General features: G+C 48.6%; 50 protein-coding genes (1 of these 50 running past the window's edge). 32 read left to right on the top strand and 18 right to left on the bottom strand.

The annotated features are described in order from the left end of the window. Window positions 1-229: 229 nt before the first annotated feature. From DEV76_RS12170 to DEV76_RS12160, 3 genes are all read right to left on the bottom strand, one after another. Window positions 230-1,570, bottom strand: coding sequence for a toll/interleukin-1 receptor domain-containing protein (locus tag DEV76_RS12170; RefSeq protein WP_109698168.1), 1,341 nt, complete (start codon window positions 1,568-1,570; stop codon window positions 230-232). A gap of 175 nt (window positions 1,571-1,745) precedes the next feature. Next, window positions 1,746-2,435 carry a hypothetical protein gene (locus DEV76_RS12165; RefSeq protein WP_109698167.1) on the bottom strand — a complete coding sequence of 230 codons (690 nt, stop codon included), beginning with the start codon at window positions 2,433-2,435 and terminating at the stop codon, window positions 1,746-1,748. A 30-nt stretch (window positions 2,436-2,465) separates the two neighbouring features. After that, complete coding sequence (locus DEV76_RS12160; protein WP_157962857.1) at window positions 2,466-3,251, bottom strand: SPFH domain-containing protein; 786 nt, start codon at window positions 3,249-3,251, stop codon at window positions 2,466-2,468. 111 nt (window positions 3,252-3,362) lie between these two features. Between DEV76_RS12160 and DEV76_RS12155 the strand changes: the two genes are divergently transcribed. After that, entirely contained in the window at window positions 3,363-3,887 is a 525-nt protein-coding gene (locus DEV76_RS12155) for an NADPH-dependent FMN reductase (protein WP_109698165.1), read from the top strand. Between the two features lie 3 nt (window positions 3,888-3,890). Here the strand turns inward: DEV76_RS12155 and DEV76_RS12150 are convergent, their stop codons facing one another. Continuing rightward, window positions 3,891-4,985, bottom strand: a complete 1,095-nt coding sequence (locus DEV76_RS12150; protein ID WP_109698164.1) for a serine hydrolase domain-containing protein — start codon at window positions 4,983-4,985, stop codon at window positions 3,891-3,893. Between the two features lie 230 nt (window positions 4,986-5,215). Between DEV76_RS12150 and DEV76_RS12145 the strand changes: the two genes are divergently transcribed. The 3 genes from DEV76_RS12145 to DEV76_RS12135 all read left to right on the top strand — a co-directional run bounded on the left by DEV76_RS12145 (window position 5,216) and on the right by DEV76_RS12135 (window position 6,775). After that, window positions 5,216-5,485 (top strand): RNA recognition motif domain-containing protein, encoded by a 270-nt coding sequence (locus tag DEV76_RS12145; RefSeq protein ID WP_109698163.1) that lies wholly within the window; start codon window positions 5,216-5,218, stop codon window positions 5,483-5,485. Window positions 5,486-5,589: 104 nt separating this feature from the next. Next, complete coding sequence (locus DEV76_RS12140) at window positions 5,590-6,033, top strand: cold-shock protein (RefSeq protein ID WP_109698162.1); 444 nt, start codon at window positions 5,590-5,592, stop codon at window positions 6,031-6,033. A gap of 175 nt (window positions 6,034-6,208) precedes the next feature. Then, window positions 6,209-6,775: a dihydrofolate reductase family protein gene (locus tag DEV76_RS12135; RefSeq protein ID WP_109698161.1), complete on the top strand. Its 567-nt coding sequence runs from the start codon at window positions 6,209-6,211 to the stop codon at window positions 6,773-6,775. Here the strand turns inward: DEV76_RS12135 and DEV76_RS12130 are convergent. Next, on the bottom strand, window positions 6,760-7,530 hold the full coding sequence (locus tag DEV76_RS12130) for a Fic family protein (RefSeq protein WP_198652048.1): 771 nt from the start codon (window positions 7,528-7,530) through the stop codon (window positions 6,760-6,762). The genes DEV76_RS12135 and DEV76_RS12130 overlap by 16 nt on opposite strands. Before the next feature lie 222 nt (window positions 7,531-7,752). On the opposite strand from DEV76_RS12130, the gene DEV76_RS12125 reads away from it, so the two are divergent. The 7 genes from DEV76_RS12125 (at window position 7,753) to DEV76_RS12095 (ending at window position 14,047) form a co-directional block, all read left to right on the top strand. Further along, a complete protein-coding gene (locus DEV76_RS12125; protein ID WP_198652047.1) occupies window positions 7,753-8,346 on the top strand; it encodes an RNA polymerase sigma factor in 594 nt (197 codons plus the stop codon). After that, window positions 8,343-8,801: an anti-sigma factor family protein gene (locus DEV76_RS12120; protein ID WP_109698159.1), complete on the top strand. Its 459-nt coding sequence runs from the start codon at window positions 8,343-8,345 to the stop codon at window positions 8,799-8,801. Before DEV76_RS12125 ends, DEV76_RS12120 begins: the two co-directional genes overlap by 4 nt. Before the next feature lie 29 nt (window positions 8,802-8,830). After that, on the top strand, window positions 8,831-9,253 hold the full coding sequence (locus tag DEV76_RS12115; protein ID WP_157962856.1) for a hypothetical protein: 423 nt from the start codon (window positions 8,831-8,833) through the stop codon (window positions 9,251-9,253). Then, on the top strand, window positions 9,253-10,911 hold the full coding sequence (locus tag DEV76_RS12110; protein ID WP_109698157.1) for a serine hydrolase: 1,659 nt from the start codon (window positions 9,253-9,255) through the stop codon (window positions 10,909-10,911). Before DEV76_RS12115 ends, DEV76_RS12110 begins: the two co-directional genes overlap by 1 nt. A gap of 97 nt (window positions 10,912-11,008) precedes the next feature. Further along, a complete protein-coding gene (locus DEV76_RS12105; RefSeq protein ID WP_109698156.1) occupies window positions 11,009-11,353 on the top strand; it encodes a hypothetical protein in 345 nt (114 codons plus the stop codon). Window positions 11,354-11,453: 100 nt separating this feature from the next. Next, on the top strand, window positions 11,454-11,813 hold the full coding sequence (locus DEV76_RS12100) for a heavy-metal-associated domain-containing protein (protein WP_109698155.1): 360 nt from the start codon (window positions 11,454-11,456) through the stop codon (window positions 11,811-11,813). Beyond that, window positions 11,810-14,047 (top strand): TonB-dependent receptor, encoded by a 2,238-nt coding sequence (locus DEV76_RS12095; RefSeq protein ID WP_109698154.1) that lies wholly within the window; start codon window positions 11,810-11,812, stop codon window positions 14,045-14,047. Before DEV76_RS12100 ends, DEV76_RS12095 begins: the two co-directional genes overlap by 4 nt. Before the next feature lie 59 nt (window positions 14,048-14,106). Here DEV76_RS12095 and DEV76_RS12090 read toward each other — a convergent pair whose 3' ends face one another. Continuing rightward, the gene (locus DEV76_RS12090) at window positions 14,107-16,479 is read right to left on the bottom strand and encodes an ABC transporter permease (RefSeq protein ID WP_198652046.1); all 2,373 of its coding nucleotides are present in this window, start codon (window positions 16,477-16,479) and stop codon (window positions 14,107-14,109) included. A 202-nt stretch (window positions 16,480-16,681) separates the two neighbouring features. On the opposite strand from DEV76_RS12090, the gene DEV76_RS12085 reads away from it, so the two are divergent. Beyond that, window positions 16,682-17,422, top strand: coding sequence for an AAA family ATPase (locus tag DEV76_RS12085; protein ID WP_109698152.1), 741 nt, complete (start codon window positions 16,682-16,684; stop codon window positions 17,420-17,422). An 81-nt stretch (window positions 17,423-17,503) separates the two neighbouring features. Here DEV76_RS12085 and DEV76_RS12080 read toward each other — a convergent pair whose 3' ends face one another. Beyond that, window positions 17,504-18,619: a fatty acid desaturase family protein gene (locus DEV76_RS12080; protein WP_198652045.1), complete on the bottom strand. Its 1,116-nt coding sequence runs from the start codon at window positions 18,617-18,619 to the stop codon at window positions 17,504-17,506. Window positions 18,620-18,969: 350 nt separating this feature from the next. Here DEV76_RS12080 and DEV76_RS12070 point away from each other — a divergent pair, with 350 nt between their 5' ends. Next, window positions 18,970-19,776: a glycerophosphodiester phosphodiesterase family protein gene (locus tag DEV76_RS12070; protein ID WP_109698150.1), complete on the top strand. Its 807-nt coding sequence runs from the start codon at window positions 18,970-18,972 to the stop codon at window positions 19,774-19,776. Window positions 19,777-19,794: 18 nt separating this feature from the next. Here DEV76_RS12070 and DEV76_RS12065 read toward each other — a convergent pair whose 3' ends face one another. Next, the gene (locus DEV76_RS12065) at window positions 19,795-21,726 is read right to left on the bottom strand and encodes a hypothetical protein (protein ID WP_198652044.1); all 1,932 of its coding nucleotides are present in this window, start codon (window positions 21,724-21,726) and stop codon (window positions 19,795-19,797) included. A gap of 182 nt (window positions 21,727-21,908) precedes the next feature. Between DEV76_RS12065 and DEV76_RS12060 the strand changes: the two genes are divergently transcribed. Both DEV76_RS12060 and DEV76_RS12055 read left to right on the top strand, forming a co-directional pair. Continuing rightward, entirely contained in the window at window positions 21,909-22,646 is a 738-nt protein-coding gene (locus tag DEV76_RS12060; RefSeq protein WP_109698148.1) for an energy transducer TonB, read from the top strand. Window positions 22,647-22,759: 113 nt separating this feature from the next. Next, complete coding sequence (locus tag DEV76_RS12055) at window positions 22,760-23,704, top strand: erythromycin esterase family protein (RefSeq protein ID WP_198652043.1); 945 nt, start codon at window positions 22,760-22,762, stop codon at window positions 23,702-23,704. 52 nt (window positions 23,705-23,756) lie between these two features. Here the strand turns inward: DEV76_RS12055 and DEV76_RS12050 are convergent, their stop codons facing one another. The 5 genes from DEV76_RS12050 to DEV76_RS12030 all read right to left on the bottom strand — a co-directional run bounded on the left by DEV76_RS12050 (window position 23,757) and on the right by DEV76_RS12030 (window position 27,898). Further along, entirely contained in the window at window positions 23,757-24,380 is a 624-nt protein-coding gene (locus tag DEV76_RS12050; RefSeq protein WP_109698146.1) for a DUF2306 domain-containing protein, read from the bottom strand. A 112-nt stretch (window positions 24,381-24,492) separates the two neighbouring features. After that, window positions 24,493-25,455 (bottom strand): AraC family transcriptional regulator, encoded by a 963-nt coding sequence (locus DEV76_RS12045; RefSeq protein WP_198652042.1) that lies wholly within the window; start codon window positions 25,453-25,455, stop codon window positions 24,493-24,495. 240 nt (window positions 25,456-25,695) lie between these two features. Then, window positions 25,696-26,943, bottom strand: coding sequence for an RNA polymerase sigma factor (locus DEV76_RS12040; RefSeq protein WP_232826936.1), 1,248 nt, complete (start codon window positions 26,941-26,943; stop codon window positions 25,696-25,698). A 1-nt stretch (window position 26,944) separates the two neighbouring features. Further along, entirely contained in the window at window positions 26,945-27,286 is a 342-nt protein-coding gene (locus DEV76_RS12035) for a YciI family protein (RefSeq protein ID WP_109698144.1), read from the bottom strand. A 12-nt stretch (window positions 27,287-27,298) separates the two neighbouring features. Next, on the bottom strand, window positions 27,299-27,898 hold the full coding sequence (locus DEV76_RS12030; protein WP_109698143.1) for an FMN-dependent NADH-azoreductase: 600 nt from the start codon (window positions 27,896-27,898) through the stop codon (window positions 27,299-27,301). A gap of 277 nt (window positions 27,899-28,175) precedes the next feature. On the opposite strand from DEV76_RS12030, the gene DEV76_RS12025 reads away from it, so the two are divergent. Beyond that, the gene (locus DEV76_RS12025; RefSeq protein ID WP_157962853.1) at window positions 28,176-28,751 is read left to right on the top strand and encodes a hypothetical protein; all 576 of its coding nucleotides are present in this window, start codon (window positions 28,176-28,178) and stop codon (window positions 28,749-28,751) included. Between the two features lie 128 nt (window positions 28,752-28,879). On the opposite strand, the gene DEV76_RS12020 is transcribed toward DEV76_RS12025, so the two are convergent. Beyond that, the gene (locus tag DEV76_RS12020) at window positions 28,880-30,151 is read right to left on the bottom strand and encodes a hypothetical protein (RefSeq protein WP_157962852.1); all 1,272 of its coding nucleotides are present in this window, start codon (window positions 30,149-30,151) and stop codon (window positions 28,880-28,882) included. Between the two features lie 212 nt (window positions 30,152-30,363). Between DEV76_RS12020 and DEV76_RS12015 the strand changes: the two genes are divergently transcribed. The 3 genes from DEV76_RS12015 to DEV76_RS12005 all read left to right on the top strand — a co-directional run bounded on the left by DEV76_RS12015 (window position 30,364) and on the right by DEV76_RS12005 (window position 32,910). After that, window positions 30,364-31,449 (top strand): sensor histidine kinase, encoded by a 1,086-nt coding sequence (locus DEV76_RS12015; RefSeq protein WP_109698140.1) that lies wholly within the window; start codon window positions 30,364-30,366, stop codon window positions 31,447-31,449. Further along, on the top strand, window positions 31,430-32,209 hold the full coding sequence (locus tag DEV76_RS12010; RefSeq protein ID WP_109698139.1) for a LytR/AlgR family response regulator transcription factor: 780 nt from the start codon (window positions 31,430-31,432) through the stop codon (window positions 32,207-32,209). Before DEV76_RS12015 ends, DEV76_RS12010 begins: the two co-directional genes overlap by 20 nt. 125 nt (window positions 32,210-32,334) lie before the next feature. Further along, window positions 32,335-32,910 carry a c-type cytochrome gene (locus DEV76_RS12005; RefSeq protein ID WP_157962851.1) on the top strand — a complete coding sequence of 192 codons (576 nt, stop codon included), beginning with the start codon at window positions 32,335-32,337 and terminating at the stop codon, window positions 32,908-32,910. Between the two features lie 101 nt (window positions 32,911-33,011). On the opposite strand, the gene DEV76_RS12000 is transcribed toward DEV76_RS12005, so the two are convergent. After that, complete coding sequence (locus DEV76_RS12000) at window positions 33,012-34,688, bottom strand: carboxypeptidase regulatory-like domain-containing protein (protein WP_109698137.1); 1,677 nt, start codon at window positions 34,686-34,688, stop codon at window positions 33,012-33,014. A 154-nt stretch (window positions 34,689-34,842) separates the two neighbouring features. On the opposite strand from DEV76_RS12000, the gene DEV76_RS11995 reads away from it, so the two are divergent. Then, window positions 34,843-35,301: a GNAT family N-acetyltransferase gene (locus DEV76_RS11995; protein WP_109698136.1), complete on the top strand. Its 459-nt coding sequence runs from the start codon at window positions 34,843-34,845 to the stop codon at window positions 35,299-35,301. A 34-nt stretch (window positions 35,302-35,335) separates the two neighbouring features. Further along, on the top strand, window positions 35,336-36,148 hold the full coding sequence (locus DEV76_RS11990; protein ID WP_198652041.1) for a pseudouridylate synthase: 813 nt from the start codon (window positions 35,336-35,338) through the stop codon (window positions 36,146-36,148). A 2-nt stretch (window positions 36,149-36,150) separates the two neighbouring features. Here DEV76_RS11990 and DEV76_RS11985 read toward each other — a convergent pair whose 3' ends face one another. Next, window positions 36,151-36,513, bottom strand: coding sequence for a VOC family protein (locus DEV76_RS11985; protein WP_109698135.1), 363 nt, complete (start codon window positions 36,511-36,513; stop codon window positions 36,151-36,153). Between the two features lie 332 nt (window positions 36,514-36,845). Between DEV76_RS11985 and DEV76_RS11980 the strand changes: the two genes are divergently transcribed. From DEV76_RS11980 to bla, 6 genes are all read left to right on the top strand, one after another. Beyond that, the gene (locus DEV76_RS11980) at window positions 36,846-37,409 is read left to right on the top strand and encodes an RNA polymerase sigma factor (RefSeq protein WP_109698134.1); all 564 of its coding nucleotides are present in this window, start codon (window positions 36,846-36,848) and stop codon (window positions 37,407-37,409) included. A 57-nt stretch (window positions 37,410-37,466) separates the two neighbouring features. Continuing rightward, on the top strand, window positions 37,467-38,789 hold the full coding sequence (locus DEV76_RS11975; protein ID WP_109698133.1) for a FecR family protein: 1,323 nt from the start codon (window positions 37,467-37,469) through the stop codon (window positions 38,787-38,789). 76 nt (window positions 38,790-38,865) lie between these two features. Next, on the top strand, window positions 38,866-42,033 hold the full coding sequence (locus tag DEV76_RS11970; RefSeq protein ID WP_157962850.1) for a SusC/RagA family TonB-linked outer membrane protein: 3,168 nt from the start codon (window positions 38,866-38,868) through the stop codon (window positions 42,031-42,033). Between the two features lie 35 nt (window positions 42,034-42,068). Next, window positions 42,069-43,829 carry a RagB/SusD family nutrient uptake outer membrane protein gene (locus DEV76_RS11965; protein ID WP_198652040.1) on the top strand — a complete coding sequence of 587 codons (1,761 nt, stop codon included), beginning with the start codon at window positions 42,069-42,071 and terminating at the stop codon, window positions 43,827-43,829. A 34-nt stretch (window positions 43,830-43,863) separates the two neighbouring features. Beyond that, window positions 43,864-44,769, top strand: coding sequence for a metallophosphoesterase (locus tag DEV76_RS11960; RefSeq protein WP_109698131.1), 906 nt, complete (start codon window positions 43,864-43,866; stop codon window positions 44,767-44,769). Window positions 44,770-44,912: 143 nt separating this feature from the next. Then, a complete protein-coding gene (bla, locus tag DEV76_RS11955) occupies window positions 44,913-45,653 on the top strand; it encodes a subclass B1 metallo-beta-lactamase (RefSeq protein ID WP_109698130.1) in 741 nt (246 codons plus the stop codon). Here bla and DEV76_RS11950 read toward each other — a convergent pair. Continuing rightward, window positions 45,640-46,101 (bottom strand): LytTR family DNA-binding domain-containing protein, encoded by a 462-nt coding sequence (locus tag DEV76_RS11950; RefSeq protein WP_109698129.1) that lies wholly within the window; start codon window positions 46,099-46,101, stop codon window positions 45,640-45,642. The genes bla and DEV76_RS11950 overlap by 14 nt on opposite strands. A 468-nt stretch (window positions 46,102-46,569) precedes the next feature. Between DEV76_RS11950 and DEV76_RS11945 the strand changes: the two genes are divergently transcribed. Next, a complete protein-coding gene (locus DEV76_RS11945) occupies window positions 46,570-47,145 on the top strand; it encodes a hypothetical protein (protein ID WP_109698128.1) in 576 nt (191 codons plus the stop codon). Between the two features lie 184 nt (window positions 47,146-47,329). Further along, window positions 47,330-48,625 (top strand): hypothetical protein, encoded by a 1,296-nt coding sequence (locus DEV76_RS11940; protein ID WP_109698127.1) that lies wholly within the window; start codon window positions 47,330-47,332, stop codon window positions 48,623-48,625. Between the two features lies 1 nt (window position 48,626). On the opposite strand, the gene DEV76_RS11935 is transcribed toward DEV76_RS11940, so the two are convergent. Then, window positions 48,627-49,385 carry a DUF3667 domain-containing protein gene (locus tag DEV76_RS11935; RefSeq protein ID WP_109698126.1) on the bottom strand — a complete coding sequence of 253 codons (759 nt, stop codon included), beginning with the start codon at window positions 49,383-49,385 and terminating at the stop codon, window positions 48,627-48,629. 185 nt (window positions 49,386-49,570) lie between these two features. On the opposite strand from DEV76_RS11935, the gene DEV76_RS11930 reads away from it, so the two are divergent. The 3 genes from DEV76_RS11930 to DEV76_RS11920 form a co-directional block, all read left to right on the top strand. Further along, window positions 49,571-50,629 (top strand): YncE family protein, encoded by a 1,059-nt coding sequence (locus tag DEV76_RS11930; RefSeq protein ID WP_109698125.1) that lies wholly within the window; start codon window positions 49,571-49,573, stop codon window positions 50,627-50,629. A gap of 224 nt (window positions 50,630-50,853) precedes the next feature. Then, window positions 50,854-52,341, top strand: coding sequence for a glycosyltransferase family 39 protein (locus DEV76_RS11925; protein ID WP_109698124.1), 1,488 nt, complete (start codon window positions 50,854-50,856; stop codon window positions 52,339-52,341). A gap of 10 nt (window positions 52,342-52,351) precedes the next feature. Continuing rightward, a protein-coding gene (locus DEV76_RS11920) for a glycosyltransferase family 2 protein (RefSeq protein WP_198652039.1) crosses the window boundary here: on the top strand, window positions 52,352-52,709 show its 5' end (the start). It continues 809 nt past the right edge of the window; the window shows 358 of its 1,167 coding nt (coding positions 1-358); its start codon is at window positions 52,352-52,354; the stop codon falls past the right edge of the window.

The raw sequence follows: 52,709 nt of genomic DNA, 5'->3' as shown, positions 1-52,709 counted from the left end.
TTCGGGAGGACACCTTTACAGACTTTTGAAGAAACACTACCTTTAGCCAAAGAAAAACAGCTGGACGATATACCGCCAGCTGCCTAATATTTTAACCCGACTGTCAGGGCAAATCGGAACTATTACATATTAGATCATCTGGAATATTTAGTAAGTATTATTGAAAAATTAGATGTGGCAGCAATTCAAAAGCATACTTTAGCAACCGCATGAAAAAAATGACTTAGAATTACAATTTCTCTTTGCTACTATAGTAATGTGAAACTATATCAATTTCTAATAGTCGTTTGACAATTTTTTTAGGGTCTGTTACAATACTAATTTTTCTTAAAGTCTCTTCTACTAAATCGGTTAAACTCAATAGTAAGTCTTTGCTTAACGTGAACTGATTTCGTTCACAACTTCTTAATGCCCATAAAAATGAGTTTGAGTAGTAACCGATTTTAGATGAAGCCCATATATGATCAGATAAAATACCTTCAATTAGTAAATTTCGATAATTATTGGGTAACCAGTTGGCATTTTCACTTAATAACCAAATTAACCCCTCAAATACATTCAAATTTGAACGAGAATATGCCGTATTATGTGCAGTAAAGTACCACCTTCCCAATTCCCTTTTTGTATAATTACCAAACTCCGGGTGCCTAAATGCAATAATGTCTGCACATAATGCTTTCTTGCTATCAACGGTCTCATGATCGCCATAACTAAAAATAATATTCGATTTTTTACTACTTGAATTCATAAGCTCATCGAATACATCTTCAAAGCCAGAATCAAAACCAGGAATTGTAATCTGAGGGACATATAAGGCTAATGTCTCTGCATTTTGCCTCGAGCATTCGTATAAGCCAGGCCATCGCCTTATGTATTCGTGAACCTTTTCTGGATGAGTTATTGGTGAGATATTTAATTCTTCACCTTCAAATGACCAGTCTATTTGCAAGCACGTTGATGCAATATTTAATCCTCTTTGACGACCTCGCTCATCATCAGGATACGGCAATGGAAAAATCCAGCGCTTACCAGCATTTATATCAGGAAACTTTAAAAACTCCTTATATTCTATAAGATCAAACCACCATTCATCCGATATTGGAGGTGGATTTAAATTATAACTCAATAGAAAATCACGAGCTACAATTAAAGGGCTTTCATTTGGTTTGACTTTATTTGTTATTTCACGAATTACCGAATTGATCCCATTTGCGGAATTTGCAGCTCTTTTATCTGCCAATGAAGGAGAAAACATCAAAACATCACTTACTTCAACTCTATGCCAAATAGGGAGAATCAGATTTTTGTTCTCTATCATTTCTCTTGCAGTAAGACCACTTAATTCACGCTTAGCCCATGGTTTTCTAAAGAAACTAGGGCTTAGAACAACAATTCCGAAATGTGAATTAGCAAGCCCTTCATCAATTTTCTGAGATAAACTATCGCCTATGGATAGTGAAAATTCATCGTACCAAACAATTATATTTTGTTGCGATAACTTTTCAGCTAGCGGTCTTACAAAATCATCTTTATCTTCACTAGCATGGCAAATAAAAACATCATACTTCATTACAAGATCAGAATTAATTAGAGTGCTGTTAATAATGGATTCAAAGCAAGGTGACTTTATTAAATAAATGTTTCACTATATGGGATTAAACATTTAGTTAGAATTCCGCCACTTCAAAACCTTACAAGCTTTTACAAGAGAGGATTTTTAATTAAAACCTAGAATTACTGCGTAATCACCCCAACCCCTTCACCAACACCGTCCAACACGCAACAGTCAATACTACACAGGATACAATCATCCACATCCCCAACTTCCGCGTCTTCTCAGTAAAGGCATGAACCCGCTTCCCATCAGGCAGGGTCTTCTTTGTTACCATCACGAATCCACCGATAAAGAAGCCCAGGAAGGAGAATGCCCAAGCAAATGGTAGGAATAAGGAGGTAAAAATAAGCAGGGGAGAACCATACCCAATAAGCAGCCAAATCAGCGGCAACTCCTGCGGTTGGGAAAGCGCTTCAATGCGGGTGGTGCCCAGCTGCTCCAACTGCTCCGGCGTGTAGGAGATACCCCGCTTTTCGAGGAGCTTCAGGGCAAGGAGGTAATCATAATCACCCCATTCATCTTTTTTGATGATCACCTCTTTCAGCTCTTCCGTAGTGAAGGATAGCAGGTAATAATCAGGCTCCACATCATCGGCAGATACAGATATCTGGCTTTTCAGCAGGGCATCGGCTTTAGGGAAGTCGGTGGAAGCAATCTTCACCAGGTGCCGCTGGTCGAAGTTCTGTCCGGAATACATCTTATCCATCAGGATCACCTCTTCTTCATACTCCACAGGAATTTGATGCTTCTCCAGCAGGGAGATAGTTTCCGCGGCCTGCTCTGCGGTGTGGTACCTTTTAAAGGCAAGGAATTGTGACATAGGTAGGGGATAGGGTAGTGAAAATAAGTGCTATTGAACTGTTTTAAACATCACAGGCGAGTTGCCATACAACGGCGTTTTCCCGTCCCATTTCTCGATGAACTGTTGCTGAATCAGCAACGGGGTGAGCGACTGCTGCCTAAGCTGGTTAGCTTTGGCTTCCGACTCTGCCAGTACAATCAGTTTGCGGGCGTTAGCCTCCGCTACGCGAAGCTCGTTCTCCACCTGCATGGCCTGCTGCACGGCGCGGTTCTTGGCGTCTATGGCCTGGGTGATGCTCTCGGGGTACTGGATGCCGGAGGTCAGCTGCTCCAGGTGGAAGCCTTCCTTGGTGAGTTCGCTAGAAAGCTGGGCCTGCACGGCGTTCTCAAAACCTTTCCGGTTAGATATCATGCTGTCTGTAGTGAATTCATTGAATTGTATACGGAAGGCATCGCGCACGTAGTTGTAGAGCGTGGTGGAAGTGATCTCTTTGATGCCTTTGCGGTATTTCTGGAAAATCGCGGGGGAATGACCGGCAATCACTTTATACGTGATGGTTGGGTCTACGGTAAATACCGACCCGTCTTTGGCGTTCACGGTGAAAGGCTCGTAGTCTGCCGTTTGTACGAACACCGGGAACTCGTGCACCTCTTCCGTAAAGGGATTGAAGAACACGCGGCCTGTTACAAGGGAAACATCCTGCACGCCTTTATCGCTGCCATACATCTGTACTTTTACGCCTTCGTGCCCGGCATCAATACGGGTACAGGAGGTATAGAAGAAAATAACAAGGACGAAAAGGGCAATGCCCGTCCAAAGTAGAGCTTTGTTCATACGGAATGTGGGTTTGAATTTATTCGGTACAGGTTTCATAGGGGAAAGATAACTAATTGCCCGTAATCCTCCTTAATTGGGATACATTTGTACCCTCATAAATCACCCCTGATGCCCGTTAATATCCTCGCCATCTCCGGAAGCACCCGGCTACAATCCACCAATCACACGCTGATCCATATCATTGCGGAACTTTATGCCGGAACGGTAAACATCACCCACTTCGAAGGATTGTCAACCCTCCCGCATTTCAACCCGGACCTGGATAATAACACGCCGCCCCCTGCAGTAACGGCCTTCTGGGAGCAGCTGCGCGCGGCAGACGCGGTGCTCATCTGCACCCCTGAATATGCCATGGGCGTTCCCGGCAGCCTGAAAAACGCGCTCGACTGGCTGGTGTCGTCCATGGAACTGTCTAAAAAGCCGGTGGCTCTCATCACTGCCTCGTCTATGGGCGAGCAGGCGCATGCCTCCCTCACGGGTACGCTGCTGGTGATAGAAGCCAACCTGCCGGAAGCCTCCCGGCTGCTGATCTCTTTTGTGAAAGCGAAGGTGAAAGATGGTAAGATTACGGATGAAAGCACGCTGCAGCAGGTGAAGTCCGTCATGGCATCGCTGCTGTATTGCATATCCTGATCCTTACCGGGCATCCTTGAACAACATCTCCTCAAAAATATTGGTGAGCGCGTATTGGTCCACACTCCCGAAGTTCGTGAGCAGAATGATCATGTACTTCCTACCGGGATAGTATTCATTCATGGCATGCCAGCCGGAGCTATCCCCCGGGTGACCAATGCTGTGATACCCCTTCTTCACACTGGTGATCCAGGTATATCCGAAGTAAGTGTTTTCCCATTGGGTGGTATGCCGGCCGGTCATCTGCCGCAGGAGGTCGTTACCCGTCAGCTCCCCGGAAAATACAGCTTTGTTGAACCTGTACAGGTCGGTTACACTGCTCCAGGCGCCTCCGGCAGATAAGGGGATAGATCCCTGATCGTAGTTGTACGCCAGCGGTGTGTAGCCTGTTGGAGTTTTACGGTAGCCGATGGCGAATTGTCTTTGCGTGGAATCCAGCTGCCAGTAGGGGGTGAAGCTGGTATGTTGAAGGTTCAGTTTGTCAATGAAAGCGGATTGGATATAACCGGGGAAGGGCTTCCCGGTGATCTTTTCAATGATAGCGCCCAGCACAATACAATCGCCCGTGGAATAAGCGCAGCTGTCGCCCGGAGGGTAGGCAAGGGGCAACTGGCGGAGGAAGGGCAGCATATCGGTGCAATTGCGGATGTTTTTGTAACTGAACCCGGGTGCTTTGAAGAAATCGTCTACTCCAGAGGAATGGGTCAGGAGCTGGTGGATGGTGATGCGCTGGCCGCCGGGGAAGTCTTTTATATACATCCCCACCGTATCGGAAAGCTGCAGTTTCCCTTGCCGGGCAAGCAGGGTAATTGCCGTACCGGTGAATACTTTAGACGCGGAAGAGAGGGAGAAACGGGTATCAGGGGTGTTTTTCACCTTACGCTCCCTGTCTGCCCAGCCATAGCCTTTAGACAATAGGATGCCTGAGCTGTCGGCAATAAGGATGGCACCGGAGAACTGGTCTTTGGCAGTTTGGGCGGTCAGGATACTGTCAATCGCAGCAATTTGTTGGTGTTGGGCGTAAGAGGGAAGGGTGCTCAGGGTAAGAAGCACGATGCCTGTGGCCATGAAACGTGGGATGAGCGCAGATAGTACCATTTATGGGGATATGAATAAATATAACGAATCCCACACATGAATACAACTGGTAAGGTGCTTTCAGGGGCAAAGTTCAAGATAAGGCCGGTAATGTCGTTAATTAGTTGTATCTTTACCCAATTGCAACAGGCCACTGCCTCAGCTACTTCTGAATTAGTCCGGATAACTCCTCTTCTTCCTCAGTCTACGCTTTTCCAGCTGCCGAATAACCCTCATTAAAATTATTAATTATGAACATTTACGTCGGCAATTTGAGTAGCCAGACTACCGAACAAGAAATCAGCAAGGTTTTCGCCTCTTATGGTGAAGTGCGTTCCGTTAAGGTGATTATTGATGCCTACACAGGCCGTTCCAAAGGTTTCGCCTTTGTTGAAATGCCCGAAACTGACAATGCTGAAAAAGCCATCAGGGAACTGAACAACACCAACCTCGATGCTAAATACATCACTGTAAACGAGGCTAGGCCTAAAGTAGAGCGCAACCGCTACTCAGGCTACTAAGACTGATATCGACAGGTTTTCTGCAGGGAATAACCACCATGCAGAAACCTTCTCAAATAAAGTTTCTTTATCGCAATAATGCGGCATCACTAAAACAGTACAAAATGGGTGAAACTTTTTCAAAAAAGGAAAAGAATAACAAAAAAGCGAAAGCGAAATTAGACAAGGCCGAGAAAAGAGAGTACCGGAAGACCAACAACGACAAAGGCAAAAGCCTTGAAGAAATGCTGGCTTTCGTAGACGAGAACGGAAACCTCACGCCCTTTGCTCCAAAAGCAGGCACTGAAAGCATTCCGTTACACGAGCTGGCTGCCATGGCTAAAGTAAAGCAACGGCCGCCGGAAGAAACCACAAGAACCGGATTTGTTTCTTTCTTTAATTCCACCAAGGGATTCGGATTTATTACTGACGACACCAACTCAAGGGAAAGTATCTTCTTTCACACCAACCAGTTGCTGCAGCCTGTAAAAGAAAAAGACAGGGTATCATTTACCCGGGAAAGAACGCCGCGTGGTTTCAACGCGCTCAACGTTAAAAGAATCGATTAACAGTTACTCCGTAACGTTTAATATATTGAACACCTGCTATTACTGCAGGTGTTTTTTATTGTACCTGCCCGCCCGGCCTCCGTCGCCAAATGCCTCCTTATTGTCGTATATCCCCCTAAACGGTGCCGTTCTTCCAGCCTAACTTTGTTTAAACACCCGCTAAAAAACTACCGTTATGCGAAAACTCAAGTTACAGATGCAAATGACCATCGATGGCTTCGTAGCCGGACCGGAAGGCCAGCTCGACTGGATGTGGCTATCCGGAGATCTGGACCCAACAGGTTTACAGAAAGTGATCGATCTGGCAGATAGCTGCGACACCCTGCTGATGGGCCGCGGAATGTCCCGCGGATTTATTGACTACTGGGAAAAGGTAGTAGATACCCAGCCCGACTGCAAAGAATACCCCCTGGCCACACGCATGGTAGACCTCCACAAGATCGTTTTCAGCCATTCGCAGAAGGACATTAAAGGAAGGAACTCCCAAATGGAGAACGGAGATCTGGCTACTGTGGTAAAAGCACTGAAGGAAACACCCGGTAAAGACATCATGGTTTACGGCGGCGCCAAATTCGCCAGCTCCCTCATCAGCCTGAACCTGGTAGATGAATTCTACTTCTTCAGGAACCCGGTAGCCATCGGGAAAGGCATGCCCATCTTCAGCGCACAAAAACCCATGAAACTCGCAGGCACCACGGAATATAAAAGCGGGAAGATTCTGGAGCATTACCTGCCGGGCTGAGCCCCATCACCCATTACTGCAGCGGTTAACATGCGGGTAAACGGACCAGCTTTGGAATAATCCAATGTTTCATATTCCAGCCCCAATGCCCGTATGTTATCGTAATATGCACGGTGATGTTCGTAGTAGTACTTTTCTGACTGAACGAACCATGCTTTTTCGCCCAGCTTTACTGCGAGGAACCATTTCTCCAGCAAACGGGCACTCCGGCCATTACCATCTGCCCACGGGTGAATCTTTACGAATACCAGGTGAATCATGCTGGCAAAGAAGAACGTTTCAGTGATGGACAGCTGCGCTGCCTGTAAGGTGGTAATATCTGCATACAACTTTTCCATTTCTGTCACCACAGAGAAAGGGGAGGCGGCAACATACTCTATGCGGCCATCTGCAGTAGTAACATACATGTTTTGATTCCGGAACTTCCCTTGTGTGGAAGCGGGAAGAATATGGCGGGTTAACAGTTTGTGCGCATCAACCAGGGTTGCCCGGTCAAATGGAGCATCCTTAATGAATTGGTAAGTGGCATAGAGATCATCGATCTTACGGGTATAATCAGGTTGGAATTTTACACCAAAGCGTTTGTGCTTGATGTAGGAATCCAGCTCAATATCTGCACCTTCAATCTTACTGGAATATACTGATGCTACAGATGTATAGAAACTGAAACCTGCATTTGATATTTCAGCATCTACCAATGCATTAAATGCTTCAGACAAAGCCTGCTCGTCTGTAGATGCCTTAAATGCGGTCAATAAATCTGTAGGTATTATCTGTAATTCCATTGCTTGCTGATAATCAATAGTCGAAAGCAGTCTGAGGCCAAAACAAAAAACACAATATTCTTAAAACATTGATTTGCAAAGCCATAACTACTATGAGCAAATATACTGAATGCCCGGGATTGTAGCCATTTTACTCCCCTCAGGGCCGGAATAAATTTCTATCTTACTTCCTGCAACCGTTTCCCTTACCATGTGTCTATTTACCTCGTGAACCATCAATACCATAACTGGTCCGACAGGGAAGTGGCCGACCGTGTGCTCGAGGGCGAACGGGAAGCCTTCAGCATCATCGTGGAACGGACGGAAAAGCTCGTCATACACATCATCAGTGGCATGGTACCCCTCCGGGAAGACCGGCAGGATATCGCTCAGGACGTGTACCTGAAAGCATTCCGCAGCCTTTCCGGATTCCGGTACGAGGCAAAGCTCTCCACCTGGATAGCCCGGATCACTTACAACACCTGCGTTAACCACCTGCGCAAAAAGCGCCTGCCGCTGATAGCCCCGGCTACCATCGAAGCGGCCGATATCCCGGAGGCTGCCGGTGACCCTCTTACCTTACTATCAGCACGGCAACTTACTTTCATTTTACAGCAGGCCATAACCAGACTCTCACCTTTGTATAACACCCTTATCACCCTGTACCACCAGGCCAATATGAGCATTACTGAAATCGCCCAAATCACCGATCTGCCGGAAGGCACCGTTAAAAGCTATCTCTACAGGGCACGAAAGCTTATGCAGCAACATCTTACCAAACATTACCAAAACAAAGAAGCTTTATGAACATACATCCCACCGATACGGAGTTACAGGATTACGCATTGCAGCCACCGGGTGCAGAACATGCGCATATCGATGGCTGCCCGCAATGTATGGAACTGGTGCAGCAATACCGCCAGCTCTTTAACATCCTCAGCGAACCCATTCCGGAACCTCCTTTCCATGTGGCCGATGCCGTAATGGCTAAGCTACCGCGGAAGCGGCCTTCTGCTACTGTTTTTGCCATACAGTGGACCGTTGCAGGCATACTGCTAATCGCAGCCATTAGCATCCCGTTGTTCCTGGGTACACCCGGCATATTTAACAGGGTAGTTCTCATGGAAGGAGCGGCAATGGCTTTACTGGTGATTGGAGCAGTTGTACTGGGATTATTCCTGTCAGCGATTCAGATAAATGGATACCGGAAAATGATACGGCAGATAAAAAGCAGTCAAACTTTGCAACCGGATCAGGGTTGACTTGTCAGTTATTATTACAAACAGTAAATATGAAGCATACGTACATACTATTTGCAGGGATAACACTTCCTCACTTCGCAATGGCACAGGGAAACCAGGGGCCTTACATCAACATGGAAGTCATCCATATTTGCGCTTCCATTGGCTTTGCGGCGCTGGTGCTGGGTTTTATTCTGGCATTCTCCCGCCAGTTGCTGGAATACAGGATTAAAAACAAACTAACCGATAGCGGTCTTCCCGAACCTGTTATTACCAGCCTGTTAAGCCAGGATGCACATTCCGGTAAATTCAATATTGCCAAATGGGCCGTCATTTTCGCGGGCCTTGCATTGGCATGTACCATCATTTACTATACGATGCCGCTGGGTATGCATTCGCTGGCCATCCTTTCCGGTTGCCTGTCTGCCAGCTTCGGGGCATACTTCCTCATCCTGCATAAGTTCAAACAGTAATGATGATCCACATCCCATCGGCTGGAAAGGCATTGCAAACCATTGTGTTGTTTGTATGCCTCATATCCGGAACACGGCCTGTATTCTCCCAACAGCCATCCATCCCGGCAGGCGATCTGTCCGCGCAACTGGATCAATACATGAAGGCCTGCCATACCACCGGACTTTTCAACGGATCTGTCCTGATATCAGTGGAAGGGAAAACCTTACTGGCAAAGGGCTATGGCTATAGCAATATTACCTCCGGAGCGCTGAACACCGCAGCCACGAAGTATCCCATCTATTCCATCACCAAATCCATGACAGCGGTATTGGTCATGCAACTGATAGAAAAGAAACTACTCACGCCTGACGACCGCCTTTCCCGGTTCTATCCCTCGCTTCCCGCCGCGGATTCAATTACTATAGGGCATTTGCTATCCCATACTTCGGGAATATACCCCTACAACAATGATTACTCCATGCCAACGCAGTCGGAGGAAGAAATGATACGCTTTCTTTCTGGCCGCAGGCCGGGGTTCAGGTCGGGGAGCCAATGGCAATATAGTAATACAGGCTATTACCTGCTGGGCTTTATTATAGAAAAACTAACCGGATTGCCTTATGATAAAGCACTGGATGCCGGTATATTCCGGCCGCTGAAGATGAAGGAAAGCGGGCTGGATTTCCGTGAGTTAAAGTCTGCCAACAAAGCCACAGGCTACCGGCTGCTGTACCCCGGCTTGGGTAAAGAAGCCCGGTTATATCCGCAGGAGGAACTGCGGTCGTCGGGAGGAGTGTGGAGTACAGTGGGGGATCTCCTTAAGTTTCATGAAGGAATGCAGGCGTACCGCATTATTTCTGAGGCAGGCACAAGGGTAGCTTATAGTGTAAATCACAATTCATACGGATATGGCTGGTTCATAGAAACGGTTAACGGCAAGCAGGTCGTAAGCCACAGCGGCGGTGCTGCCGGATTCCGGAGCCTGCTGGTACGTATGCCGGAAAGCAATACCTGCATTGTGCTGCTCGCCAATGCAGAGAATTTCGATCTCCCGGTGATAAAGGAGGGGATTATGCAGCTGCTTTCCGGAAAGAGTATTCCAATGCCCGCCAATGAAAAGGTAGATGCAGATAGATTACAGGCTATTGCAGGCACCTACCAGCTGGAGCCAGACCGCTGGCTGTATATCTCCCGTGTGCAGCAGCGCCTCGTGGCACAAATCTCCGGTCAGCAGCCCGTACTCCTGATGGCCGGTTCCAGCGGGCGTTTCCATGTTGCCGGTACAGATGCTTACCTGGAATTCACGGGTGAAAAAGCTGGTGTTTACGACACTGTATTGCTGAATCGCAAAGGCCGCAGGCATGTGGGCATCAAAACCAATGCGGGCTGGGGTATTGCAGGAAGCGCATTGCCGGGAGGATGGTCCGGACCGGATGTACCCATGCTGCCGGTTAACGGGAAACATAGCAGTTGGACAGCCTCGAACATACAGCTGCAGGACGGCGTGATAAAGTTCCGTTTCAACAACGACTGGACCATCAATTACGGCGCTGCTCCCGGCGGGAAAGGACTGGAAGAGAACGGAGCCGATATTCAGGTCATAGCAGGCAGGTATACGATCACGCTGGATCTGGAAGCAGGCGAATCCCCCATTTTCCGGATGCAAAAGGAATAACTCCGCTGCTGTTTAAACACAGTACCATGGCTTCTATTGCAACCCCTGATTATATCGTAATATTTGGTATATTTGGTTTAGCAACTCAATCCCAACGATGCGCCAACTCACCAAATGGATAAGCTTTTTACTGATACTTGTTGTGGTATGTGCCTCAGCAGGCGGTTCCAGCTTTGCCAGTGAGCCGGCAGACAGTTGCTGCCAGCACGATCAGCCTTCAGACGATCCCTGCTCTGATGAGCAGGAAGAAGAAAAAGGATGCTCCAACGAAGGTAATCCCTTCCAGTTCTGTTCCTGCTGCATCCATGCATGGGTTACCACGCAGGAGATCTCACTCGGCAACGCGCCGCATCCTGCCCCTACAAACTATCAATTCTGCGGCAACGCATTTCTTCCTACACCACCGGCTTCCGACTTCTGGCAGCCGCCCCGCATTTCATGATGCCATAAATGGTTATGCCTGAAAAGGCCTGTAATGATGTTGCATACCATGCAGCATCTGAATGCATGTATTTATTATTCTTACAACTGATCAATTCATCATGAAAAGCGTATTCTCTTTTCTTACCGTGGCTATTTGCCTCTTCTTTGCCGTACCCGCTGCCTCCGCTCAAACCAAAGCCAACGAGCCGCAGAAGGCCCTTGTACAGGTGATCAACCTCACCTGCGATGGCGATATGCCCACCATCAAAAAGCAACTGATCAACCAGGACGGTATCGAATCCGTGGAGTTCACTAAAAGAGCTTCCGGTTCCTCCGCCTTCACCATCCTGTATAATGCAGACGTTATCTCCCTCGACCTCATCCACAAGACAATCGAGAAAACACCCGGCTGCGACGATAAATCTACCACGCCCTACCGCGTGAAAAAGGAGAAGAAGGCCAAAGAAGCGAAGCAATGATACTACGCGCATTATTACCGCTGCTCCTGCTTACCGGAACCCTCCACGCCCAAACCATCAAAGGCAAACTATTTGGTGAAACGGGCGATGGCAGGGAAATCCTGCCCGGAGGTACCGTTCAGTGGATCACCGGTGGCACCGTTGCCACCGTGAATGAGAACGGCGTCTACGAACTGCAGGCCACCACAGCATCCGATAAACGGATCGTGGCATCGTTTTCCGGCTACCGGAGCGATACCATCGTGTGGGACGGGCGCACCTACCTGAGCATTACCCTCAAACGGGCAGCTACCGATCTCACGGGCGTAACGGTCACCGACCGCCGCGGGGCTTTTATCTCCGGCACATCCGTTAATAAGCTGGAAGTCATCAACCAGCAGGAGCTGAGCAAAGCAGCCTGCTGCGACCTTGCCGGCTGTTTCGGCACCACGGCCAGCGTGCAGCCGCAAACCACCAACATCGTCACCAACTCCCAGGAGCTGCGTATCCTCGGACTGTCCGGCGTGTACAATCAGGTCCTTATCGACGGGCTTCCCATGATTCAGGGCCTCACGTACACCTATGGCATCAGCACCTATCCAGGTACGGTGGTGGAGAACATCTACGTGTCTAAAGGCACAACATCGGTGCTGCAGGGCTACGAAAGCATCAGCGGCCAGATCAATCTCGACACTCGGCACCCCGATAAGGCGAACAAACTTCACCTGAACGCCTATATCAACAGCTTCGGGGAAAAACACCTCAACGCCAGCGCAGCCACAGCCGTAGGGAAAAGCAAAAAATGGCATACACTGCTGGCACTGCATTCCGTGCAGCCTTCCGCACGTATCGATGGTAACAAAGACGGCTTCCTCGACCTGCCACTGCTCACCCGCTACATGGCCTATAACAAATGGAAGTATGGCAACGATGCAGAAGTGGGGCTCAGCGCCCAGTTCGGCCTGCGATTCGTGAACGAGCAGCGCATCGGCGGACAAAAGGCCTACCAGGGTAATGGTGATAAAGGCAGCGGAACGGTCTACGGCCAGTACGTCACCTTCAACCAACCCGAAGCCTACGCCAAACTGAACTACCGGATCTCTGACAAGCACGCCATAGCACTGGCCACTTCCGGCTCCATCCACCAACAGAATGCATGGTTCGGCACGCTGGCCTATACCGGCAGACAGGAGATGGCTTACATCAACCTGCAGCACGAACTAAACTGGAGCAAGCACCTCCTGAAATACGGCGTCAGCTACCGTTATCAGGATGTGAAGGAAGATATCCGGTTTACAGTGGCAGATCCTTCCAAAACCTACGCAGGCAAATACTTTACACAGTTACGTGTTCCCGGAGTATTCGCAGAGAATATGTTCAACTGGGCTGATAATAAGGTGGTGCTGATCACCGGCGCGCGAATGGACCGCCACCAGCAGGAAGGCTGGTATTTCACGCCGCGTGCTATGATGAAATATGCTTTCCATCCCAACCATACCTTCCGTGCATCGGCAGGCACTGGCTGGCGGCAGGTGAACCTTTTCAGTGAACAGCCCGTCATTCTCACCAGCTCACGCAACATCGTATTCACAGAAGCCCTGCGGCCGGAAGAAGCCATGAACTGGGGTGTAAGCCATACCTGGCGCTTTGAGAAAGGCATCACCAAAGGAACGGTGAGCGCAGACTTTTATCAAACGCGATTCCAAAACCAGTTCTTCCCGGACTATGATATGGATCCCTCAAAAATCATCATCCGCAACTTCGATGGTGTGTCCCGATCCAATGGGGTGCAGGTGGATGCGCTGTTCGTGTTCCAGCAGCAGCTGGAAGTAAGGGCCGCCTATAATTACCTCGATGTATACCGGAAAGAAAACGGCGCGAAAGTGGCGCTGCCTTTCAATCCGCGTAACCGGCTCATGTCTGCCGTTTCTTACCGCACGCGTAACAACAAATGGCAGGCAGATGTAAATGCGCATTGGTTCGACAAGATGCGGCTGCCTTCCACAGAAAGCAATCCGGAACCATACCGCAGGCCTTCAGCCTCTAATCCGTATACCACGGTGAACATGCAGGGAACCTTCCGGCTGAATACGCTGGAGTTTTATGCAGGATGCGAGAACATCGGCAACTACCGTCAGCCTAATCCCATTATCAATGCAGAGAATCCTTTCGGGCCGCACTTCGATCTGTCGTCGGTTTGGGGGCCTACGAGAGGGAGGGAGTTTTATATCGGTATCAGGTATTCCATTAAGTAACAGCATCTGATAAAAGCGAAAAAGCAGTTTCAGTCGAAAGATTGAAGCTGCTTTACTTTTTATTGCTTCAGGGAGTTTACAGGGTTGGCCAGCGCGGCTTTTACCGACTGGAAGCTGATAGTGAGTAACGTAATCAACACCATCGTTCCGCCTGCAATGAGGAACACATCCACGCCGAAGCGCACGCGGTACGCGAAATCATCCAGCCAGTCGCGCATAATATACCATACGATCGGGAAGGCAATGAGGGCCGCTATGAGTAAGAGTTTGAGGAAGTCTTTCAATAATAATAGCACTACGCCGCTCACAGTGGCGCCCAGTACTTTTCTGATGCCGATCTCTTTCTGTCTTTTCTGGGCAGTGAACGCTGCAAGACCGAATAGTCCGAGGCAGGATATGAGGATGGCAAGACCGGTAAAGTAGCGGGATAATACCGCCACCTGTTGCTCAGAGGCATACATGGCCTGGTACTCGTCGTTCATATAACGGAAGTCGAACACCAGTCCTTTGAAGAAGGTATCGTATTTCTGCCTGATGGCCTCTATGGTAGCGGGCTGATCTGTATTATCCAGTTTCACGATGATGTTGGGCATTACGGGATATGTCTGGAAGAAGCACGGACCTACGTTGTTGTAGAGGGATTCGAAGTTGAAGTCGGCCGCAATGCCCACAATCTGGCGGTCCTGGTCCCAGAGCCTGACCGTTTTACCTATGGGGTCTTTCAGGCCCATTTGCCGGGTGGCCGTCTCATTTAAAATGATTTCCCGTTGTGCATTGGCGTTCTCAGACATGTAGCGCCCGGCTTTCAGGCGGATGCCCGTAGTTTGCAGGAAATGAAAGCCCACTTCCAGATTGGCGAGGTTCACGCCCTTACCCGCAGGCTTCCCCGGCCATTGGAGATCGCCCACTTCACCGTGCTGCCCCAGCAGGTTATGCCCGTAGCTGGATGCGCTGGTAACACCGGGCAGCTGCCGCAGCTCGTGCAGGAAGCTTTCCGCGCCGGCCAGTTTTGCGGAGTCGAATTCAAGGGGGATTTCAAAGTGAAGGATGTGGCGGCGGTCGTACCCCAGGTGTTTGTTCTGGATATAATGCACCTGGCGGTAGATGACGAGTGCTGCGCAGATAGCCGCCACAGACAGTGCAAACTGGAAGATGACCAGTCCTTTCCGCACCCGGGCCTCGTTACTACCCGCTACGAATATCCCTTTTAATGCCATGGCCGGACGAAACCGGGAGATGTACAACGCGGGATAGCTGCCTGCCAGCAAACCGGTGATCAGTGCTATGGAGATAAGCGTCAACACAAGCGGCAGCTCAGGCTTCAGTTCCAGGCTTTTACCGGTAAACTGGTTAAATACCGGCAGCAATAGCCAGATGAACAACAGGGCCAGCAACAACGCGCAGCAGCTCATGAGCAACGATTCGCTGAGGTGCTGCAGCACGAGGTGCCCGCGCGTAGCACCCGCCGCCTTACGGATGCCGGTTTCTTTTAATCTTCTGGCAGCCCTGGCGGTAGAGAGGTTCATGAAATTGATACAGGCAATGATGAGGATGAACACCGCCACCAGCGTAAACAATCTTACATAAGCGATACGCCCGCCTTCCTGCACACCGTTCTGGTATTGGCCATACAGGTATTGATCGGCATAGCGCCGGGCAAACAAGGTACGCCCGTCTGATTGTTCCCGCTCCCGGAAGAAGTTGCCCAGCTTTTCGTTGAAGGCCGTAGTATTAGCGTCTTTCCGCAGCAATACATAGGTAGCGGGGTCACTGTTGCCCCAGTCCTTCATGGCAGGGCGCTTTTCGAGGAACAGGTCGTAGTTGAGCAGTATATCGAACGGTTGGGAATTGGCATGTTTCGTTTGTGCGAACACCGCGGCTATCTCATATTGGCCGCCAAATTCATTGAGCTGGAAGTCGGCCACGCGGCCAACGGGGTCTACACCGGGAAACAGGCGTGCCGCCAGTTCGTCGGATATAGCGATGGCGCGGGTACCACTGAATATCCGCGCTGCATCGCCTTGTAGAATGGGGTAGGAGAACATCTTAAAATACGAGGCACTGGCAAACTGTGCGCTGGCTTTCATGCGGGCATCGCCCTGGGCAATCACCGCCTTTGCAGAGAACCAGGATGGTGTTACCACCGTGGCTGCATCTTCCACCTCGGGAAAGCCTGCTTTCAGCGCGGCAGCCAGCGGGCCCGGCGTATTGGGGGTAGTTTCTATACCGTTCTCGTGGCGTACGTTCTGCATTACCTGGTACAAACGGGCGTTGTGGGTGTGGAAGCGGTCTGCCGACAGCTCGTCTACAGTCCAGAGCCAGATCAGTAAAGCGCAGGCCAGTCCGGTGGAAAGGCCCAGCAGGTTGAGCAGGGAAAACTGGCGGTCGTTTATCATGGAGCGCCATGCCATCAGGAGGTAATTATAAAACATGCCAGCCGGTTTAGGTGAAGGGAGCATCTACAGCACTGATAACTACGAAAGGAGGAGCGCAAGGGCTATGCCAGCAATATAACGCTTTGTATATCTGTAGTTTAACATTGTAAATACGGGTAAATATGTCCGGTTCCGGACAGGAAAGTGTGCGGGAATGAAATAATTCCCCAATCAATATATTTTCCGAATTTTGCAGGCTATGAACGTAATGGATCTGGTTATTCAAGACAGGGAACAAGTGCAATTGGAGAGCATTTTCCTGGACGACAGCAGCAGGAAGATGTGCCTTCAGCTCATCAGGGAACACCAATTCATAGCCGAGCTGCACAAGTACGGCCTGCCCGTTAACAATAAGCTGCTGCTGCACGGTGCTTCCGGCTGCGGCAAAACCATGACGGCCAAGGCGCTGGCCAACGCCCTCCACAAAAGCATTTTCATTCTGAACCTCAGCAATATCGTAAGCGCCCGTATTGGTGAAACATCCCAGCACTTAAAGCTGGTGTTCGACAAAGCAGCCCGCGAAAATGCGGTGCTCTTCCTCGATGAATTCGACCAGATCGGCAAGGCCCGTACAGACGATAAAGACGTAGGAGAGATGCGCCGCCTCGTAAATACCCTCATTCAGCTCATCGATTATTACCCTGAAAAGTCGTTACTGATCTGCGCCACTAACCACCCGGAGGTGATTGATGAAGCGCTGCTCCGGAGGTTCCAGGTGAAGGTGGATTTCCAGATGCCATCTAATGAAGTGCTGGATAATTACTACGACCAGCTGCTATCCCGTTTCCCGGAAGATATCCGGGATATCGAACGCAGCTATGGTATTTCATTCGCAGAAGCGCGGGATTATTGCTTTACGGTGATTAAGTCTTTACTGATTACCAAACTGGAAAAGGAGCGGGCGCTGCAGCAGGAGTTGCAGGAGCAATTGCCGGCATAATAGCCTATACCTGAACGAATACAATGCAAAAAGGTGCGATAATCCGCACCTTTTTTTATTTGTTTAAGTTTTTTGCTTGTATTAACGCGGTTTCCTCCCAAGATCCCGGAGCATCCGGGCATGTATTTTCAGGGCTTTCAGGAAGGTGGGCTGCACATTGTAGGGCAAACCGAACTTACCTGCCACAGATTTTACAATGGGGGCAATTTTCCTGTAATGCACATGGCATATGTCTGTAAACAGGTGGTGCTCTATCTGGAAATTCAGCCCGCCGATAAACCAGGTCAGGAAACGGTTGCGGGGGGCAAAGTCTGTTGTATTGGCCAGTTCATGAATAGCCCAGCTGTCTTTCATATGATGCACCCCGTTCACTGTAACAGGTAACTGGAAGGCAGAAGAGGGCATGATATGCGAGGGCTGGAAAACGCAGGAGAGGAACAGGCCGGCCGTAAAATGCATTATCAGGAAACCCACCAGTACAAAGTACCAGGGCTGTCCGGAAAACAACAAGGGCAGTACGAGAATATAACTGTAATAAAACATTTTGTACCAGGTGATCTGGAAGATGGCCTTCCTGAAAGATATCTTCTGCTTAACCAGCAGATCGTGCCGCTTATAACCGAGTACCTGGATATAATCCTTTGCCGTCATCCAGTATAAAGTCATGATCATATACAAACACCAGGCATACAGGTACTGGTAACGATGAATGCGGTACAGGGGCTGCTGGGGAGATAACCGCAGCAATCTGGTGCCGTTGATATCATCATCCAGCCCGGAAATGTTAGTGTAGGTATGATGCAATATGTTATGCTGTATCTTCCAGTTTACTGTATAGCCGCCGATAACCTCGAGAATATACCCGATAAAGCTGTTGATGTTTTTCTTAGGGGAGTAGGTGCCATGGTTAGCGTCGTGCATCACAGAAGTTCCGATACCAATCATACCCCATCCCATCAGGAACCATAAGCCCCAGAACAGCCACACACTGTTTGCGCCAACACCTGTTATCATTAAAACCAGCGGGGCAAAATAGCAAAAGAGCATGATGACCGTTTTCACCCACATGCCTGTAGTGGCATATGGAGAAATATTATTGGAAAGGAAGTAGTTATTTACCTCTCCCTGTACCATTTCAATGAAACTGTTATTACCCTTTGGTGCAAAACGAACCAATTCTCTTCTACCGTCTTTCATTTGGAATTCTTTTACACGTTTCGGAACAATTCAAATTTCGGTCTTTACAGCCTAATTCCGAAAACGTACTGAAATTTAATATTTTAACATGCAAGAAAAGCGAGCCGGACTATTTGCGTATTGAGCATGCTTTGAATACGCAAGGATGTTTAATGATATACCAATATCTTCCCGAAGAAGATGGCTTTTCTGAAATATTCTTAATGTATAGTATACATATTACAATTGCCGGGCCGGAAAAGTTAATTCTACTGCATACTATGCAAAATATCCGCGATTATCCAGACCTTTTTTATACTATTAGGAAATATTAACAGAAACCCTGTCCGCACCCCCCTAAATACAGCCAGATGAAAACGCTTGTACTTTCCGCAGCATCCCTGATATTCCACACATTGTTGATGGCGCAAACAACAGCGCCCAAACTCCCTGCCTGCAAAAATAAAATGGTTGTTATCGCCCACCGCGGCAACCATGTTACTGTTCCGGAAAATACGGTAGCCTCCGTTGAAGCCGCTTACCAATGCGGGGCCGACTATGCCGAGCTGGACCTGCGCACCACCAAAGACGGGCACCTCATCCTCATGCATGACGCCACCGTGAACAGAACCACTCCCCAACAGGGAAAGGTGGCAGAGCTGACATTGGCCCAACTCCGGGAGCAGCCCCTCAAAAGCAAAAACGGCAAAGTATACCAGGTACCCACTTTTGCGGAAGTCCTCGCTGCCGCAAAGGGAAAGATCCATATTTACCTCGATTTCAAGGAAGCGGATGTAGCGGAAACCTGGAAACAAATACAGGCAGCCGGGATGGAGAAGCAGGTAATAGTTTACCTCAACAAGATCGAACAATATCATGCCTGGAAAGCTATTGCCCCGCAAATGCCGCTCATGACCAGCTTGCCCGAAACATTCACCACCCCCACCCAAATGGAAGCCTTCCTCGATACTATAACCGTTACTGTACTGGATAATATCACAGACGAAGCGCTGCTGCGGGTAGCCCGTAAGCATAACATCGCCATCTGGCTGGATGCGCAATCCTCCTCCGAAGGCCCTGATGAGTGGGATGCCGTAATTGGCAAGGGCGCTCAGGGTATGCAAAGCGATAACCCGGGCGCCCTTGTCAGCTACCTGCGCAGTAAGAAGCTGCGGTAGCCATTTTGTATGTTTTACTTAGAGAGATACCATCGCACTCCGTTTGTTACAACGGTTCATCACCTGCACTTTCCATTGATAATTGGGGTAATTGGCGTCTAAACTTTCCCGGGGGCCTTTCCCTGATATACAGCCCGCAATATAAATCGCTATTACACCTTCATTCACTGTACCTGACACCAGTTCCACACGGTATCCGTTAGCCGCAATCTCAAACTGACTGGCACCCGGACTAAAAAAATACAACCTCACCGGGTAACAGGTCTCCGTCATATCGCATGCCCCGCTGCCTCCGTAGGGTAATATGCCCGCACCGTCGGCTTTAAACGCCACTTTAATAGCAATACCACTTGGAGAACAATCATAAGTTACGCCAGTAATGGTGGGTGCCGATCCGCATGGAGGCATTACGTACGCAGAAATAACCTGGATGATCTTATTCTTGTAAACAACCTCCAGCCGGGTTATCTGGTCTGTAGTTTCATCATTGTGTAAAGTAAGGTCGAAATCAGAAGTACCCTTCATCATCGTATACCGCACTTTGGCGTTGGAATTATTCAGGGTCACGTTGTTGTAGTTAACCACGATATCCCTGCCATCTTCATTCACCAGTTTAAATACCTTCTTATCTCCGGAGGTATACATCAACTGATGGGGGATGGCGCTACCATCAGCCATTACCACTTTAGGTTTGATGAATTTCAAGGTAATGTCGCGAGTCGCGCTGGGGTTCCAGTCGTCGCCGGAGAAGGCATACCTGGCCGTCAGGTTGGTATACTTTTCATATTCGGGGAGGGTAGTAGGGTCCAGTTTAAAGGTGATCAAACCGTTAGCGGTATTCGTGAACTTGGTTTCCATATACACCGCTTCGCTGGTGCCGGGTATCACAAAGGCCATATCAATGCCTATGGGTTTCTTGGTGTAGGGGAGCCCCGTTGAGTTGTCGATCAGCGTGAAGGTGAGTTTGATCTCATTATCAGTCACCTCATCATATTGCAGATCAGAGGCTTCTACAAACGGCTTGAGCGATACATCGGGCCTCAGTTTGGCCTTCAGCTCCGCGATTTCTGCTGCCAGACTTCTTAAATACCCTGCCAGTATCGATTTCTCGAACTTATACCCGGATACCTTGCCGCTGATGCTTTTGAATATCGAATTCAGGTAGTTGTAATTGCTTTCCATGCTTTTCACTTCCTGCTGGCTGCTCTGGTACTGGGTAGCGTTCTTAACGGCTTCAATGCTCTTTAAAATGGCGGCTTTGATGGCGGCAAGGGCAGGGTAGCTGTCGTACGCATGGCCACCGCACTGGAAGTAATCCAGCGTATTGTCTACCGACTTGTTCATATCATCCGAAGGCTGCGGTTCATCGCAGTTATATACCCGGTCTTTTTCCTCTCCGGTTTCCTTAAAGGAATTGAAATTCGCCGTCTGCTTCCCGTTTTCAAAATAGGTTTGGGAAATCACCGTTGAAGCTCCTGTTTCCCAGTTAAAGTCCAGCACATACATGGCCACCCGGGTTTGGGAGATGTGGTTCATCTCCACCACGATCTTTCCTTTTTTACCGTTGATGATGGAATACATCCGGCTTTTGGATACTTCTGGGAACATTTCCGTTACCAGTAATTCTGCATTTCCTTTCTTGGCCAGTACGGTGGAAGTGAGATATTGCAGTTGCCCGCTGCCATTGATCTTGCCATAGGCAGCCAGTGTATCCTCATTATACGTGAGCTTGTATACGAGCTGATTGGGAGCGTTGGGGATGAGTTTTTCCTCATAATACACATTGCCTACTCCGGGCGTGATGCTGTTGTTGTAAACGGCATCGGCTTTGCGCTTCTCCGCCAGCAGCTCTTCCTGACTTTTCGCCTGTTCACCGGGACCGCTTTTCTTACTGCAGCCAGCCGCTGCCACCAAAAAGCACAGCACCAAAACCATTGCCGGGACGGACATTTTCGAACCGGGGTTCCTTTTGGGGAATAAGTAAGAGGATAAAAGCATAGTTCTAATTATTAATAAGTTACAAAAGTACCATTTGAATAATACTACCAAATACCTAATATTAAGTATTTATCAAAGCGTACAACCCACGTATCCATTTTACTTATATTACGGCCTGTTTAGCCACCTTACTTATGATAAAGCAGCTTTTATCCGCCTTAGTCATTGCGCTGGCCGCATGCTCTGCCTCTCTTGCACAGGATACCGTTTGGGTATCCAAAAACAATAAGATTATATCTTCCCGGGATTCTGCAGCCTCTTACCAGCTGGTCATGAAGGACAGGGAAGACACTTCGAAAACTAAGGTGCTTGGCTATACGATAGATGGTACATTGGAGATGGAGGTAAACTACCAGCCATATCATTCCCCCCGCACACTGCACGGAGTGTCCAAAACGTATAAAGCCGGAAAGCTGAAAGACGAAAGGATTTACAAAGAAGGAAAGCTGAACGGCCACCATATTACCTATTGGGAAAACGGTAACCGCAGGAGAGATGATATATACGAAAACGGGGAGTTTAAAGCCGGGCAGTGCTTCACTGCAGAAGGGAAAGATACCACCTGGTTCGTGTATCACCTAACAGCCGAGTTCCCCGGCGGCCTCGATAGCTTACGGCGCTATATGTACCGGATGATCAAATACCCCACTAAAGCCATGCGCGACGGCATAGAGGGGAACGTATTTGTTACTTTTTCCGTTTCCAAAGAAGGCGCCATCACCAATGCATATGTGCGCAAAAGCATACATCCCTTACTGGATGAGGAAGCCATGCGGGTAGTGCAACGCATGCCACAATGGACGCCAGGCAAGCTGGAAGGCATTCCGGCTACTACTTTATTTACCCTGCCAGTCTCTTTCCGGCTGGAATAGGTCGGGCTATAACCGGTTAATTTTATGGAAATCATACAGAGCTGTATCTACCTATCGAAGTAATTATTCAAAACCCACCAGCTCAACACAAAATCATGATGATAAGTAGATGTATGATTATCAGTATGCTCCTGATCTCCGTTGGCATAACCACTTATTCCCAGGATGCCACTACAAAATGGATCAATGAAAACGCATACCCGCTGCAGCCAGACACTGCCCAGTCCACCGAAGACCTCCACTTCCTGAAATCAGAATTAAAGCATAACCTCGTAATCGGCCTGGGTGAAGCCTCCCACGGCACCAGGGAGTTCTACAATCAAAAGCAGCGCATCATTTCCTACCTCATTACGCACCTCGGTTATAAGCGTATAGGCTTCGAGATGCAGGATAAATTCCTGGAGCCGGTAAATGCATATGTACAAAACGGAACGGGTGACCTGAAGGTAATTATGAAGGATATGGTCTTATACAACACCGAAGAGATCTACCACCTATTCCAGTCCATCAGGCAATACAACAACAGGCAGCCCGCCTTCCAAAAGGTAAGCATATACGGCTTTGACCGGGAAGAATTCGCCGGAGACCCTTTCAACCGCGACAGGCTCATGGCGGAGAACATGATCGCCGATCAATCCAAACACAAACAAAAAACCATCCTCTGGGCACATAATATCCATATCGCCAAGGATACCATTATTGCCCAATACCGGGGAATGGGGTATCATGTAAAGCAACAATATGGTGCGCAGTTCTATGTGTTGGGGTTTGACACTTTCAACGGCTCCGTAACCGTCATCTCCCAAGATGAGGGCCTGGTATCAAAAGACTTTACAGCTCCTGGCGAATCGTTCTCCGAGATGTTCTCAAAGGCCAGTCACCCTACCATCTACATCCCCTTCAACAAAGCACCGAATCCCCTCACCAACCAGCAAAGGGATATCACCAATATCTACGCGAACTGGACGGAAAGCAGGGCACGTCCCATTAAGCCCGGAGTGGATTTTGATGCTATTCTGTTTATTAAGACAACTTCGGCATCCAGGATACTGAAATAATACTGGCAGGCAACCCGCGCAATACGTGGGTTGCTTGTTATAACTATTCAATTTAGTACTCAACGGAGATCGCCACAGCCCGTTTTCGTGTAAGCAGGTAAGCCACCGCCAGATTCGGCACCCAGCACCACCAGGCCACCACGCTGTACGCCGTACCGAAATCACCGAAGATTTTAATGAGCAAAGGCATCCACAGCCTTAAGGTTACGGCTGCAAAGCAGCAGGCATAGCTATAGATCATGAGGTTTTTATGCTGCTCCACCTGCCCGTTCTTTATACGGATGTACCCCATGACCGTGGTACAGAACCATACACAGCTTAAAGTCATAAAGCCCAATTTGGCCGGAACTCCACCGGAAGCGTAAAACGCAATATAAAAGCCGGATACGGCACTCAGCAGCACCGCCGTCACATACACCTTGCCAGTTAGCCGGTGGAACTGCAGACTCCGGCTCCTGATCCAACTGCTGAATTGCACCCAGCCGATCAGGAGTGCCAGTCCGCCCAGGATAATGTGCACATAAAAGCCAGCCTGCCAAAAGGGATTTAAAAAGAGAGCATCGGGTTTGAGCTTTAATATGCCTGCCTTCTTTTCTGCCATAAAGAACTGGCTGGGATACAACCCGATAAAAACCGACAACAATGCCATCAGGAGCCATAGAACCTTCTTTACCATCTTGTTTTTAGGTGCAAAAGAAGGAGAACCGCGGCTGCGGAACGCTCCAAAACGTAAGGTGGTCGCTCAGAAATGCCCGGTGGTACGTTCCAAAAGGCAGGATGGGAGGGATTCAGTCCTCGGTTGAAGGGTTTATCTTATGCTGCTGGCAGTATTCTTTGGGAGAGAGGCCCGTTGCCTTTTTGAAGTTCCGGTTAAATGATGTTTTGGAATTGAAGCCTACCTGGAAGGCCAGGGAAAGGAGGGTATACTGGTTGTTTTCGGGTAACAGGGCTATCCGCTTGAATTCTTCCACGCGGAAATCATTGATATAATCGTAAAAGTTCCTTTGCTCCAGGGTATTGATGACCTGGGAAAGGGCATTGCTGCTAACGCCTAACCGGGCGGCCAATCCATCCAGGTTGAGCTCTGGTTCCTGGAAAAGCTTTTCCGTCTGCATCAGGAGCGTGAGTTCCTGGTGGATTTTTGACATGAGGTCGGGATCGATGGCCGTTTTCTGGTATTTCAGGGGTTCAACTTCTATTGGGGGAACCTCCACTTTTACTGTTTCAACAGGTAAGGATGCGCCCGCTAACAATGGACGGCCGGCCTCCTGGTTGGAGAAAATGCCTACCTGCTTAATACCGAAATACCCGATAAACAGAATAAACACATCTACCAGTAAGAAGGTGGAAATATCATTTCCGAATATAATGGATAGCCAGATGGCTCCCATACCAATGGTGAGGTACACCAGCCAGTTCAGGTTGATCTTCTCAGAATAGGAGAATTGCCGGGCTATATTCAAACGGTGCCTTCTTAATAATACCAGCGACCAGCACACGTAAATGATCCCGGATGGAATAATGGGGAGCCGGATAAAGGAAGTGAGTTTTTCATAACCCAGCCCGTGATGCTGATACACATAGATCTTCTGCGCAAATGGCAATACAAAAAAGCCCGACAGCAGGAGGTAAGCTGCCAACGCAGGAATAAAATGAATATATACGGGCAGTCTTTTATTGCGTTGCCCCACAAGCGTAGCCACATAACAATACAAAAACGGGCCATGAATGAGGGGTAATGGTATCTCCATTCCCAATAGATACGGGAATGCAACAAAATCACCGGAAATCAGGAGGTAATAGCAGAGTAAATGAAGTCCGATTACGACTAACCAAATCGCTAAAATCAGATCTGCCGGGGATTTACCCTTTTTGGTAAAAAGCAGTAAAGCAAGAAATACAGCAAGGATGATTCCCGCAATATGAAACATCAGTTCTTTTTTTAATTGCCGCCCATTTGTAAGGAGGAAATTAAAAGTATCATTTTTTGATTATAAATCGCTCCCTGCAACCCGCCCCATTTCCTGCAACAGCGTATGCCGCTCCACCGGGGACGTACTCAGCTGGATAGCCGCTTTATATTGTTCCATCGCTTTGCCTTTATCGATCCCGGTATAAAGATTCCCCAGCAAGGCATGGTAGTAGGTGTTTTCCGTAAGATTCAGATTATGCACGGCTGATATGGCAGCCTGGTTGCCATACACCTTTGCATATGCAAAAGCCCTGTTCAGCGCGGTTACCGGCGAATATGCCAGCTGCAGCAGCTGCGTGTACAGCGGCAATATCTGCTCCCATTTGTTTTTTCCGGTAGGGGTGGTATGCCAGTAGGCAATGGCTGCCTCCAGGTGATACTTCGAGGCCTCCTCACCATTACAGGCGTTCACCAGGTGGAAATTCCCCCTGTCTATCAGCGATTGATCCCACAGCTGGCGATCCTGGTCCTCAAACAGGATCACCTCACCACTGGCATTCAGCCTCGCTTCCAGCCGGGAACTCTGGTAGCACATCAGGGCCAGCAGCGCCTGCACCTGGCTGGTATTAGTGGAGGGATGGCCTGTCAGCAGCAGGGTTAACCGCACCGCTTCTGCACAAAGCTCCCTGCGGATCAGCTGGCTGCCCGATTTGGAAAAGTATCCTTCATTGAACAACAGATACAAGGTTTTCAATACCGTATCCAGCCGGGAAGTGATGGCCGACTCCTGCAGGGCATTCAACTGGAACTTACCACTGCGGAGATCCGCCCGGGCTCTATGCAGCCGCTTTTTAATGGTTTCCTTCTTCGCCAGGAATGCATTGGCGATTTCTTCCACACTAAAACCGCACAGCACCTGCAGCGCCAGGCATATCTGGCTTTCCGATGCAATTAATGGATCGCAGACGGCGAATATCATCGCGAGCTGACTGTCTTCTATAATCTTACTGTCTATTTCAATATCTGGTTCCGATAAGGCTTCATCCTGCCGGATACTGTCTTTTACCCGGTGTTCAAAGTTGGAGAGGCGCCGGAGATGGTCTTTCGTTTTATTCTTTGCCACGGTATACAGCCAGGCTGCCGGGTTATCCGGGATGCCATGCAGCGCCCAGTTCTCGGAAGCGCGCAGGAAAGTGTCACTGGCAATATCCTCCGCCAGTTCAATATGCTCCAAACCAAAATGACGGCACAGTAAGGCCGTCATCCTGGCATATTCCTGCCGGAATAAATGGGGGAGCAGCTCGGTATGTACCTTTGGCTGATCCAAACTAGGCTTGTTTTAATACTTCCCTCACTTCAATACTGCCGCCAATCTTGAATATGGGGTTCTCTTTGGCCAGGGCCACCGCTTCATCGATATCCGCAGTTCTGACCACCACAAATCCTACTACGAATTCCTTGATCTCCGTGAATGGCCCGTCTGTAACCACATTACCCGGCTTAACCGTCTGAGCGCTGCCGGGTGTGGGCAGCAGGGTATTCCCTTTGTCAACCAGTTTATTTTGTGCTACGATGCCTGCCAGCCAGTTCATGCGTTCCTGCATCTGCTCGGGAGAAGGTTTAAAGTCGGCGATATCGTTTAATCTGAATATCAATGCAAATTCTTTCATGTTCTGTTTCTTTTATAAGTTAGCTACAATGGTTTGATAATCTGCCTCAAAGCCCGGCATGGCGGTACCTTCTACCCGGAGGGTATGCACTTCCGTATCGCCAATATACGCATTAAACACCGCCCTCACGTGGGATGAGATGAACTCATTATCCGGCGCCCAGTCTGCCATCCTGCCCCCGGAAGCAATAGCGAGATACACCTTTTTGCCATTCAGATGCCCTTTCCTGACGCCCTTTTCATCATAGCCATACGTTATCCCGAAGCGGACCAGCTGGTCGATCCAGGCTTTTAACAAGGCCGACATGCCGAGGTTATACATGGGAGTACCCAATATCAGTACATCGGCATTACTTACATCGCTGACTACGGAATCGGCATACTGCAGTAAGCGCCGTTCCTCCTCATCGGCCGTGCGCGGGTCTTTATAAAACGCTCCCACCAGGTTGCCTTTCAGGAAGGGAGGCGCTTCCCGGGTAAGGTCCCTTTCAATGACGGTATCGATTTCCTGCTTACTGATTAACCGGTCAACAATGGCCGAGCTCAGGCCCTTACTAAAGGATGCGCTCCCCCGGGCGCTGGAAATGATGTGCAAAGCTGTCTTCTTCATCATAATATCTTTTGTTTAATACCATGACGAACGAATATTCCCGATGGGGACACGAATGCATCCAATAATAGCAGGATTATTAATCAGGGGCAGGTTTATAAATTTAACCTACTGACAATCAATATATCCAACCTCAATTCCCAGCCAGTCTCTATCTTATTGACTTGCCCCTGAAAATGCTTAACTTAGAGATAGTTATATCCTCCACATCTTTCCATTTTCCTCCTCCTCTTCTTTAACCTTATCCTATCCATTCTTCAACACTTAGAAAACTTCTTTTATGAGAAAGATGTATCTCTTCGCGGCCCTTGCATTGGCAACAGCCTGCAATACGGGCACCGACAAATCGAAGTCAGATGCCGGAAAGGAACCCGTAACCGAACCGGTAAAAAAGGAGGTCGTTAATTATCCTTTCACGCCGGATTACTCTTCCGATTTTGAAATCGGTGATCCTAAAAACGCAATGACGCTCCTCAACATGTACAAGAACTGGGACAACAACACCATGAACAATTCAAAGGACTATTTCGCGGAATCAGACACCATGGTCTTTTCCGATGGTTCTATGTTTACCGGAAGCCGAGACAGCCTTATCCTGATGGCCAACAAGGTAAGGGGGCAAATGGGCACTGTAGTTGACTCTGTGCATGCCTGGGTACCGCTCAGAAGCAGGGATAACAATGAGGAATGGGTACTGATATGGACCCGTGAGATTTCAACTGATGCCAAAGGACGGAAAACGGCTAAAGAACTGCATGAAATATGGAGGTTTGATAAAGATGGTAAGATCAACCTGATGTATCAGTACGAGCAGCAGCCTCCCAAAATGCCGCCGCCTCCGCCTAAAAAGAAATAATTGCATTACATAGTGCTATCGGCATTAATTATCAGGCTTTAATGCAGGAAGGTACGATTGCTCGTACCTTCCTCATTCATCGGGTATAGAAACGGACCTGGTCAAACCTGGGTAAAGAAGCCGACAGTTTATAATTTTCGTTTTAACCTGAACTGGCCGGATATTTCCTTCTTTGGAGGATTGTAACTACCGTCCTGGTACCATACCTCTGCGGTAAATTTACCCTCCACATAGCCCCCAACTGCATCGTACCGCGTAATGGTTACTCCCCCCGAAGAATGTTGCAATTCGCAGGTTGGGCAGGGCGTTTTACTGGTCACCCAATCCCATTCTCCCATTCCACCAACGTGGATATAACTTTGATCGTCATCCAGTCCGTAAGGGTAGGAGCGTTGCCCGAAAGATTCTCCCAGCAAACGGATCAGGATAAACTGACCGCCGCTCATTTGCGCATTGATGTAAAAGTTGTCCGCTTCCATTCTGAGGCATTCATCAGCAGGGCAATCACCTGTTTTGTTTTTATGGACGATACCATCCATTGTATAGACCAGGAATTCGTCTTCCATAATAGTCAGTGGAATGGTCAGGATGGCCTGCCTGCTGTAATCTCTCTTCACCGGATTCCACACAGGAACGTAAACACTCACCAGCTCCGGGTTTACGGCAGACGGTGAGGCGGGAGCGGTGTACAGGCAATTGATACCATCCGGCTTCAGTTTCCCTGCTCCTGCGCCCATTTTCCATTTTATACGTGGTATCTGCGACCGGATATTGTATTCTACATATGCTCCAATCGGCGGGTCTTTCTCCAGTGAGGTAAGCAAAACTTCATGATACATCAGCTTTAAATGCGCCTGCTCACCAACTATTAACTCACTGCGATCCGTTTCTATTTTTAGGGACTCAACGTAAGTCCAGTCACTAAAGTGGGTGGTATTTACCGTAAGTGTACGCGCAGTCTCGTTCCTTTCCGTATCCATGATCATCCGGAAGAAACCCGTCGAATCCTGGTATGCCAGGTGAAGCAGGGCAGGAGAGGTGCCGATGGTTTCCGATGCATCATATTTGAATACAATCGTTACCGGCTTTTTAAACTGAACATGCTCCGGCAGGAGCCTGAATGCGTTACGCGACGTTCCCGTTAATGTGTTTTCAATGGGCTGAATGCTGAAATTGACTGGTCCGCTTACAGCTCCGGCGGGGATAACCAGCTGCACACCATCTGCCTGCAAAGTACCGCCACCGGTACCAATAGTTTTGGTTACGGCCGGCCCCACAATGGCACCGGCGTTTCTTTTTACCGGTTTGATAACCTGGTCCTCAATTTCGGCCGGAGACTTTTTACAGGCCATGAACAATGAGATGAAAGTCAATAGTAGGAAGGAAGGAATTAGCTTCATAAAATGTATGCTTGTGTTTTTTCCGGGGTAAATACTGAATGCAAAGGAAAATAAAAGGCGGGCAGGTAAAATTTAGGGGATGCGCGAATCGTTATTCCGGATGTCTTAATCGTTACAATCGCTGCCGGCACCGTATTAACCACCGGCACGGTGCCGGCTTTACCGGGGGATGAGGTAACAAACTATCGCCTTTTCCCTATTTTTGCCGGGACATGGCAAAACAAACCGCTTTCAGTTTCACCAATGCAGTGAGTAGTAACAGGCTTACCCGATATGATGTTAGCGTGCTCCTGATAGTACTGCCTTATTACTTTATCCTCGCCGCACTTATCTGGGGGAAAGCGTATGTGACTGATCCGGGCATTTTCCTTACCACTACAGCAATCATTTTGGGAGTATGGCCTGCATCCTGGTTCATACATTCAAAAGCAGGATACATTATCCGGAGTTACTTGCCTGAAGTAAATCAGACTACACGGCGTGTATTGGTAACACTGGCCGTATTTATACCCATTACCATTCTCATTAACTATCTTATTCTGTTGATGTGTTGCAGTGCGGCAGGGAAGCCTTACATGCCTGAAAAATTTGCCAGTATCACTTTAGCGGGTATTATATTGAATATAATTGCCACAGCAGTATTCGAAGCCACTTACCTGTTAAAGAAATGGAAGTCATCCCTCATTGAAGCCGAGAAGTCTAAGAAGGCCTCTCTGCAAAGTGAACTGGATAACCTGAAATCCCAGGTGAATCCTCATTTCCTCTTCAATTCCCTGAATTCATTATCTGCCCTCATTTCCGAAGACCAGCAGAAAGCCGAGGATTTTTTATATGAAATGTGCCGGGTTTACCGATACCTGCTACAGAACAACGAACATGAACTTACCGCCGTGCATGTGGAAGTAGCATTTCTGAAGTCTTACTTTTATTTGCTTAAAACAAGATATGAAGCTGCCATTCAATTGGATATCAATATCCCTCAGCAATACAGCAATTACCAGATCCCGCCTTTCACCCTACAGATGCTGATCGAGAATGCCGTGAAGCATAATGTAATTATGGAAACCAATCCTCTAATTATACAGGTATATACCAACGATAACGAAGAACTGGTTGTCCATAATAACCAGCAGGCGAAATCTGTTTCGGTACAGTCTAATAAAATAGGATTGCAGAATATTCAGCGAAAATACCAGTTACTATCTCAACGCAGTGTTACGATAGTACCCGGCGACCAGTATTTTACCGTAACGCTTCCCCTGATAAATCCCGTTACTTATGAAAGTAATTATCATTGAAGATGAAAATCTTGCCATTAAAAGGCTGATAAAAATGATTGCCGGAACAGACAATAGCATTGAGATTGTTGCAACGCTCCGGAGTATTGCAGAAAGTGTACATTGGCTAAAGGAGCATCAGGCACCGGAATTGATATTTATGGATATTGAGCTGGCAGACGGGCAGTGCTTTGAAATCTTCAACCAGGTCACAGTAAACAGTCCGGTTATTTTTACCACTTCGTACGATCAGTATATGCTGCGTGCGTTCGAAGTAAATAGTGTAGACTATCTGCTGAAGCCCATAGAACCCGAAAGACTGGCTCAGGCATTAAACAAGCACAAAACCATTCAGGCGCATTACGCCCGCCAAACCGCCCCTGCTGTGAATGTTAAGCAGTTATTAAACGACCTTCGGGAAAGTCTTGACAAGCATCAATACCGTAAACGCTTCCTGGTAAAATCCGGGAATAAGCTGGTGAGCATACAAACGGAAGAAATCGCTTATTTCTTTCGGGAAGGCAGGATTACCTTTTTCAAAACCTTCGCAAACGGTAAGTATATAACTGATTATACCCTGGAAGAACTGCAGGAAGAGATGCTGGAGCCCGCTGATTTTTTTAGGATCAACCGCTCTTCACTGGTATCCATAAAATCCGTCAAAACAATAGAGAACTTCCCGGGAAACAGGCTGCACCTCGATCTCGTTCCTGCTTTTGACAAAGATTCCATCGTGAGCAGGGATAAGGTATCCGAATTCAAAGACTGGATTGGCAAATAGAGCCGTTTCCATTTAAACACAGATTTCCACGGTTGGCGCGCTACAACTTACGACTCCGTCATCCTCCACCTGCAGCTCAGGATGCCATGGAATAATTTTGCATGTCAACTAACGTGGAAACAATTATGAATAAATTAATCCCTACTTCAGCATTTGCAGCCTGCTCTTTAATGGCGTTGCTTTTTTCCTGCAATTCAGTAAATAACGATCCCCCCGGCAGCACGGCTTCAGATTCCGCCGCCCTGGTAAATCGGGGAGCATATCTGGTAACCATCGGGGGGTGTAATGATTGTCATTCTCCCAAACGGATGGGTAAAATGGGGCCTGAAGTAATTCCGGAGACACAGCTTTCCGGCTACCCTTCCAGCCGCCCCCTTGCGGCCTTTGACACAGCGCTGGCTAAAAAAGGCATTGCGCAGTTCAATGAAGATATGACAGCCGCCGCAGGGCCATGGGGTATCAGTTTCGCTTTAAATATCACCAGCGATGTAAGCGGCATCGGCAACTGGACTCCTGAGAATTTTAAAACCGCCATGCGCCATGGTAAACTGAAAGGTGCTGAAAAAGGCCGCACGCTGCTACCGCCAATGCCCTGGACAAACTATACGCAAATGACTGATGAAGATCTCAACGCCATATTCAGTTACCTGAAACAAACAAAACCCGTTAAGAACTTCCCCCCGGTACCGCAGCATTTTTAGCAGAAAATTACAATCCTGCAATAACAGAAAGGCCTTCGTAAGAAGGCCTTTCTGTTATTGGGAATCCCGCAAGCTGATTATGCAGGAACTATTACAGTTTTTTAAACATTCGTTTTAAGAACATCCTTCAACCCGGATCTTTCATACTCAGTCCGGGGTTGCGAACTATTACCGGGTGCCTGTATCTGGAATTTATAATCACCTGCCTCCAGCACTTCAAAGCGAATTACACCATCGCCCGTAACGCCCAGGTTCGTCATGCCGCCACCGGGGTTCTTACCGCCTTTTACGATAATGCCTCCTATGGGATTGCCGGGACGCGCCATTTCAGAAGCGCCGCGTTTTACACCCTGCCCGCTGCTTTTCTCTTGCGGGGCAGTAAGGGTAAACTGGTATTCGCCTGCGGCTAAGCCTTTGAATTCAAATTCACCTTTATCGTTGCTGGTCACCACCATGAGGTTGCCACCGGGGTTCTTGCCGCCTTTTACGATGATTCCGCCAATGGGATTCCCGGGCCGCGCCATTTCTGAAGTTTTCCCCTGTGGAGCATCGGGCGCTGTTAATGTAAAGGCATAATCTCCCGCTTCGAGGCCTTTGAATTCAACCTGTCCGTTACCATTACCGGCTACTGTGATGAGGTTGCCGCCGGGGTTCTTTCCGCCTTTCACGATAATTCCGCCAATGGGATTGCCGGGTCGTGCCATTTCACCCTGAGGACTATCAGGTGCAGTTATTGTAAATAAGTAATCTCCTGCTTCGAGGCCTTTAAGCTCAATCCGGCCATTATCGTTACTCGTTACCACCAGGAGGTTACCGCCTGGGTTCTTGCCGCCTTTCACGATAATACCGCCAATGGGATTGCCGGGCTTTGCCATTCCGGCCAGGGGATTAACAGCTGAATGGCCCCCTTCATTATATAGCGGGTTCTTTGTAGAATCTGATACAGCCAGTCCATTACCACCGGGCTTCGTCACTTTCCCTCTGGGGCGCTTCGTTTTCCCGTTTACAAGCAAACTTACCCCTGCCGTAAAAGTGACTGCGCGGTAATGCGTGGCTTCGGACTGATCAACCGGTTTTCCGGAAATCAGTTGGCCGGGTTCATAAGTGTTATCCTCTTTAAACCCGCCCTGCGGTTTCAATCTCCTTTGTACGGAATTAACCTCACCACCGGTGTTATAAGCTGCCGAAGCATACACGCTGAAGGAACGGGTGATACGATGGCTGACCTTTAACCGGGGGATCATTACGAAACCGGTCTGTTTTTCTTCCGCCATGTCCCACAGTGAAATGGTCTGCTTCGATCCGTCGTTCAATTCTAATACTGCCTGCTGCGTAAATCCACCCTGTTTTAAAGCAAAATAGCCGCCACTGAAGGAGGGCGACAAAGTAACCGGGCCCATGCTGAAATTGGCCTGTAATCCGGCAAACCCTATGCAGCCTGTAGCGCCTGATTTTCCACTACGGGTGTTGGTAATATTCAAACTGCCGCTATGCAGTTTATACAGCGCCTGCTGACTGGCAATATCCGGCATCAGGTTGCGGGAGGTAATAAAACCGCCTCCGGCAATAACACCGAGTTCAACCCTGCTATTGTTTTTACTTAAAAAGGGGATAAACACATCCGCCTGTACAGCTGCGCCATTGCCAAGGAAGTTTTTGTCTTTTAAAGTAGAAGTGGTGTTATTAATGCCGCCACCTAATGAAACCTGGATGGAACGCTGCGCAAATGCGGCAGGAGTGGCTGCTGATAAAAAGGTAATCAGTAGAATTCTTTTCATAGCCGGGAAATACTTTTGAGGTTATCAAATTTCACTTATAGTATATGCATTCTCTTCATTTTGCTAACTGAATATATAAAAAATAACTGAATATTCGCCCTTCTATGCCACTCCCCGTGAAACTATGTATCTTAGGGGCAACCCCAATCAACTTATGCAAACAAACTTCAGAACTGCAGCACTCACGGATATTAAACAGATGCAGGTGGTGAGGCACCTGGTAAAAGAGAACACCCTTAGCAACCCCGATCTGGTTCCGGATAAAGATGTGGCGTATTATATCACCGAAAAAGGGAAGGGCTGGGTATGTGAGGCTGATGGACAGGTGGTAGGCTTTTCCATTGTAGACCTGCAGGAGAATAGCGTATGGGCCTTATTCGTAGACCCGGCTTTTGCCGAAAAGGGAATTGGAAAGGAGCTGCACCGGCTGATGCTGGAATGGTATTTCGGGCAAACGCAAAGCACGCTGGTGCTGGGAACCGCTCCCAATACCCGGGCAGAACGGTTCTATACCCTCCAGGGCTGGTCGCCCGCAGGCAGCTACGCCAACGGGGAAAGTAAATTCGAACTCACGTACTCCGACTGGGCCCGGCGTTACCCCGCAGGAAGTTAAAATCCCGTAACTTTGCGCCTTTATAAGCGTGTATATGACCGTTCCCGGTGACGATAGCCATCAAACCATTACTGACCAGGTTCAATTAACAAACTCCGCTTTCTGCCCATTTGAGGATCAGGAAGCAGCTGGTGCTATGGCTGCAGGTATCGTCTTTAACCCTGATGATGAAATTCACCCCCTCTGCGAAATCGCCATTGCTTCGTTACAGGAACACCTTACCGTGCAGAATGAGTGGAAACACAATTTCGGTTTAGACAATGATGGCAGCGGTACGGTAATCGGGAAGATGTTCGGTGTGCTGGTAGTGCGTACGGAAGACGGAACTTTGGGCTACCTGTCTGCCTTTTCCGGTAAACTGGCCAATGGCAACCATCATAATAAGTTTGTTGCACCGGTATTCGACAGCCTGAAAGACGGTGGCTTCCTCAATACCGGTATGCTCCGTTTATCAGCAATAAATGCAGAGATTACCACCCTCGAACAGGAAGATGCCCTTAAACACGAAGCGGAGATATCACAATTAAAGGAACTGCGCAAAGCACATTCCACGCAGTTGCAGCGTAAGCTCATGGAGCATTATAATTTCAGTAACAGGGCCGGGCGTTATAAGAATCTGATCGATATCTTCACAGCGCATGGCTATAAACAGCCGCCGGCCGGAGCAGGGGAGTGTGCAGGACCTAAACTGCTGCAACATGCCTTCCGCCATGGTATGGAACCTTTGGCTTTAGCGGAATTCTGGTGGGGACTATCTCCCAAATCGGCCACCTGGAAGCATGGCGCTTATTACAAACCCTGTAAGGAAAAGTGCGCACCTATACTGGATTACATGCTGAGTGCGTAGCCTCAGGAAAACTCCCCGATATGCCACAGCACCCCGGATGGGTCGTGCAGGAAGCATTCCCTTCCCCAGTTCTCTTCCCGGATGGGAACTAACCGTACCCCTTCATACTTAACGTTTAGGTTCAGGCCCAGCAGTTCACTATAAAACTCCCGCACATCCTTCACTTCCATAAACACCATGGTATTATCCACCCAATCCTTTACATAAGCATCCTGCAGGTAGAAAGCTAATTTTCCGCTGGTGAACAGGCACATCTTCGGGGTAAGGATGGTTTCCTGAAAACCGAGGTCCCGGTAAAAGCTCCTGGAGATATCGTAATCCCTGGCGCCAATAAATGGCCGGATAGAAAGGGCTTTGTGTTCCATAACGTGCAATTTATCTGTTACCATCAAATATAAGCATCCGCTTCCTTATCCTGAAACGGGCCCGCAACAACGTTACCAAATGGTTATCAGGCTCCGTATATTCTGCAAATATGGTTTTAATGAATAATTTTATCAGCTAATTACCTACTTTTGAATACCTGCATATACTGGCAAGAAACGAAAGATTAACATTCCCGTACCGGATTTACACCAAAATCTGATGTATAGACTGATAGTAGCATTCAACGCATTAAGCAAGGTTCAACATTTCATGACAGCAGGTAGTTATTAGCTTTCACAATTAACACCAACTTGTGACCAACACGGTTAATATGGATATTAATAGCGTCAGGGCCTTACAGGAAGGCGATGTTCAGGTTTTCAATGACGTCTTTGAGATGTATTGGGAGAAGGTATATATCTACCTCGCTAAGAAAACCGGTAGTAACGACGCTGCCAAAGATTTAACCCAGCTGGTTTTCATCAAGCTCTGGAAATACAAGCACCAGCTTACCGACCAGGTTTCACTCAACGAACAGATATTCCGCAAATCCAAACAGATATTCATTGACTGGCTCCGGCAGGAACTCCGCACCCGCGCCCGCCTCGTGCTACCCGAAACCTTACCCGAACTGGCCCATTTCGATACCAGCCTCGAAAACAGTGAGATCCGGAGAGACATATATAATGCCCTCCAGTCTCTCCCTCCCCGCAGGAAAGAGATCTTCGAACTGAAGCATATCCACGGCTACTCCTATAAAGAAATTGCCTCCCTGCTGGGTATTTCCACTAAAACTATTGACAACCAACTACATAAAGCCAACCTGCAACTCCGCAAAATCCTGCATACCGCAATCTACATGGCCGTTCTTTCCGAAACAAATTATTTTTCCTGAGGATAGGGAATTTGTCCAAACCCAGCGTACTTATAGGTGAAGTAGCAATACCGGGTTATGGATAAAACTGAACTGATCAAGAAATTCCTTGCAAACAAATGTACCGCTGAAGAAGCTGCGCTGGTAGAACAAATACTGGAAGAAGAGCCGCATCTGGTACAGGAGCTGCTGCACCCGGAAGAGTGGGAGAGCGCTGCCGCAGGCGATCCTGCAATACAGACAGATGATCAGTTAAAGCAGGAAATATGGCACGGCATAGCCGGACGCACCCGCAAGCCCGCTATAGTACGCTCCCTCCTGAAATGGGGCTCCGTTGCCGCGGGAATCCTGCTGATTGTTACCGCTTTATTATACCTAAGCGGCCAGCGGGGCACTCCCGGACAGGTTTGGTCAAACACCTTCTCATCTCCCGACTCCACCCGCACCATGGAAAACCTCACCGCCGAGGTCATGGAAGTGACACTGCACGACGGATCTGTCGTAACGCTATACCCGGGAGCTACCATTCAATATAACACGGATTTCAGTGAACAGCGGACCATCCACCTGCTTGCAGGCAAAGCCGGTTTTGATGTAGCCAAAGCTACACAGCCTTTCACCGTCCTCTCCGGGAATATCTCTACCACCGCACTGGGAACAAAGTTTATCGTGGATCAAACAGGCGGGAAAGTCAATGTAAGACTGTATGAAGGCAAGGTGCTGGTGAAACCTTTAAAGAACACCGCCAACCTCCCGCCAGCCATACTCTCTCCCGGTAAGCAGTGCATCATCAATGCCGGCTCCACCAACTACATTATTGCCTCCCTTAATAATGAATCGTTCAACAGCACGGGTAAAGACACCAAAGTACCTGCATCCATCAGCAGGGTTAGCACCGGCAGCGGACTGGAGTTCTACAACGTATCGCTCCCCGAAGCCTTTGAGCAGCTGGAAGCAGTGTTTCATCAGCACATAGAATATAACCCTGCCGAACTTGGCAAAATGTATTTCACCGGCAAATTCACCGGGAAAGATTCCCTTAATAACATCCTCGAAATTATCACTTCCGTAAACGGCCTGAAAGCACAGGTACAGGGCGGAAACGTGAAGATATCCAGTGCAGCCGCCAGTCCGGCCCAGGGCGAAACCGCCAAACCGGTAAAAACTACCGTCGGCAGGAAGATGCTGAGTTATGAAAACGAGCCGCTGGAAACGGTATTCATGGAAATGGAAAAAAGCTTCTCTATCAATATTCAGTATGTAGAAAACGATATTAAAGGCAAGTATTTCACAGGTACTTTCTCAACAGGCGATGCCCCCGGGAAAATACTCGCAATCATATGCAAAATGAACCAACTGAAAACAGTTGAAATACCGGCCGGTTACCAGGTTATGAAGTAGTTCCTAATTAACAATTATTTTCTAAACACATTGTATGAAAATCAGACAGAATATACGCTGCCTAAGCGGCGTGTGCATGCTACTCTTATGGCTATTCCCCATGAGTCTGATGGCTCAGAAGAATCCAACTGTTACGGGAACAGTGCTGGATGAAACATCTTCCCCTATACCTGGCGTATATGTGTACGTCCAAAGTGATGCCGATTCCACACAACATTACGCCACCGTTACCGATACCAGCGGCATCTTCACCTTTGCGAAGCTGGTGGCTAATTCACGCTACTCCTTCCGCTTCTCCCACATGGGCTATGAAACGCACCGTTTAATGAACCTGCTGCTGAAAGAAGGGAACAATAATTCCATGATGATTAAACTGGCGCCATCTTCAGACACCAAACTGAATGAAGTGGTAGTAGTAGGTTACGGCACCAGCAAGAAAGCCAACCTTACCGGCGCTGTGGAAGTAGTGGATGGGAAGAAGCTGCAGAACCGTCCGGTGAGCAACGTATCACAGGCATTGTACGGCACTGTAAGCGGTGTGAAAATCAACTACGGCAATTCCGGATTTGAACCCGGTGCCGCACCTTCCATCCAGATTCGCGGCCAGGGCGCTCCCTACGTACTCATCGATGGTACCGCGGGCGATATCAATACCCTCGATCCCAACACCATCGAAAACATTACCGTCCTGAAAGATGCCGCGGCTTCCGCCATCTATGGTGCCCGGGCACCATACGGCGTATTGCTCATCACCACCAAATCAGGCAAATCCAATCAAAAGCCACAGGTGGAGTTTTCGGCGAATGGCGGTCCTACCACTATTATCCGCAAACCCCGCATGGTGGATTCCTACACCTTCGCCAGGGCGATGAACGAGATGCACGACAACCAGGGTGTGGCACGCCTCTTTGCAGAATCCACCATCGACAGGATCATGGCTTATATCAATGATCCTACGCTGCCGGAAACCGTGCCGGATGCTACCAATCCCACTAAATGGTCGACCTACCAGCTTTCCAATGGTAACAACGACTGGATAGACATTCACTATGGCTCCGGTATGAGGACCCAGGAAAACCTCTCTGTAAGAGGTGGCTCTAAAGATATCTCTTACTATCTCTCAGCAGGCCATGCCTATGAGAAAGGCTCGCTGAAGATGGTGGATGATAAATACCGCCGTTATAACCTCACCGCCAAGCTGGATGCTAACCTCGCCAGCTGGTGGAAGATCAGCTCCAACACCCGCGTATCCAACATTGTACGCGACCGCCCCATCTATAACGGTGAAGGCGGCTATGGCATGATCATTCACCAGATATTCAGAACGCATCCGGAAGTATTCCTGAAATCGCCCAACGGTGCGTACTCTCAATTGTCACGCGTACCGCAGATGCGCGCGGGATACCAGAAGCTGACGGATAACACCCTCATGCAGCGCCTGGCCACAGAGATAAAGCCGACTAAGAACTGGACCATCAACGCGGATTATTCCATTGATTATGGCACCAACGACTACGATGGTGTGAACCTTGTAGCCTACGAAGATGAGGTGGATGGTACCATGGTGCCCATATCCCTCACCGTTCCGTCCTATATCACCAAATCCAAATCAAGCACCAATTACCAGGCGGTGAACCTGTACACTTCGTACAAGCTCCTGTTAGGCATGAAGCATAACCTGGAACTGATGGCCGGTTACCAGCAGGAATCCAGCAAATACGATTACCTGAGCGGTATGAAAAGGGGGCTGATTTCTCCGGAAGTGCCTTCCATCACCACGGCCACCGGCGATATGCAGGCAACCGATGCCTTAACCCACTGGGGCACCAAAGGCTATTTTGCAAGGCTTAACTACAACTACGACGATAAATACCTGCTGGAATCCAACGTGCGCTACGATGGTACTTCCAAGTTCGCCGATGGCAAGAGATGGGGCTTCTTCCCATCCGTTTCCGCCGGCTGGAACGTATCCCGCGAAAACTTCTGGCAGGAAATGCGCCCTTATGTATCCAACCTGAAGCTGAGGGCTTCCTGGGGTATGCTGGGCAACCAGGGCGTTGCCGCCTACCAGGACCTGGCATTGCTGGGGGTACAGACCAACCTCAACTGGATGATCAATGGCGGCCGTCCGGCTTATACCACATCTCCCAACCTCGTGAACCCATACCTTACCTGGGAATCCTCTAAAACCTCCAACGTGGGGGTAGAACTGGGCTTTCTACAGAACAGGCTGCAGGTGGCATTCGATTACTACCAGCGCCTCACGTTCGACCGCCTGGGCCCCGCAAAAGCACTCCCCGCAGTATTGGGAGCAGCTGTGCCAAGAGAGAACAATTCAGAGCTTAAAACGAAAGGATGGGACCTTACGCTCACATGGAGAGGCAAGGTGGGCGATGAGTTCTCGTATTCCATTTCCGGCAACGTGTTTGATTACCTGAACATCGTAAGCAAGTATCCCAATCCTACCGGCATCCTCACTACCGAATACACCGGCAAAAGGGCAGGGGAGATCTGGGGATATGAAACCGTTGGGCTTATTAAAGATCAGAAACGTGCCGATGAGATCAATGCATCAAACTATCAGAAATTCATCAATGGCCAGACATGGCGCACCGGCGACGTGGAATACCGCGATCTCAATGGCGATGGCGTCATTAACAGTGGCAAGAATACCGTGAATGATCATGGCGACCTGAAAGTGATTGGCAACAACACATCCCGCTACCAGTTTGGCCTGAACCTTACCGCCGATTATAAAAACTTTGATGTGTCCGTGTTTATTCAGGGTACCGGCAAACGCGATCTGTGGCTAAGCGGCAACATCTACTGGGGCTTCAACAGGTGGAACCAGTCTTCGCTGTTCCCGCATCATATGGACTACTACCGCGACGAAGATGCGACCACCTATTCCGGCTTAGGCAAAAACACCGAAGCCTTCTTCCCACGCCCGTATAGCGATGGTACGCAGTATCTCAAAAACCAGCAGACACAAACCCGTTACTTACAGAATGGCGCTTTTGCACGGTTAAAGAACGTACAGGTGGGTTATACGATACCCGCTGCCGTGTTAAGACAGATCAGGCTGCAAAGGGCCCGCCTTTACTTCTCCGGTGAAAACATCTATACCATGTCTAAACTGCCGGTAGGCTTCGATCCTGAAACTGCCTCCGCAGGGGAGTTTGGAGACGGTAAAAGCATGTTCGCGCAGGCGATATGGGCTTTTGGCTTAAATGTTTCATTTTAAACACACGGCAAACGCCAGATATTAAAACGTAAGCAATGAAAAAACATCTCATACATATATTCTCCGCCGCCCTGTTAATGATGAGCGCTTCCTGCAGTAAAGACCTGCTGGATAAACCGCCGCTCACGGACATAGAAAACGACGCATACTGGAAAACTGCGAAAGACCTCGAAAACTACACCCTTCAGTTCTATGCCAAATTACCCGCATTCAACACGCTGGGTAACTACCTCGGCCATATTGGCTGGGATGGCCTCAGAGGCTCTGATGTACAGATATCTGCCTCACCCAGCACCCTGTGGAATGGCACCAACCAGCCGGTAACATCCGGCGGTAACTGGACCTGGACGGACATCAGAAGCGTGAACGTATTCTTCAAGAACTACCAGCGCTGTAAAGAACCCTTCGAAAAATATAAACACTATGTAGGAGAAGCGCATTTCTTCAAAGCATGGTTCTATTTCGAAAAGGTAAAGGCATATGGCGATGTGCCCTGGTACACTCACCCGCTGGAAATGGATTCTGAAGATCTGTATAAAGCCAGAGACTCAAGGGTGCTGGTAACCGATTCCATCCTATGGCATCTGGATAAGGCTATCGAGTATCTTGGTACCATTAAATCAATTACCGGTGGCAACAACAGGATCTCCAAAGAAGCGGCTCTTTTGTTCAAGTCGAGGGTAGCCCTCTATGAAGGTAGCTGGCAGAAGTACCACGCCGGCACAGCGTTTGGCACGCCGGGCGCTACACCGGCCAAATACTTCCGTGCTGCAGTAGATGCTGCGGAGGAGCTGATGAAGCCGGTATATGGACTGTCTCTATACTCCAATGGCCAGCCGGAAAGCGATTACTGCAAACTGTTTTCGCTGACCAGTCAATCTGCCAGCAAAGAAGTACTGCTCTGGAAAGCCTTTTCCGCTAACCTGCAGATGTCGCACTCTTTCCAGATCTATGTATCCGACCGAACCGCAGGCATCAGCATGACCATGCAGCAGGTATATAACTACTTAGGCAAAGACGGTAACCCCTATAACTATCACACCCTTGCCCAAACCGTAAAAGGAAACGACTTCCTCAGCAGGATAGGAGCCGACTGCGATCCCCGACTGGCCCAAACCATCTGGGTACCCGGCGCTACTATGTGGGATAACAGTTTTGGTAAAGGAACCTTTACCCGTCCGTTCCTCGATAAATCCGGTGAAACGCTCAACAATACCGGCTTCCAGATCAGGAAAGGAAACGATCCTAAAGACCCGCAGGCCGGCAGCGGCGTATCCTGGAATACCAGCTGCGAAACAGGCTCCATCATATTCCGTTATGCGGAAGCCCTGCTCAATTACGCAGAAGCCAAAGCTGAACTGGGCGAAGCCGTGGACTACGCCAAATCCATCAACCTGCTAAGGCTGAGGGCGGGCATGCCGGCTTTCAAAGCACAACAAGACCCTAACAGCCAGCGCTTCGCGGATTACGGCTACGCCATCTCCGACGAGCTGTTCGAAATACGCCGGGAGCGCACCGTGGAACTGGGTTCTGAAGGCTTCCGGTTCGATGACATGCGGCGCTGGGCTGCGCATAAACTGGTAAAGGGTAAACGTCCGCTGGGGTATCCATTGAAAGCTGCGGATTGGGGAGGCATCACCATCAAATACCAAACCGATGCCGAAGGCTTCATTGATCCTTTTGTGAAGCAAATGCCGAATGGTTATGGCTTTAATCCGAAGCGCGACTACCTGGAGTGCATCCCCCTGAACGAAATCACCCTCAATCCTAATCTGGCACCCAATCCGGGATGGTAATACATCCCGGTAAATTGGCACTTATATTTAAGTCATGAAAAGAATCTCTTCTTACTGCATTTTCCTGATGGCCCTGCTGGCCGCCAACCTCTGCTACGGCCAATCCGCAAAGCAGGTGATACGCTTTGGACTGATCAGTGATATCCAGTACTGCGATTGCGAACCCAGAGGGTCGCGGTTCTACCGTAATTCCATCGCCAAGCTCGACAGCTGCGTGGATGCTATCAACCAGCAAAAGGTGCAGTTCACGCTAAACCTCGGCGATATCATTGACCGGAATCCCAAAGACCTCGACACCGTACTCAAATCGCTTAGCAGGCTCGATAAAAAGGTCTACAATACCCCCGGTAACCACGATTACGCCGGGGTAAAGGATAACAAACAACTGCATGATAAGCTGGGCATGCCCGAAGAGTACTACTCTTTCAAAAAGGGCAACTGGCGGTTCATTATGCTGAACACGAATGAAGTGGCCAGCTACGCCAATGTAGCCGGTACCTGGAAGGAAGGGGCACTGAAGCAGATGTATGCCGATTACAAAGCCGCTACCGGCCACGAGGCGGCAGACTATAACGGGGGTATCAGCAGCACACAGCTGGCATGGCTGGAAGATCAGCTGAAGGCTTCCCAGAAGAAAGGGGAGTCTGTCCTGATCTTTTCACACCACCCCATGAGCTGCGCCAAAGGGCTGACGGCCTTAAACGACCGGGAAATCCTCGGTATGGTAGCGGGTTACAAATGCGTGAAAGCCCTGATTGCCGGGCACCACCATTCCGGCGCGTTCTGCTATGAGGGTACGCTGCCGGTGGTAGTGGTTGAAGGCATGGTGGAAACCGCCGGACAGAACGCCTACGGCATCGTAGAGCTATATCCCAATAAGCTGGTGCTGAAAGGCCATGGCAGGATGCTTTCCAGGACGCTGGATTTCGATAAACCATAAACACAACAAACACTGATTGATAAATTGATGTAAACAAAAAAAGGTACGGCTTTCCGTACCTTTTTCTATTTGTGGGCTTCCCGGAAACTCCTTAATTTTAACCCCTAAGCCACCCAATAACCCATCCGGACAAAACGATAGCCATGCTTAAAACACTGTTCATCTTCCTTTTCTCCTTTACGATACTGAGCGCTTCCGCACAGGATTTCAAACCCAAAGTAGTGTACCAGTCAGACGATCTGATTGTAACACAGATATCCGCAAACTCTTACCAGCACACTTCCTTCTTACAAACACAGGACTTCGGCAATGTTCCCTGCAACGGGCTGATCGTTAGCAACAGTAAAGAAGCCATTATATTTGACACGCCTACCAGAGATAAGTCTGCAGACGAGCTGATCAAATGGATAAAGGGTACGCTTCACTGCAGCATCAAAGCTATTATTCCTACGCATTTCCATGACGACTGTCTGGGTGGACTGAAAGCATTTCATGACCATAAGATCCCTTCTTACGCAAATGTCAAAACCATAACACTGGCGAAAGAAAATAAGTATGCCGTTCCTGAAAATGGTTTCAAAGATTCGCTGATACTCAAAGTGGGCAGTAAGAACATCATAGCCAGGTACTTCGGGGAAGGCCATACCCGGGATAATGTGGTGGGGTATTTCCCGAGCGAGCATATCATGTTCGGCGGTTGCCTCATAAAGGAGCTGGAGGCCACCAAAGGCTATCTGGGCGATGCCAATGTGGAAGCGTGGTCTGCTACCGTTGAGAAGGTGAAAAAGGCTTATCCCGATGTAAAAATAGTGATCCCGGGGCATGGGGAACCTGGTGGTAGTCAGTTACTGGATTATACGATTAAGCTGTTTAAGGCTCAGTAGCCGTATCAGGCTGAGGCTGCGAAGCCTTGGTATACCCTTTATTAAGTACGGTAAGTTTGCTCACCAGATCTGCATAATATTGCTTTGAAACAGGTATTGTAATCGAACCTATATTTTCTATTTCCTTCTTATCTTCCTGCAATTGAAACGCATCTACTTTTGCGGCGCCCTTATCTGTTTCCTTGAAATCCGGTACAGATACTTTAACCTCGTCCTTTTCCACTTCCCTTAAATGCAGTAGTGATACTGCGAAAGACTTGTGCGTTCTGGCAAACATGCCCTCTGGTAACTGGCTTAACACACCATCAAGGGTAGCGCGTACAGTATGGATATAATCCCGGGCAACAAACCTGACATAATTACGCCAGATAACAATGATCAGTATTTCCGACATATTTAATCTTACGTATTTGCCTTCATCCCAGACAAAAAAAGATTGGTTGATCATAAGCGATATAAATGGGTGTTAAACATTGAACATTAAGGGGTTATATTCAAATATAAGGAAAATACCAATTCAAATTTACTACTGACATCCTACTGCCATCCTTCATCCATCCTTCATCCATGTTCAGCCACAGCAAGGGTTGGATGAAGGTTGGATGAAGGATCGATGAAGGATGGATGAAGGATAGATGATGAAGGCAGGAAAAATGGATAAAAAGGAAGAATATGGGCAAAAAAGCAGGATAGAATTCATCTTGTCACAAGTTTTATCGAGTTAGAGCACAAGGTTTATCGAGTTCCGTCACAAACTTTTTTAAGGGATTATCTATCCGGATACTTTTGTATTGTCGATCGCTACAAAGGGAGCATCACTCAGGCATACGGGGAGGAGTGACCCCGGAAACCTTCTCCTGATGTGGCACCGGCATAAAACAAACTTTTTTTTAACACAACTTAAAAACAATCTAAAATGGCAAATATTAACGAAAACCTCCTCGTAAGGGGAGCAAGAGGAAACGTAGGTAAACAGTTTATCTATCGTAAACATGGCAATAGCACCATTATCGCCAGAATGCCGAGCGTAAATCCGAACGCAGAAGGTTCGGAAGCTCAGTTGGTAAGGCGAGAATACTTCGAATCTGCAGCCATATACGCCAGCGGGGCAATTAAAAATGCTGAACTGAAAAAAGAGTATCAGAAGAAAGCTCCTCCTGGAAAGAATGCCTACAACATGGCTTTACGCGATTACCTGAAAGCGCCTGTAGTTAAAAAGGTGAATACCTCCAGCTACAATGGCACTCCCGGTTCTGCCATCGTTGTATATGCAAAAGACGATTTCAGGGTAGTAGCCGTGAAGGTAAGCATCTACGTGACCTCCACGAACCAGCTGCTGGAAGAAGGGAATGCCATTCTGGATCCCATTCACCTGGCACAGTGGATCTATACCGCAACACAGGCCCACGCAGCCCTGGAAGACTTAACAATCATAGCTACGGCTACTGATCTTCCCGGGAACACTGGTGCGCTTACGGTTTCAGTGGTGTAATTACAAAACGAAATGCCGTCCCGGCGTTGCTGCCGGGGCGGCTTCGTTTATACGTATGAGTTGATCCGGATTATCCGGAAGAATGCTGCATTACTTCCTGCTAACACGTAATTCCCAAACTCAGTATAACACGTAGTTCTGCAAGCAACCATGATAGTAGCTTTGCCCTACTTTGAGCTACATTATGAAAAATATCACAGCAGTACGTTCGTTGCCTTTCTGGCTGATAATAATGAGTTTGTTTGCCTGTAAAAAGACGGAAAGCCTGCCTGCAGAACCGCCCGGCGTGCAGGTGGTAGCAAGGCCCATAGGTGAAGCTGCCGGCGAACTCCTTACCCAAACGGTAGGCGTGGAAGGCGGAGTGCTCAGCAGTGCGGACGGGAATATAGAAATCGTAATTCCGGCAGGCGCCCTGGATTCCGATACCGAAATAGGCATTCAACCCCTGCACAATACCGCCATCAGTGGTATTGGGAACAGTTACCGGCTTACGCCTCATGGCAAATCCTTTAAGAAGCCGGTTACCGTGCGCTTTAACTACGCAAAATACCTGTCCCGCCTGAGTAACAGCGACGGAATTGAAATAGCCACCCAAAACGAAAAAGGACAATGGATCTGCCCCGGTGGCACCCTGAATGATAAAAACGGGAAAGTGATATCCGTACAGACCAATCATTTCAGCGACTGGGCTTTTATTGCCTCCATGGAGTTATCCCCGGTAGTTAAAACCATCGGACTGGGAGAAACCGTTACCCTGCGCGGTCTTCGTTATATACACCCCACTCAGGGAGACGACTGGGTTGTTCCGCTCACAGCCCCCAATGCCGGAACCGGTGAACCCTTACTCATAGAGTCCAAATACATGGTAAAATGGACCTTACAGGGCCCCGGGAAACTGGAAGGAAAGGGCGCCGAAGCCCGTTATGTGGCGCCGGATAAGGTTTCCGGGAATACTACCACTGCAACTGTTACACTGGAACTGAATGTAAAAGGCAAACAGGTGCTGCTAATCAGTACCATTTACCTGATCACAGACGGGATCAACATCAGCATCAACAATCAACCCTGGCACACCTATGCCGGCATGGCTACATTCGTACCTGAAACAGGGAAGTTTACCATTGGCAGCTTACGGATAACGGAAGACATTCCACAGATCGTATTCCTGATACCCAGGAAGCCGGGGCAAAAGACTGACGGAATTTATGCCTGGTCGATGCCGGGAGAGGAGGAAACAAGCGTGTCCTTCGAATACGCCGAGCCCGGTCTTCAGAAAATGTATGTTTCCGTGTATGATGATGGAAATGAAACCCGCGACAGCGGAGGGTTTATCTCAGTAGAGGAAATTGAAGAAAACGGAAAGAAATACCTAACGGGCGTATTCGCCATAGATCAGGCAGGTATCATCAAAACCGCTACCGGAGAGCAGGTGGGCGTTACCGGCATCAAAGGAACCTTAAAAGTACAACGCAACTGGTAGCTTACCATGGCTTCATGGTACCGGTTAACTGAAACCCGAAGAAGTACAGGAAAAAGAGAAAGGTGTTCATGATTACTAAGCGCGGCACCAGCCATTTCATGCTGTAGGAATCCCGCATGAGATAGCCAAACACCGACCCGTAGATGAACAGGAAAGCCGTCATGAATATGGGAATAAATATGCCGTAGCCTATTTCGCCAAAACTATGGGTGAACAACATAATGATCCATCCTGCCAGGTATACCAATACCTGCATGATATTGAGTTGTGCGGCTATATAGGTATTGATCAGGAAATGCTCCCAGAAATTGTACTTCCCGCGGCGCATAAACAGGTAAGTGATCACGCTGGCAAAGGGGATCATCAGGAATATGAAAACACTGAAGTAGTGGTTAAAAAAGCCTTCTTTCTCATGCGGAACAAAACCGGGATTGTACTTTAAATAGGTGCTGGAAATACCGGCAGCAATCAGTTTCACCAGTAACGTGCAGATGGTGGACATGATGATCACATACCCAAACGGCCGGAAATACTTCACCCGCTTACCATCGAGGTAATCCTTAATCATGCTTCCCGGCCGGGTAAACAGGGAGATGAACGTATAAAAGAAGCCCTTATCCACGTGGAAGATGGAATGCGGGATATCGTGCAGGAAATAATGCGCATTTATCCTGCCTTCATGGAATGACTGACCACATTGGGAACAAAAATTACCTGCCGCGGCTTTCCCGCAATTCTTACATACGTGGGATGAGTTCATAGTGTCTTAAAGATAATCTATATACAACTGATTAAAACTGATAGCTTCTCCAGCCATTCGCAACGAATATAGTATAAAATAACCCCATTCGTATCAGGCCTTGCTCAGCAGTACGATATTGATTAGCTGCAGGGTGCTAAAAAAGTTGATTGTGTATTACCTTTGCGGCTGAATAATTAAGTGATATGAGTCAATTTCCGCATATAAGCCTGCCTTTAAACAGCAAACTCACCTTTACAGCCAACCCGGTAAATGTAGTTCCGTTGCCGGAAGGAGAGATACTGATGAATTTTGCCAGTCAGCCCCTTATTACTAAGCTGAGTGCCGGACTGGAGATTGTTTGGGAGAAGATCATTAAAGGGCAGCATACCAATTATGTAAGCAGCAAGCTGTCGGCCTCATCCGACGGCCGCCTGATGGCCATAGCGGGTATGAACGATGTGCGGATACTGGATGCAGAAGGGAATGCGGTATTACATACGGTGAACCACGGCTCCTGGGGCTGGTTCCTTGGGGCGGCCTGTTTCTTTGCAAGAGATAATAAAACGATCTGGTATGTATTGCCGGGAGATAACAACGAAACGGACGAGCTCCAGGTAATGGATGCCGCTACTTTTGAAGTAATTGCTACCTACCCGCTGCTGGAAAGCCATCAGTACACCTATGCCTTCCACGCCACGCCCGACAATAACACCATCTTCCTCGAAGCCGCCGCCGGCCAGGACAGATCCTTCCTCATGCAGGTACAGCTCCACGACGGCACTATCTCCCTCACCGGGCTACCGCAATGTACAGATATGATCATGGGCAATTTTGCCCCATCGGGTAAGGAGTTTGTGATGGCGCCGCATTATGATGGTCCGCTGGTTATTTATTCCTTCCCGGAGATCGCCCGGGTAGCGGAGCAGGATCAGGATGCGATATTCGATGGCAGTAAGGATTTTCCGGCCGCAGAGCCCGATAATATCAACTACAGCGTATTCTTTGTGGATGACAATAGCATCCTCATCGTTTCCCAGTTCGGAAGACTGCTACTCCTGGATAGAAAGGACCTGCGCTGCAGGGCAGAGGTAATGCCTGAGGGGATTGTATTTACGGCTTATAACCTCGATGGTAATGCAACCACTAACCCGGATTACATCTATGATTACAGCAGTAACATTATCAATGTAATGATCGTACATAACCAGCTGCTGCTGACCACCGGGGAAGGGGAGCTGCGGAGTTACGGGTTGCCGGTGTGATAACGCTTTGATAGTGTGCCTGCTCCAATCCTGAAAGCAAAATCTTTCTTCACAATTGCATTGCCCTCATTTTTTTTTATTATTTTAGTTAAGTATGATAAGTGTGTTTACCCTGATGTAAGGTGGATAACCACCGGTCTACCCGAACCGGTAAAATAGTAGCGATTGATTTTCCTGAACCCGATAAAACTGCCGGCCCTGCAAGGAGCCGGCTACACTATGCTATGAAAACTGAAAAGACGGCTTTGCTTCGTTCCCCCGTACCCATTATCGACTATGCGGTTTGCCTCGCGCTCATTGTTGCTTTTATTTCCAGCATGCTGCTGCACCAACCCGGTCATAACTGGGGCGATGATTTCGCGCTGTACATTCACCAGGCCCAGGCCCTGCTGTCTGGAGAAGTACCTCAGTTGGTATCAGAAAACACTTTCATGGTCAGGCAATCTGATATGCAATTTGGCCCGGAAGCATACCCATGGGGCTTCCCCATAATGCTGGCACCGGTAATCAGTATTGCCGGGCCGGATTTTGCCGTTTTGAAGATGTTGGAAAGCCTGTTCTTCGTATTAGCAATGGGATGCTATTATCTGCTGGCCCGGCGTTTTATCCCGAAAAGCTGGGCATTTGCCGGGATGCTGTTGCTGGCCTTCAACAACCTCTATCTCCATCACACCAGCAACGTACTGACCGAATTCCCTTTCCTGTTGCTGATGCTACTTTCTCTGCTGTGTGCCGAACGATTCTTCAGGCGGCAGCACTGGCGGTATGCAATAATCCTTGGAGGGTTATCCTGGTTTACGTTTCTCATCCGGACAGAAGGTATTGTTCTGCTGCCTGCCTATTGTTATGCGGTATGGTCCGCAAGACAGGACTTTTCGGATGGCGGATGGCGGTGGCAAAAGATTATGCTGGTCTCCATTCCGCCCGCAACGTGGTTTTTACTGGATACCCTTGCAGGGGCGCTATTGCCGCGGGGATTTGCATCCCATATGGAAATAACCGGCATAGGCAGCCTCGATACCCTGCGGGAAAACTGGCAGTATTACCCGGCAAAACTCACCTGGATGCTGACGGGATTCAAACAATACATTCTTTTCTTCACCTTGTTCTTCGTGTGTATGTTGACGGGGCTGTACCGCTTGCGCACATCGGCAGCTATGCCTGCGGCGGTAATGGTGCAACTGGGCGTGATCCTGCTGGCATGGCCGTTCCGAGAACACCGCTACCTGTTCGCTTTTCTTCCGTTTGCCCTGCTTTTCGCTACCGCAGGATTGCAGCTTGCGGCTACCCGCTTAAAATGGCTGGGAGCGGTGGTGCTCATTCCGGCAATCTTCGTATTGATCCTTCACCTGCATTCCGACTTTATACATATACGCAGAAACCTTGCCTCACCGGCTGTTATGGCCGGGCCTATGGAAAAAGACAGCCGCGATATGTTCCGGTTTATAAAGGAAAAAACGGATAAGAAGGATGTAATCGCATTCTTCCGCCCACGAGCCATGCATTTGTATGCGGAAAGGCGCTCGCTGGTCGTAATCAACAATCCATTGGCCCTCGTTCGCTCCGCGCAATATTATGTATTTCGAACAGGCGGTAACAATTTTTATCAGCAAGACACTGCCTTTCTACGTTACCGGCCTTTCAATTCCCTGCAAACCGTTTACCGCAACCCATCTTTCATCGTATACAAAATCCCGCCACATGTTCAATAACCCAATCCCCATGCAATTATCTATTGTTATTCCCTGTCTGAATGAAGCCCGTACCTTAAGGACATGTATTCGGAAAGCAAAGGCATTTCTTGCTGCTTCCGGCATCCGGGGAGAGATCATCATTTCCGACAACGGCAGTTCTGACGGCTCCCTCAATATTGCGGCTGAAGAAGGCGTGCGGTTGCTACATGCGCCGGAGAAAGGTTATGGTATGGCGCTGATGCATGGGATGAACCTGGCCGAAGGATCGTTCATTGTGATGGGCGATGCAGATGACAGTTACGACTTCCTCGATCTTCAGCCGTTCGTGGAAGCGCATGAGCGGGGCGGAGACCTCGTAATCGGCAACCGCTTTCTTGGAGGGATTG

Origin of the sequence: Chitinophaga deserti, assembly GCF_003149455.1 — a bacterium.
GTDB classification, from domain to species: domain Bacteria; phylum Bacteroidota; class Bacteroidia; order Chitinophagales; family Chitinophagaceae; genus Chitinophaga; species Chitinophaga deserti.
This window is presented reverse-complemented; position numbering and strand designations above follow the sequence as displayed.

Coding starts and splice junctions, on each gene's coding strand:
- DEV76_RS12015 (WP_109698140.1), top strand. CDS start 30,364: ATGGCAAAACAAACCGCTTTCAGTTTCACCAATGCAGTGAGTAGTAAC.
- DEV76_RS12155 (WP_109698165.1), top strand. CDS start 3,363: ATGCCCGTTAATATCCTCGCCATCTCCGGAAGCACCCGGCTACAATCC.
- DEV76_RS12105 (WP_109698156.1), top strand. CDS start 11,009: ATGCGCCAACTCACCAAATGGATAAGCTTTTTACTGATACTTGTTGTG.
- DEV76_RS12150 (WP_109698164.1), bottom strand. CDS start 4,985: ATGGTACTATCTGCGCTCATCCCACGTTTCATGGCCACAGGCATCGTG.
- DEV76_RS12065 (WP_198652044.1), bottom strand. CDS start 21,726: ATGTCCGTCCCGGCAATGGTTTTGGTGCTGTGCTTTTTGGTGGCAGCG.
- DEV76_RS11965 (WP_198652040.1), top strand. CDS start 42,069: ATGAAAAAACATCTCATACATATATTCTCCGCCGCCCTGTTAATGATG.
- DEV76_RS11975 (WP_109698133.1), top strand. CDS start 37,467: ATGGATAAAACTGAACTGATCAAGAAATTCCTTGCAAACAAATGTACC.
- DEV76_RS12055 (WP_198652043.1), top strand. CDS start 22,760: ATGATTATCAGTATGCTCCTGATCTCCGTTGGCATAACCACTTATTCC.
- DEV76_RS12135 (WP_109698161.1), top strand. CDS start 6,209: ATGCGAAAACTCAAGTTACAGATGCAAATGACCATCGATGGCTTCGTA.
- DEV76_RS12020 (WP_157962852.1), bottom strand. CDS start 30,151: ATGAAGCTAATTCCTTCCTTCCTACTATTGACTTTCATCTCATTGTTC.
- DEV76_RS12060 (WP_109698148.1), top strand. CDS start 21,909: ATGATAAAGCAGCTTTTATCCGCCTTAGTCATTGCGCTGGCCGCATGC.
- DEV76_RS11950 (WP_109698129.1), bottom strand. CDS start 46,101: ATGATCAACCAATCTTTTTTTGTCTGGGATGAAGGCAAATACGTAAGA.
- DEV76_RS11960 (WP_109698131.1), top strand. CDS start 43,864: ATGAAAAGAATCTCTTCTTACTGCATTTTCCTGATGGCCCTGCTGGCC.
- DEV76_RS12085 (WP_109698152.1), top strand. CDS start 16,682: ATGAACGTAATGGATCTGGTTATTCAAGACAGGGAACAAGTGCAATTG.
- DEV76_RS12120 (WP_109698159.1), top strand. CDS start 8,343: ATGAACATACATCCCACCGATACGGAGTTACAGGATTACGCATTGCAG.
- DEV76_RS11980 (WP_109698134.1), top strand. CDS start 36,846: ATGGATATTAATAGCGTCAGGGCCTTACAGGAAGGCGATGTTCAGGTT.
- DEV76_RS12165 (WP_109698167.1), bottom strand. CDS start 2,435: ATGTCACAATTCCTTGCCTTTAAAAGGTACCACACCGCAGAGCAGGCC.
- DEV76_RS12090 (WP_198652046.1), bottom strand. CDS start 16,479: ATGTTTTATAATTACCTCCTGATGGCATGGCGCTCCATGATAAACGAC.
- DEV76_RS12095 (WP_109698154.1), top strand. CDS start 11,810: ATGATACTACGCGCATTATTACCGCTGCTCCTGCTTACCGGAACCCTC.
- DEV76_RS11970 (WP_157962850.1), top strand. CDS start 38,866: ATGCTACTCTTATGGCTATTCCCCATGAGTCTGATGGCTCAGAAGAAT.
- DEV76_RS12160 (WP_157962857.1), bottom strand. CDS start 3,251: ATGAACAAAGCTCTACTTTGGACGGGCATTGCCCTTTTCGTCCTTGTT.
- DEV76_RS12140 (WP_109698162.1), top strand. CDS start 5,590: ATGGGTGAAACTTTTTCAAAAAAGGAAAAGAATAACAAAAAAGCGAAA.
- DEV76_RS12035 (WP_109698144.1), bottom strand. CDS start 27,286: ATGAAAGAATTTGCATTGATATTCAGATTAAACGATATCGCCGACTTT.
- DEV76_RS11940 (WP_109698127.1), top strand. CDS start 47,330: ATGAAAAATATCACAGCAGTACGTTCGTTGCCTTTCTGGCTGATAATA.
- DEV76_RS12010 (WP_109698139.1), top strand. CDS start 31,430: ATGAAAGTAATTATCATTGAAGATGAAAATCTTGCCATTAAAAGGCTG.
- DEV76_RS12030 (WP_109698143.1), bottom strand. CDS start 27,898: ATGATGAAGAAGACAGCTTTGCACATCATTTCCAGCGCCCGGGGGAGC.
- DEV76_RS12080 (WP_198652045.1), bottom strand. CDS start 18,619: ATGAAAGACGGTAGAAGAGAATTGGTTCGTTTTGCACCAAAGGGTAAT.
- DEV76_RS11930 (WP_109698125.1), top strand. CDS start 49,571: ATGAGTCAATTTCCGCATATAAGCCTGCCTTTAAACAGCAAACTCACC.
- DEV76_RS12045 (WP_198652042.1), bottom strand. CDS start 25,455: ATGGAGATACCATTACCCCTCATTCATGGCCCGTTTTTGTATTGTTAT.
- DEV76_RS11935 (WP_109698126.1), bottom strand. CDS start 49,385: ATGAACTCATCCCACGTATGTAAGAATTGCGGGAAAGCCGCGGCAGGT.
- bla (WP_109698130.1), top strand. CDS start 44,913: ATGCTTAAAACACTGTTCATCTTCCTTTTCTCCTTTACGATACTGAGC.
- DEV76_RS12145 (WP_109698163.1), top strand. CDS start 5,216: ATGAACATTTACGTCGGCAATTTGAGTAGCCAGACTACCGAACAAGAA.
- DEV76_RS12115 (WP_157962856.1), top strand. CDS start 8,831: ATGAAGCATACGTACATACTATTTGCAGGGATAACACTTCCTCACTTC.
- DEV76_RS11945 (WP_109698128.1), top strand. CDS start 46,570: ATGGCAAATATTAACGAAAACCTCCTCGTAAGGGGAGCAAGAGGAAAC.
- DEV76_RS12025 (WP_157962853.1), top strand. CDS start 28,176: ATGAGAAAGATGTATCTCTTCGCGGCCCTTGCATTGGCAACAGCCTGC.
- DEV76_RS12070 (WP_109698150.1), top strand. CDS start 18,970: ATGAAAACGCTTGTACTTTCCGCAGCATCCCTGATATTCCACACATTG.
- DEV76_RS12050 (WP_109698146.1), bottom strand. CDS start 24,380: ATGGTAAAGAAGGTTCTATGGCTCCTGATGGCATTGTTGTCGGTTTTT.
- DEV76_RS12110 (WP_109698157.1), top strand. CDS start 9,253: ATGATGATCCACATCCCATCGGCTGGAAAGGCATTGCAAACCATTGTG.
- DEV76_RS11995 (WP_109698136.1), top strand. CDS start 34,843: ATGCAAACAAACTTCAGAACTGCAGCACTCACGGATATTAAACAGATG.
- DEV76_RS12000 (WP_109698137.1), bottom strand. CDS start 34,688: ATGAAAAGAATTCTACTGATTACCTTTTTATCAGCAGCCACTCCTGCC.
- DEV76_RS12005 (WP_157962851.1), top strand. CDS start 32,335: ATGAATAAATTAATCCCTACTTCAGCATTTGCAGCCTGCTCTTTAATG.
- DEV76_RS11990 (WP_198652041.1), top strand. CDS start 35,336: ATGACCGTTCCCGGTGACGATAGCCATCAAACCATTACTGACCAGGTT.
- DEV76_RS12100 (WP_109698155.1), top strand. CDS start 11,454: ATGAAAAGCGTATTCTCTTTTCTTACCGTGGCTATTTGCCTCTTCTTT.
- DEV76_RS11925 (WP_109698124.1), top strand. CDS start 50,854: ATGAAAACTGAAAAGACGGCTTTGCTTCGTTCCCCCGTACCCATTATC.
- DEV76_RS11985 (WP_109698135.1), bottom strand. CDS start 36,513: ATGGAACACAAAGCCCTTTCTATCCGGCCATTTATTGGCGCCAGGGAT.
- DEV76_RS12170 (WP_109698168.1), bottom strand. CDS start 1,570: ATGAAGTATGATGTTTTTATTTGCCATGCTAGTGAAGATAAAGATGAT.